42 protein-coding genes are annotated in these 46,308 nt (G+C 58.8%); 28 read left to right on the top strand and 14 right to left on the bottom strand.

The genetic code is table 11. The features are described 5' to 3' along the window. The 3 genes from KQ940_RS20305 to KQ940_RS20315 all read right to left on the bottom strand — a co-directional run. Nucleotides 1-444: aldehyde dehydrogenase family protein (locus tag KQ940_RS20305; RefSeq protein ID WP_217416259.1), on the bottom strand; the 444-nt coding region annotated here is incomplete at its 3' end. A gap of 539 nt (nt 445-983) precedes the next feature. Next, nucleotides 984-1,616, bottom strand: a complete 633-nt coding sequence (gene dctP / locus KQ940_RS20310) for a TRAP transporter substrate-binding protein DctP (protein WP_217416261.1) — start codon at nt 1,614-1,616, stop codon at nt 984-986. A gap of 25 nt (nt 1,617-1,641) precedes the next feature. Next, the gene (locus tag KQ940_RS20315) at nt 1,642-2,775 is read right to left on the bottom strand and encodes an aromatic ring-hydroxylating oxygenase subunit alpha (RefSeq protein ID WP_217416263.1); all 1,134 of its coding nucleotides are present in this window, start codon (nt 2,773-2,775) and stop codon (nt 1,642-1,644) included. Between the two features lie 184 nt (nt 2,776-2,959). On the opposite strand from KQ940_RS20315, the gene KQ940_RS20320 reads away from it, so the two are divergent. From KQ940_RS20320 to KQ940_RS20355, 8 genes are all read left to right on the top strand, one after another. Then, nucleotides 2,960-3,736 carry a helix-turn-helix transcriptional regulator gene (locus tag KQ940_RS20320; protein WP_217416265.1) on the top strand — a complete coding sequence of 259 codons (777 nt, stop codon included), beginning with the start codon at nt 2,960-2,962 and terminating at the stop codon, nt 3,734-3,736. 360 nt (nt 3,737-4,096) lie between these two features. Next, nucleotides 4,097-5,362, top strand: a complete 1,266-nt coding sequence (glyA, locus tag KQ940_RS20325) for a serine hydroxymethyltransferase (RefSeq protein ID WP_217416267.1) — start codon at nt 4,097-4,099, stop codon at nt 5,360-5,362. 54 nt (nt 5,363-5,416) lie between these two features. After that, on the top strand, nt 5,417-6,670 hold the full coding sequence (locus KQ940_RS20330) for a sarcosine oxidase subunit beta family protein (protein WP_217416274.1): 1,254 nt from the start codon (nt 5,417-5,419) through the stop codon (nt 6,668-6,670). 11 nt (nt 6,671-6,681) lie between these two features. Then, on the top strand, nt 6,682-6,969 hold the full coding sequence (locus tag KQ940_RS20335; protein ID WP_217416281.1) for a sarcosine oxidase subunit delta: 288 nt from the start codon (nt 6,682-6,684) through the stop codon (nt 6,967-6,969). 12 nt (nt 6,970-6,981) lie between these two features. Beyond that, nucleotides 6,982-10,002 carry a sarcosine oxidase subunit alpha gene (locus KQ940_RS20340; RefSeq protein WP_217416288.1) on the top strand — a complete coding sequence of 1,007 codons (3,021 nt, stop codon included), beginning with the start codon at nt 6,982-6,984 and terminating at the stop codon, nt 10,000-10,002. After that, the gene (locus KQ940_RS20345) at nt 9,995-10,660 is read left to right on the top strand and encodes a sarcosine oxidase subunit gamma (RefSeq protein WP_217416290.1); all 666 of its coding nucleotides are present in this window, start codon (nt 9,995-9,997) and stop codon (nt 10,658-10,660) included. The genes KQ940_RS20340 and KQ940_RS20345 overlap by 8 nt, the downstream gene beginning before the upstream one ends. A 74-nt stretch (nt 10,661-10,734) precedes the next feature. Further along, entirely contained in the window at nt 10,735-11,601 is an 867-nt protein-coding gene (gene purU, locus KQ940_RS20350; protein ID WP_217416292.1) for a formyltetrahydrofolate deformylase, read from the top strand. Between the two features lie 144 nt (nt 11,602-11,745). Next, on the top strand, nt 11,746-12,738 hold the full coding sequence (locus tag KQ940_RS20355) for an LLM class flavin-dependent oxidoreductase (protein WP_217416299.1): 993 nt from the start codon (nt 11,746-11,748) through the stop codon (nt 12,736-12,738). A 31-nt stretch (nt 12,739-12,769) separates the two neighbouring features. On the opposite strand, the gene cadR is transcribed toward KQ940_RS20355, so the two are convergent. Continuing rightward, complete coding sequence (gene cadR / locus KQ940_RS20360; RefSeq protein ID WP_217416302.1) at nt 12,770-13,195, bottom strand: Cd(II)/Pb(II)-responsive transcriptional regulator; 426 nt, start codon at nt 13,193-13,195, stop codon at nt 12,770-12,772. Between the two features lie 110 nt (nt 13,196-13,305). On the opposite strand from cadR, the gene KQ940_RS20365 reads away from it, so the two are divergent. Then, nucleotides 13,306-13,947 (top strand): cation efflux transmembrane domain-containing protein, encoded by a 642-nt coding sequence (locus tag KQ940_RS20365; RefSeq protein ID WP_217416308.1) that lies wholly within the window; start codon nt 13,306-13,308, stop codon nt 13,945-13,947. Here the strand turns inward: KQ940_RS20365 and KQ940_RS20370 are convergent. From KQ940_RS20370 to KQ940_RS20390, 5 genes are all read right to left on the bottom strand, one after another. Beyond that, nucleotides 13,944-14,213, bottom strand: a complete 270-nt coding sequence (locus KQ940_RS20370; RefSeq protein WP_217416310.1) for a hypothetical protein — start codon at nt 14,211-14,213, stop codon at nt 13,944-13,946. The two genes, KQ940_RS20365 and KQ940_RS20370, sit on opposite strands and share 4 nt — an antisense overlap. 110 nt (nt 14,214-14,323) lie before the next feature. After that, the gene (locus tag KQ940_RS20375) at nt 14,324-15,019 is read right to left on the bottom strand and encodes a dienelactone hydrolase family protein (RefSeq protein ID WP_217416312.1); all 696 of its coding nucleotides are present in this window, start codon (nt 15,017-15,019) and stop codon (nt 14,324-14,326) included. An 82-nt stretch (nt 15,020-15,101) separates the two neighbouring features. Beyond that, on the bottom strand, nt 15,102-15,521 hold the full coding sequence (locus KQ940_RS20380; RefSeq protein ID WP_217416319.1) for a hypothetical protein: 420 nt from the start codon (nt 15,519-15,521) through the stop codon (nt 15,102-15,104). Next, entirely contained in the window at nt 15,518-16,123 is a 606-nt protein-coding gene (locus tag KQ940_RS20385; protein WP_217416321.1) for a class I SAM-dependent methyltransferase, read from the bottom strand. Before KQ940_RS20385 ends, KQ940_RS20380 begins: the two co-directional genes overlap by 4 nt. Before the next feature lie 122 nt (nt 16,124-16,245). After that, a complete protein-coding gene (locus KQ940_RS20390) occupies nt 16,246-16,599 on the bottom strand; it encodes a RidA family protein (RefSeq protein WP_217416323.1) in 354 nt (117 codons plus the stop codon). A 284-nt stretch (nt 16,600-16,883) separates the two neighbouring features. Here KQ940_RS20390 and KQ940_RS20395 point away from each other — a divergent pair, with 284 nt between their 5' ends. Continuing rightward, nucleotides 16,884-18,140 (top strand): D-amino acid dehydrogenase, encoded by a 1,257-nt coding sequence (locus KQ940_RS20395; RefSeq protein WP_217416325.1) that lies wholly within the window; start codon nt 16,884-16,886, stop codon nt 18,138-18,140. Nucleotides 18,141-18,193: 53 nt separating this feature from the next. Here the strand turns inward: KQ940_RS20395 and KQ940_RS20400 are convergent, their stop codons facing one another. Together KQ940_RS20400 and fdhA are read right to left on the bottom strand one after the other, a co-directional pair. Further along, nucleotides 18,194-18,874: a MaoC family dehydratase gene (locus KQ940_RS20400; RefSeq protein ID WP_217416327.1), complete on the bottom strand. Its 681-nt coding sequence runs from the start codon at nt 18,872-18,874 to the stop codon at nt 18,194-18,196. 211 nt (nt 18,875-19,085) lie between these two features. Further along, complete coding sequence (fdhA, locus tag KQ940_RS20405) at nt 19,086-20,279, bottom strand: formaldehyde dehydrogenase, glutathione-independent (protein WP_217416329.1); 1,194 nt, start codon at nt 20,277-20,279, stop codon at nt 19,086-19,088. Nucleotides 20,280-20,667: 388 nt separating this feature from the next. Here fdhA and KQ940_RS20410 point away from each other — a divergent pair, with 388 nt between their 5' ends. The 12 genes from KQ940_RS20410 to KQ940_RS20465 all read left to right on the top strand — a co-directional run bounded on the left by KQ940_RS20410 (nt 20,668) and on the right by KQ940_RS20465 (nt 37,798). Continuing rightward, nucleotides 20,668-21,741 carry an HDOD domain-containing protein gene (locus KQ940_RS20410; RefSeq protein ID WP_217416331.1) on the top strand — a complete coding sequence of 358 codons (1,074 nt, stop codon included), beginning with the start codon at nt 20,668-20,670 and terminating at the stop codon, nt 21,739-21,741. A gap of 34 nt (nt 21,742-21,775) precedes the next feature. Next, nucleotides 21,776-24,109 (top strand): ATP-binding protein, encoded by a 2,334-nt coding sequence (locus KQ940_RS20415; protein WP_217416333.1) that lies wholly within the window; start codon nt 21,776-21,778, stop codon nt 24,107-24,109. Nucleotides 24,110-24,240: 131 nt separating this feature from the next. Beyond that, complete coding sequence (locus KQ940_RS20420; protein WP_217416341.1) at nt 24,241-25,653, top strand: L-serine ammonia-lyase; 1,413 nt, start codon at nt 24,241-24,243, stop codon at nt 25,651-25,653. A 295-nt stretch (nt 25,654-25,948) separates the two neighbouring features. Next, nucleotides 25,949-27,088: a choline metabolism transcriptional regulator GbdR gene (gene gbdR / locus KQ940_RS20425; protein ID WP_217416343.1), complete on the top strand. Its 1,140-nt coding sequence runs from the start codon at nt 25,949-25,951 to the stop codon at nt 27,086-27,088. A gap of 194 nt (nt 27,089-27,282) precedes the next feature. Next, a complete protein-coding gene (locus tag KQ940_RS20430; protein WP_217416345.1) occupies nt 27,283-28,260 on the top strand; it encodes a dipeptidase in 978 nt (325 codons plus the stop codon). Nucleotides 28,261-28,304: 44 nt separating this feature from the next. Further along, on the top strand, nt 28,305-28,844 hold the full coding sequence (locus tag KQ940_RS20435; RefSeq protein WP_217416353.1) for a 4-vinyl reductase: 540 nt from the start codon (nt 28,305-28,307) through the stop codon (nt 28,842-28,844). An 85-nt stretch (nt 28,845-28,929) separates the two neighbouring features. Beyond that, nucleotides 28,930-30,993, top strand: coding sequence for a dimethylglycine demethylation protein DgcA (dgcA, locus tag KQ940_RS20440; RefSeq protein ID WP_217416355.1), 2,064 nt, complete (start codon nt 28,930-28,932; stop codon nt 30,991-30,993). A 249-nt stretch (nt 30,994-31,242) separates the two neighbouring features. Next, a complete protein-coding gene (locus KQ940_RS20445) occupies nt 31,243-33,219 on the top strand; it encodes a (Fe-S)-binding protein (RefSeq protein WP_217416388.1) in 1,977 nt (658 codons plus the stop codon). Beyond that, nucleotides 33,219-34,460, top strand: a complete 1,242-nt coding sequence (gene etfA, locus KQ940_RS20450) for an electron transfer flavoprotein subunit alpha (protein ID WP_217416357.1) — start codon at nt 33,219-33,221, stop codon at nt 34,458-34,460. The genes KQ940_RS20445 and etfA overlap by 1 nt, the downstream gene beginning before the upstream one ends. Beyond that, nucleotides 34,450-35,244 carry an electron transfer flavoprotein subunit beta gene (gene etfB, locus KQ940_RS20455; RefSeq protein WP_217416359.1) on the top strand — a complete coding sequence of 265 codons (795 nt, stop codon included), beginning with the start codon at nt 34,450-34,452 and terminating at the stop codon, nt 35,242-35,244. The genes etfA and etfB overlap by 11 nt, the downstream gene beginning before the upstream one ends. Before the next feature lie 664 nt (nt 35,245-35,908). Next, nucleotides 35,909-37,513: a BCCT family transporter gene (locus KQ940_RS20460; RefSeq protein WP_217416360.1), complete on the top strand. Its 1,605-nt coding sequence runs from the start codon at nt 35,909-35,911 to the stop codon at nt 37,511-37,513. Between the two features lie 27 nt (nt 37,514-37,540). After that, entirely contained in the window at nt 37,541-37,798 is a 258-nt protein-coding gene (locus KQ940_RS20465) for a hypothetical protein (RefSeq protein WP_217416362.1), read from the top strand. Between the two features lie 67 nt (nt 37,799-37,865). On the opposite strand, the gene KQ940_RS20470 is transcribed toward KQ940_RS20465, so the two are convergent. Beyond that, complete coding sequence (locus KQ940_RS20470) at nt 37,866-38,849, bottom strand: substrate-binding domain-containing protein (protein ID WP_343222701.1); 984 nt, start codon at nt 38,847-38,849, stop codon at nt 37,866-37,868. A 208-nt stretch (nt 38,850-39,057) separates the two neighbouring features. Here KQ940_RS20470 and KQ940_RS20475 point away from each other — a divergent pair, with 208 nt between their 5' ends. Genes KQ940_RS20475 through KQ940_RS20495 form a run of 5 tightly spaced genes read left to right on the top strand, consistent with a single transcriptional unit; the run spans nt 39,058 to nt 45,073 of the window. Then, nucleotides 39,058-39,549 carry a formate dehydrogenase subunit gamma gene (locus tag KQ940_RS20475; RefSeq protein WP_217416390.1) on the top strand — a complete coding sequence of 164 codons (492 nt, stop codon included), beginning with the start codon at nt 39,058-39,060 and terminating at the stop codon, nt 39,547-39,549. After that, nucleotides 39,549-41,120, top strand: a complete 1,572-nt coding sequence (locus KQ940_RS20480; RefSeq protein WP_217416371.1) for a formate dehydrogenase beta subunit — start codon at nt 39,549-39,551, stop codon at nt 41,118-41,120. Before KQ940_RS20475 ends, KQ940_RS20480 begins: the two co-directional genes overlap by 1 nt. A 2-nt stretch (nt 41,121-41,122) precedes the next feature. Further along, nucleotides 41,123-43,996, top strand: a complete 2,874-nt coding sequence (gene fdhF, locus KQ940_RS20485; RefSeq protein ID WP_217416373.1) for a formate dehydrogenase subunit alpha — start codon at nt 41,123-41,125, stop codon at nt 43,994-43,996. Next, complete coding sequence (fdhD, locus tag KQ940_RS20490; RefSeq protein ID WP_217416381.1) at nt 43,996-44,844, top strand: formate dehydrogenase accessory sulfurtransferase FdhD; 849 nt, start codon at nt 43,996-43,998, stop codon at nt 44,842-44,844. Before fdhF ends, fdhD begins: the two co-directional genes overlap by 1 nt. Next, nucleotides 44,831-45,073 (top strand): formate dehydrogenase subunit delta, encoded by a 243-nt coding sequence (locus KQ940_RS20495; protein ID WP_217416384.1) that lies wholly within the window; start codon nt 44,831-44,833, stop codon nt 45,071-45,073. The genes fdhD and KQ940_RS20495 overlap by 14 nt, the downstream gene beginning before the upstream one ends. 52 nt (nt 45,074-45,125) lie before the next feature. Here KQ940_RS20495 and KQ940_RS20500 read toward each other — a convergent pair whose 3' ends face one another. Further along, a complete protein-coding gene (locus KQ940_RS20500) occupies nt 45,126-45,431 on the bottom strand; it encodes a helix-turn-helix domain-containing transcriptional regulator (protein ID WP_217416385.1) in 306 nt (101 codons plus the stop codon). A gap of 179 nt (nt 45,432-45,610) precedes the next feature. Beyond that, the gene (locus KQ940_RS20505) at nt 45,611-46,135 is read right to left on the bottom strand and encodes a carbon-nitrogen hydrolase family protein (protein ID WP_217416387.1); all 525 of its coding nucleotides are present in this window, start codon (nt 46,133-46,135) and stop codon (nt 45,611-45,613) included. Between the two features lie 21 nt (nt 46,136-46,156). Between KQ940_RS20505 and KQ940_RS20510 the strand changes: the two genes are divergently transcribed. After that, nucleotides 46,157-46,308: helix-turn-helix domain-containing protein (locus tag KQ940_RS20510; protein WP_217416392.1), on the top strand; the 152-nt coding region annotated here is incomplete at its 3' end.

The following is a 46,308-nucleotide window of genomic DNA, read 5'->3' on the forward strand; positions in this document are numbered from 1 at the left end:
GGCGCCGATGCCGGCACAGACGCCGAGCGGTTCGCGCCGGGTGTAAAAGAAGTTGCTGTTGCCCAGCTGCTGGTGTTTGCCGCCGAGCGAGGCAGCCAGCCCGGCGTAGTACTCGATCACATCGGCGCCGGTAACAATGTCCACGCAGATCGCCTCCTGCAGCGGCTTGCCGGTGTCGAGCACCTCGATTTTGGCCAGCTCGTCGTTGCGCTCACGCAGCAGCTGCACCGCGCGCAGCAGGATACGGCCACGTTCGGCCCCGCTCATGGCGCCCCAGATCGCCTGGCCCTCGGCGCAGGAGGCGACGGCGGCATCCACATCGGCTTGGCTGGCCTGGTGCACCTCGGCCAGCACCTCACCGGTGGCCGGGTTGCGGGTGAGGAAGGTCTCGCCCGATGTGGCGTTGCGGTACTGACCGTGAATGTAGAGCGCGTGCTGCTGCATCGAAGTTATTCCTCAGTCTCTTGCCGGTATCTTATCCAGCCCGATCAGGCTGGAATATTTTTATTGATTGATCGTTTAATTAAAAATAAAGCTTCTTTGATAAAAGTCAAAAAATCGCAATATTTTTAAGTTGTTGAAAAATAAGGTCTTATAAATTCCGTGTCGTAAAATGGACAGTTTGTGGCGTATTCAGGCTTATGGATTGGCGCATGGAAAAGGCGTTTTACTTCTCTGGTAAACGCCCTGTCGCGCCGTTAATGAACAGAGATTTTCGACTCCGCGCCAAAGCTGGGCATCGGTAATCCGTTGAATTACGGGGTGTCGGGGCGAGTCCGGAGCAGATCCAGAGCGGACAGGCTGTATTTCGGTGCGCGGCGGTTTTTGCGTGATGGCGTGGCGATAGGGGCGACGAACGGATGCTAGATTTCCGCTTGAAAAATATTCAGCACAACTTAACAGGCTGCAAAATCGTCTCATGCAGGCGGGAAGTGGGGCCGCAGGAGGGGGAGGGCCTGCCCAAATAGAGCAGGCCCGAGGCGTTAGCGTGCGGCGGTGTTGTTCTGTTTCGACTGATAGGCTTGTGCTTTTTCCCGGAAGGTTTTCAGCGCTTCCGCCGCGTTCACATTCAGATCGCTGACGCTGTCGATCCACTTTTTGTCCATGCCGGCAGTAAGTTTCCAATACTCCTTGGCTATGGGGGAGTCGTCACCGACCTGTTTGATCGCCACATGGTTTTGCTGGGCTGCGATGATGCCGTTATTGTCTGACTGATCCCAGGCCTTGCCGGCCAGCGCCGAGAGTCGGGCGCCGGATACGTCCATGATCGCCTGCCGATCCTTCGGGCTCAGCTTATCGAGGAACTCTTCATTGGCGATGATGGAAAAGCTGCCAAGATAGAGTCCGCCCGGCAACAATGTCAGGTTGGGAGCGACCTCTGCCAGACGAAAGTCCTTCTCACTGGCTGCAGGCATGAATACGCCATCGACGATACCCTGCTGCATCAGTTCGTAGACCTTGGGCCCCGGTGCGGCCACGGGTGTCACGCCGAGACGTTCGCCAACCTCCTGCTGGATGCCGCCACCGAGGCGGATCTTCTTGCCCCGCAGGTCGGCGAGAGTGTTGATCTCCTGCTTGCTGAAGATCTGCCCCGGACCGTGGGTGAACAGTCCCATCAACGCGACACCGTCACCCGCAGGCTTATACCGGGGTCAACTGGGTTGGTGTGTTCTTCATCCCTGCAGTGGCTTCGCGTTCGGCAAGTTCCGCCTCTGCTCGGCGCTTCAGGTAGCGGCGCATGGCAACGCTGGCGGCATCGGCCTTGACCGAAATCTCGTAGTAGTCATCGCTGTCGCCATACTCCTCGATCATCTCCGAAACAGCCTGGAGCCCGACCACATCCTCCTGGAATGCGGCCATTAATTGCTGATGCATGAAATCGGTGACCTCATCCTCCTCGAGGGCGAAGTTGCGGCCGTGTACGACAAAGTAGTGGGTCCTGTCGGCGGTGGCCGGTGTCGGAATGTGTGCAGTCTTGATCCGCTGGTCCGGCCGCTCGGATTCGTCCAGCGAGATGTCGTAGAACTCGGCGTGCACGATATGCAGGGCAGGCGATACGAAGTCGGAGGTGGTGATCCGCGCAGCATCCTTGTCCTCCAGTCCGGTGGGCTTGGCCCAGACCGGTGGCAGGCGTGTGGGTACTACATAGCGCTTGAGCAGAAAACGGTCCTCGCTGATATCGGTATCAAAATTGGCGCGGGCATAATCCGGCGTACCGAAGGTGTTGGCGTGGAGGAAGCTCAGATGGGTCAGGTCGAGCAGATTTTCGTGCAGATAGACGTAGCTACACTTAAGATCCATATAGTCCTCGGAGGTGACCCAACCCTCCTCCAGCATCGGCATGGCGGGGATCTTCTCGAGATCCGCCTGCTCCGCTTCGCCCATCCAGATCCAGATCACCGGGCCCTGCTGATGTACGGGGTAACTGCGGATCGAGATACCGGAGCAGTTGCACTGGGAGGGCACTTCGACACACTCACCTTTTTCGTTATAGCGCAGGCCATGGTAGCCGCAGACCACGGTGTCGCCGTCCAAGGTGCTGCGTGACAGAGGAAAAGAGCGGTGGCCGCAACGGTTGTTCAACGCGACAGGCGTACCATCCTCTTTGCGGAACAACAGTACTTGCTGGTCTAGGATGGTGCGGGACATAAGCTCCCGACTTACCTCGCGAGTCAAGGCGGCGACGTACCATTCGTTGTAGATAAAAGGGGTCTTGCGATCAGCCATCCGGCGGCATGCGACCTGTGCGGCGCGCTGTACTCGTGTCAGTGACATGGGGCTCTCCGGTTTGTAGTTGTATTCAAGCCTGTGTCTACGGTAAACCAGCGCTGAATGGCCGGAACTCACAATATCTTGTGAGGCTCGATATCGACGCCATAGGCGTGTAATACTGTCAGGACGAATGAACGCCCGAGCGCCACGGGTGGATAACAATAAAAAGCGCCGATGAGGCCTGAAGATGAACCCAACGCTTGAACAGTGGCCGCTGGCGACGCTGATATCCAGTGTCGGACAGCGCCGGTTTGACCGGGTACTGGCCGACACCATGCACAGGCTGACAGGTGCCGATCACTGCGTACTGGTGTCCTATCCTGCTTATTTGAAACACCCCTTTACGCTGTTTTCTGCCGGGTCCATACGCGAGCCATTGGCCCAGGAGTGTCGTCGCCTGTATGACGAGGTGTTCTACGTACGTGACCCTAACCTGGCGTTGATGACCGCAGGCGATAGAAAAGGCGAACCCAGGATCAGGCAGGTGCAGGTCGATGAACTCGACGATCAGGAGTATCGCCACCAGCTGATGGAGCGCTGTGACATTCGTGAAAAGATCGCCTTTATCGGGCAGAGCAACGGCCAGCCCTTCTGCCTGAACCTGTATCGAGTGAATAAAGCAACACGTCGCAATCTGGACAGTGCTCCCCTGGTGGAGGGCGGTGCGGTGCTGGCGTCGATACTGGAGCGACATATCGCATTTGCCGGCCAGCAGCAGATTCGCTTCGATCTGCCCTGGGTGATGTCGCGTTTGCAGGGGGCCTGTGGCGATCTGTTGACCGCGCGCGAGATCGATGTCGGTGCGAGGATCGTGCTTGGGTACAACTCCGAGGCGATTGCGCTTGACCTGGATATCAGCGTCAACACCGTATTGACGCACCGGCGTCATCTGTACGAAAAGGTCGGCATCGGTACCCAGAACCAGCTGTTTGCACTGGTGGTGGAGGGGCGGTTGCCCTTCTGAGCCTGCACTGCCCAACTCTCCAGGTTAACCCTGTTTCGGATCCGGGAGCGCCGCGCCAAGGGCGTCGCGATCCGATAACGTCTGCACCTTCTCTCTGGATAGCCTCCCGTCGGTAAACGCGAACCAAGCTCGCGTCAGCGCTGGCGAATCGGTAAATGACAGAGTTTTTTCACTGTGTCGCAAATCGACATTGCCGAGGCGTTACGGAACATCATGTTCCCCAACGCTCTGGATACCATCCTCTCAAAGCCAGCCAGTCTGGTCTTAAGCTATTTGGTCAAACCGGTGTACCCAACACGTTCTTGCTTCACCTGGTACTAGCAAACGGCGTAATCAGGTTAAGCATTGGAGGAGAAAAAGATGTTTGCAAAGAGTGATGATATTCAGGGCTTCGATAACGAACTCTGGGACGCGATCCAGCACGAAGCGGTGCGTCAGGAGGAGCATATCGAGCTTATCGCCTCCGAGAACTACACCAGCCCGCGCGTGATGCAGGCGCAGGGTACCGTGCTGACCAACAAATACGCCGAAGGCTACCCGGCCAAGCGCTACTATGGCGGTTGTGAGTATGTCGACGTGGTAGAAGCGCTGGCGATCGAGCGCGCCTGCAAGCTGTTCGGTGCCGATTACGCCAACGTACAGCCGCACTCCGGCTCCCAGGCTAACGCCGCTGTTTACATGGCACTGTGCCAGCCGGGCGATACCGTACTGGGCATGAGCCTGGCGCACGGTGGTCACTTGACCCACGGTGCGCACGTTAACTTCTCCGGCAAGATCTACAACGCGGTTCAGTACGGTCTGAACGAAGCGACCGGCGAGATCGATTACGACCAGGTCGAGGCGCTGGCACTGGAGCACAAGCCGAAGATGATCGTGGCGGGCTTCTCTGCCTACTCCCGTATCGTCGACTGGGCTCGCTTCCGCGAGATCGCGGACAAGGTCGGTGCCTACCTGTTTGTCGACATGGCGCACGTTGCCGGTCTGGTTGCCGCTGGTCTGTACCCGAACCCGCTGCCCTTCGCCGATGTCGTTACCACCACGACTCACAAGACTCTGCGCGGTCCGCGTGGCGGCCTGATCCTGGCAAAGTCAAATCCGGAGCTGGAGAAGAAGCTGAACGCCGCGGTATTCCCGGGCGGTCAGGGTGGCCCGCTGATGCACGTTATTGCAGCCAAGGCTGTCGCATTCAAGGAAGCACTGGACCCCGCCTTCACTGAGTACCAGACTCAGGTAGTGAAAAACGCCAAGGCGATGGCTGAAGTGTTCATCGAGCGCGGCTTTGATGTTGTGTCCGGCGGCACCGATAACCACCTGTTCCTGCTCAGCCTGATCAAGCAGGGGTTGACCGGCAAGGCGGCTGATGCAGCGCTGGGTCGTGCCAATATCACCGTGAACAAGAACGCCGTGCCGAACGACCCGCAGTCTCCGTTCGTGACCTCTGGTCTGCGTATCGGTTCTCCGGTTGTGACCACCCGCGGCTTCAAGGAAGAGCAGTGCCGTACACTGGCTGGCTGGATCGCCGACCTCCTCGACGTACTGAACGACGAAGAGAAGCTGGAAGCGAAGATCATCGAAGTGAAAGAGCAGGTTAAGGCGCTGTGCGCTGATTTCCCGGTCTACCGTTGATCTGATTGGTTATTTCGAAAACCCGCGTAAGCGGCTATCAGTGGAGCTGACGTTATGCAGCGTTATTCCGGATTTGGACTGTTCAAGCACAGTCTGAGCTATCACGAAAACTGGCAGCGGGCGTGGCGCAACCCGACGCCGAAGAAAAAGTATGACGTCATCATCGTTGGTGGTGGTGGGCACGGTCTGGCGACCGCCTACTACCTGGCCAAAGAGCACGGCATCACCAACGTGGCAGTGATCGAAAAGGGTTACCTGGGCGGCGGTAATACCGCCCGTAACACCACGATCGTGCGCTCCAACTACCTTTGGGACGAAGCGGCTCACCTGTACGAACACGCGATGAAGCTGTGGGAAGGTCTCTCACAGGACCTGAACTACAACGTCATGTTCTCTCAGCGCGGCGTACTCAACCTGGGTCACACGCTGCAGGATATGCGCGACATCCAGCGCCGTGTTAACGCCAACCGCCTGAACGGTATCGACGGTGAAGTTCTGGACACCAAGGGTGTTCAGGAGATCGTGCCGCACATGGATTGCTCCGCCAACCGTCGCTACCCGGTACTGGGTGCGTCCTGGCAGCCGCGTGCGGGTGTCGCCCGTCACGATGCGGTGGCCTGGGGCTTCGCCCGTGGCGCCGACAGCTACGGCGTCGATCTGATCCAGCAGTGTGAAGTCACCGGTATGGTGATCGAAGATGGTGCCATCGTCGGGGTCGAGACCAACCGTCACGGCAAGATCATGGCCGATCGCGTGGGCTGCGTTACCGCCGGTAACTCCGGTGTGATGGCGAAGATGGCCGGTTTCGAACTGCCGCTGGAATCTCACCCGCTGCAGGCGCTGGTCTCCGAGCCGATCAAGCCGATCCTGGATACCGTGGTGATGTCCAACCACGTACACGGCTACGTCAGCCAGTCCGACAAGGGCGACCTGGTGATCGGTGCCGGTATCGATGGCTACACCGGTTACGGTCAGCGCGGTTCCTACCCGACTATTGAGCACACCCTGCAGGCGATCGTCGAGCTGTTCCCGATCTTCAGTCGCGTACGCATGAACCGTCAGTGGGGCGGTATCGTCGATACCTGTCCGGATGCCTGTCCGATCATCTCCGACACCCCGGTTGAGAACCTGTTCTTCAACTGCGGTTGGGGTACCGGCGGCTTCAAGGCCACCCCGGGATCCGGCAACGTCTTCGCCGCGACGCTGGCGAAGGGCGAAGCCCACCCGCTGGCCAAGCCGTTCTCCATGTTCCGTTTCCACAACGGCGCACTGATCGACGAACACGGCGCCGCTGGCGTTGCTCACTGAGGACTTACGAAATGCTGCATATCTACTGTCCGCACTGCCGCGAGCACCGCGAAGAGGAAGAGTTTCACGTCAAGGGCCAGGCGCATATCGCCCGTCCGCTTGATCCGGATAGCTGCACCGACAAGGAGTGGGGTGAATACCTCTTCTTCCGCAAGAACCCGCGCGGTCTGCATCACGAGATCTGGTACCACACCACCGGCTGTCGCAAGTTCTTCAACGTGACACGCGACACGGTCAGCTACGAGATCAAAGAGGTCTACAAGATCGGTGAACAACCTCAAGTGGTTGCCAAGGGTTAAGGAGCGGAACAAATGAGCCAGAAAAACCGCCTCCAGTCCGGAGGCCGCATCGACCGTTCCAAGGCGTTGTCCTTTAGTTACAACGGTCGCCAGTATCAGGGTTACCAGGGTGATACCGTCGCCTCTGCGCTGTTGGCCAACGGTGTCGACATCATTGGTCGTAGCTTCAAGTACAGCCGTCCGCGCGGTATCGTCACCGCCGGTGCCGATGAGCCGAACGCTATCCTGCAGATGGGCGCTACCGAAGCCACTCAGGTGCCGAACGTACGTGCCACCCAGCAGGAACTGTTCAACGGCTTGGTGTGCAGTGCCACCAACGGTTGGCCGAATGCCGATTCCGACATGATGTCGATCCTCGGCAAGGTCGGCGGCAAGATGATGCCTCCGGGCTTCTACTACAAGACCTTCATGTTCCCGCAGTCGATGTGGGAAACCTACGAGAAGGTTATCCGTAAGGCTGCCGGTTTCGGTCGTTCTCCGCTGGAGAACGATCCGGACGAATACGATCACGTTAACCAGCACTGCGATCTTATGGTCGTGGGCGCAGGTCCTGCCGGTCTGATGGCGGCGCTGACCGCTGCGCGCAGCGGTGCACGCGTGATCATCGCCGATGAGCAGAACGAGTTCGGCGGTCACCTGCTCTCCAGCCGTGAGCGCATCGGCGGCAAGTCGGCTGCCGACTGGGTCGCCGAGATCGTCGAGGAGTTGGCGAGCTTCCCGGATGTGATGATGCTGCCGCGCTCTACCGTGAACGGCTATCACGATCATAACTTCCTGACCATCCATGAGCGTCGTACCGACCACATCGCCGACAAGGCGCCGACCGGTCAGGTTCGTCAGCGAATGCACCGTGTCCGCGCCCATTGGGTGGTACTGGCCACCGGCGCCCAGGAGCGTCCGCTGGTATACGGCCACAATGACGTGCCGGGCTGCATGGTTGCATCCGCCGTGTCCACCTATATCAACCGCTATGGTGTGGTACCGGGCAAGCAGTTGGTACTGATGACGACCAACGACGGTGCTTACCAGACCGCTCTGGACTGGGCCGATGCCGGCCGTGAAGTGGTCGCCGTGGTCGATACCCGTGCTAATCCGCAGGGCGAACTGATCGAAGCGGTGCGCAAGCGCGGCATCAAGGTGATCACCGGTAGCGCCGTGATCGAGGTCAGCGGCAAGAAGCGTGTCAGCGGTGTGACCATTGCCAACATCGATGCCAAGGGCGAGAAGGTTACCGGAAAGGCTCACTCGCTGATGAGCTGCGATACCGTCGCCAGCTCCGGTGGCTGGAGCCCGGTTGTGCACCTGTCCTGCCACACCGGCAGCCGTCCGCAGTGGAACGACGAGATCATCGGCTTCGTGCCGGGCCCGACCGTGCAGAAACAGCTGATCGCCGGCGGCATCAACGGTACCTACGCGCTGGACAAGGTTCTGGCAGAGGGTGTCAAGGCGGGTCAGGAAGCGGCCACTCGTCTGGGGCTGACCGCGGCCGACACCCAACTGCCCAACGTGCGCAGTGTACGTGAAGGCAAGGCGATGGCACTGTTCCATGTACCGCACAGCAAGCCGACCTCGCGTGCGCCGAAGCAGTTCGTCGACTACCAGAACGACGTGACCGCCGCCGGTATCGAGCTGGCGACCCGCGAAGGCTTCGAGTCGATCGAGCACGTCAAGCGTTACACCGCCATGGGCTTCGGTACCGACCAGGGTAAACTGGGTAACATCAACGGTATGGCGATCACCGCCAAGATCCTGGGCAAGTCGATTCCGGAAACCGGTACCACCGTGTTCCGTCCGAACTACACCCCGATCACCTTCGGTGCCATTGCCGGCCGCAACTGCGACGAGCTGTTCGATCCCAAGCGCTTCTCCGCCATGCACAAGTGGCATGTCGAGAACGGCGCCAAGTTCGAGGACGTGGGCCAGTGGAAGCGTCCCTGGTACTTCCCGAAAGCGGGCGAGACCATGCAGCAGGCACTGGATCGCGAGTGCAAGGCGACCCGTGAAAGCGTCGGTATCCTCGATGCCTCCACGCTGGGTAAGATCGACATTCAGGGTAAGGATGCTCGCGAGTTCCTGTCCCGTGTCTACACTAACGCTTGGGCCAAGCTCGGCGTTGGCAAGTGCCGCTACGGCCTGATGTGTAAAGAAGACGGTATGGTGTTCGACGACGGTGTGACCTCATGCCTGGGCGAAAACCACTTCCTGATGACCACGACCACCGGTGGTGCTGCGGGCGTACTGGAATGGCTGGAGCTCTACCACCAGACCGAGTGGCCGGAGCTGGAAGTGTTCTTTACCAGCGTTACCGATCACTGGGCGACGATGACCATCTCCGGCCCCAACAGCCGCAAGCTGCTGGCCGAGCTGACCGATATCGACCTGGACAAGGATGGGTTCAAGTTCATGGACTGGCGTGCAGGCACAGTGGCGGGCGTACCGGCGCGTGTGTTCCGTATCTCCTTCACCGGTGAGCTGTCGTTCGAGATCAACGTTCAGGCCAACTACGGCCTCTACGTCTGGGAGAAGCTGTTCGAGCATGGCGCCAAGTACAACCTGACACCGTACGGTACCGAGACCATGCACATCCTGCGTGCAGAGAAGGGTTTCATCATCGCCGGTCAGGACACCGACGGTTCCGTGCATCCGTTCGATCTCGGTATGGGCTGGTGTGTTGGCAACAACAAGCCGTTCAGCTACATCGGTAAGCGCGGTATGGCACGTGAAGATTGCGTACGTCCAAACCGCAAGCAGCTGGTAGGCCTGAAGACCAAGGATCCGAAGGTGGTTCTGCCGGAGGGCGCCCAGGCGGTGGCCAATCCGAAGCAGGCGATCCCGATGGATATGCTCGGTCACGTCACCTCCAGCTACTGGAGTGCCAACCTGGGTCGCAGCATCGCGATGGGCTTCGTCAAGGGCGGCCTGGAGCGTATGGGCGAGTCCGTATACTACCCGCTGGCCGATGGCCGCGTGATCGAAGCTGAAATCTGCAGCCCGATCTTCCTCGATCCGAAAGGGGAGCGTCAGAATGTCTGAGACACTTGCACCTGAAAAAGAAGGCACCGTCAACGTGGCGGTCATGAACCAAGTAGCGGGACGTGGTGTGCGCGCCGAGTCCCCGCTGCATCACGCCGAACTCGACAAGCTGGCTGCGCGTAACCCGCGCACCGGTGGGGTGATGTTGCGCGAGCTCAAGCTGCTCGGTCACCTGACCCTGCGCGGTTCGCAGCAGAACGAAAGCTTCATGAACGGCTGTGCCGAGGTGCTGGGCGTGGCGTTGCCGACCCAGCCGCTGACCTCGGTAGAGAAGGGCAGTGTATCGATCCGCTGGATCAGCCCGGATGAGTGGCTGGTGGTACTGCCGGGCGATCAGGCATACGAAGTGGAGCAGGGGCTGCGCGCCGTAATCGAAGGCCACTTCTCGGTGGTTAACGTCAGCGGCGGCCAGACACTCCTTGAGCTGTCCGGTCCGAACGCCCGTGAACTGCTGCAGAAGTGCATCCCGCTGGACGTGCACCCGAGCCAGTTCCCGGTCGGCAAGGTCGCCGGTACCGTGTTTGCCAAGAGCACGGCTGTGGTACGCCGCAGTGGCGAAGATAGCTGGGAGCTCGTGGTACGCCGCAGCTTTGCGGACTACATCTGGCTCTGGTTGCAGGATGCCAGCCGTGAATACGGTCTGGTGATCAAGAGCTAAACCGTTTTGGCACACCGGGGTGTTTCCGCCAGACGCCCCCGGTGTGCCGTCTTAAGTTGCTGGAGGAGATTGTCATGAGCTCTCTGCCCGATTCCTGGATCTTCACCGCCCAATGCCCCAGTCAGCTGGGTACCGTCGATGTGGTGACCCGCTTCATGGCGGAATCGAAAAACTACATCAATGAGATCCATTCGTTCGACGATCGCGTCAGCGAGCGTTTCTTCATCCGCATCGAATTCCAGCCTCAGGGAGAAGTATTCACTCCCGAGGGTTTCAACGAACAGTTCGCACCGCGCGCGGCTCAGTTTGACATGGAGTGGGACTTGACCCCGCCGGGCCAGCGTCCGCGCGTGGCGATTCTGGTGTCCAAGTTCGACCACTGTCTGAACGACCTGCTGTTCCGTCACCGTACCGGACAGCTCAACATCGATGTGCCGGTGATTATCTCCAATCATCCGGACCTGCGACCGCTGGCCGAATGGCACGGTATACCCTACTACCATCTGCCGATCACCGCGGACACCAAGCCCAAGCAGGAGGCGCAGATCCTCGATCTGCTGGAGCAGTACGATATCGACCTGGTAGTGCTTGCCCGCTATATGCAGGTGCTGTCACCGCAGATGTGTGAAAAGCTGGATGGCTGGGCAATCAATATCCATCACTCCCTGCTGCCGGGCTTCAAGGGCGCACGTCCCTACCACCAGGCCTGGGAGAAGGGCGTCAAGATGGTCGGTGCCACCGCCCACTACGTCAACAACGATCTGGATGAAGGCCCGATTATTACCCAAGGTATCCAGAGCGTTGACCACGCCCACTACCCGGAAGACCTGGTCTCCAAGGGGCAGGATGTGGAGCGGATCACCCTGTTCAACGCGGTCAAGTACCACGTCGAGAAGAGGGTGTTTCTCAGTGGCAAGCGTACCGTGGTATTTAGCAACTGAGGTTGCTGCTGATTTTCCGTTGTTGTTTTTGCCGGGCCCAGTGCCCGGTTTTTTATTGGTAAATGTGGCGGATTTTTTCGGTGTCATGGGGTATATCGTTAAAAGACGATATGACATCATGGGCGGATACAACAGGAGCCCAAGATGAAATCACTGTCCACTATCCCTTTTTCTGTGCTGGAGCTGGCGCCGATACGACTGAACGAGGCCGTTGGCGATACCCTGGCCCGTACCATCGAGTATGCCCGCCATGCGGAAGGTTGTGGCATCAAGCGGTTCTGGCTGGCCGAACACCATAACATGCAGGGGATCGCAAGCTCAGCGACCTCGGTACTGATCGGTGCGGTGGCGGTCAATACAGACAAGATGCGGGTCGGCTCGGGCGGTATCATGCTGCCCAACCACCCGCCCCTGGTGATTGCCGAACAGTTCGGCACGCTGGACGCGCTCTATCCTGGTCGCATCGACCTGGGGCTCGGCCGTGCGCCCGGTACCGATCCGCTGACCAGCCGGGCGCTGCGCCGTGACGACATGCGTGCTGAGCATTTTCCCGAGGAGGTGGCGCAGCTGCAGAAACTGCTCGGGCCGGCCGATCCTGACGCCCGTGTGAGAGCGATACCCGGTGAGGGCAGTCAAGTGAAGATTTGGTTGTTGGGATCAAGCCTGTTCAGCGCCCAGCTCGCAGCAGAGCGGGGCTTGCCCTACGCCTTTGCCGGACACTTCGCACCGCGCCACGCTTACGAGGCGCTGACGCTCTATCGTCGACAGTTCCGACCCTCGGATGTTCTGGACTCACCCTATGCGATACTTGGCGTACCGTTGATCGCGGCACAGTCGGATGATGAAGCCCGCTATCTTGCCACCAGCTCGCAGCAACGGGTGCTGTCGCTGATACGGGGTGAACCGCTTTGGCTGCGCCCGCCGGTAGAACGTATGGATGGGCTCTGGAGCCCACATGAAAAAGCGTCGGTGGAGGCGTTTCTCGGTCTGCAGATCGTGGGCGGTCCGGCAACACTCCGGTCGAAGCTGGAGCATCTGATCGAGGAATTTCCGGTGGATGAACTGATGTTCACCAACGATCTGTATGATCAGGTAAAGCGGTTGGAAGCGCTGTCGATCCTGACGTCACTGGCGTAGGCAGCGCAGTATCCGCCCCGGTTCTGCGCCTTTAGTCGCGATGACAGATGCAGGAATCACCGCTGGCAGCAGCTTTCAGCTCCTCGGCGATACCGCATTGCGCCACCGTTTGATGGTGAGCGCAACGCTGGCGCAGAACCATCAGTTGTGACTCCAGCTCGGCGAGTTCTGCACGACGCTGATGCACGGCAGCAAGGTGTTGATCGATTACAGAGTCGATCTCACCGCACTCGTTGGCGGGTGAGGCGAGCAGCGTCAGTAGCCGGCCGATCTCCGAGAGCGAAATCTCCAGTGCCCGGCAGTGACGGATAAAGCGCAGGCGCTCGATGTGAACGCTGGTGTAATGCCTGTAACCGTTGGCTTCGCGGGCGGGCGACGGCAACAGCCCTTCGCGTTCGTAATAGCGGATGGTGTCTGGATCAACTCCGGTCTGGCGGCTCAGTGTACCGATACGCATCAATTCCCCCCCTGTGACATGACGTGAATTAATAGCTTATCAATATTGACCCTGAAGTCGCTCCAAGGTTTTAAATGCTTCCTGAATTCAGGCCAATACGGGAGATTCAGATGTCAGGGCGTTGTTGTGGTACACCTTCGGTAGCACCTCGCGATACATGGGCCGGGCGGCGTTTCCGGCGGGCGCTTTGGATCGCGCTGGCGGTCAATGCAGCGATGTTTGGGGTGGAGCTGGGTGCGGGCCTGCAGTCTGGGTCGGTATCGCTTCTCGCCGATGCGATCGATTTTTTCGGTGACAGTGCCAACTACCTAATGTCGCTGGTGGTTATGTCGATGGGATTGATGTGGCGCGCGCGCGGTGCCTGGATCAAGGGGATGACGATGGTACTGTTCGGACTGCTGGTGTTGGCACGAGCCGCTTGGGGGGTGATGTTGCGTGAGCTTCCTGAACCGCTGGTGATGTCCGGCATCGGCGTGCTTGCATTCCTGGCGAACCTGGGCGTTGCCCTGATGCTGTATCGGTTTCGCGACGGCGATGCAGATATGCGTTCAGTCTGGCTGTGCAGCCGCAACGATGCCATTGGTAACCTGGCGGTGATCTCGGCCGCTGCCGGGGTGTTCGGAACCGGTGACGCCTGGCCGGATCTGGTGGTGGCGGTCATTATGGCGGGGCTGGCGCTGAGCAGCGGTATAGGTATTCTGACTCACGCGCGACGGGATATGCAGAGGGCCAAAGTGGAAGCAGGGATTTAACCGATCAGGCCATTGCGTTTGATTACGCGGTAGATCTTCTGGCTGGTGCGGCCCAGGGCGCTGAGCTCACCGAGCTTGGGTTCTTCTCCCTGCTCCAGGCGCGTCTGCCAGTCGAGCAACTCGCCGTCGAGATAATCGAGTAGCTTTTTCGAGCAGCCGTTGCAGATGCCGTCGCAAACCTGAGTCGCGGGCAGATCGAAGGGCAGAGTACTCCTTACGTCGTCGATCAGGTTCTGCATGGCGATGCGGGGACTGGGTTTGGGCATAGAGTTCACTCCTGGCTACCGGGGTGATGATAGCGCAGCGATCCCGGTGCCGGGTTGACCGATCTCAAGCCGAGACTTCTGGCCGTCGGCTTAAACAATCGAGCTCGGCGCTATAGATGCTCGGAGAGGAACGTCAGTGTCCGTCCGTGGGCCCGTGCCGCGGCTTTCTGGTTGTATGCGGGCCTGCCCCAGCAGTTGAAGCCGTGGTCGACCCCCAGATAGTCGAAGAAGGTGGCGTTATCGCGGCCGGCGAAGCTGATCTTGACCTTGCCGACGGCTTCGGCGGGGATCATCCTGTCCAGCTCGGCGTAGTGGAACAGAATCGGCTGGGTAATCTTTTCGGCCAGCTCAAGATTGTTCTGGATACCGCCACCATAGTAGGCAACGGCGGCATCGACACTGCCGGCGGCTGCCACGCGGTAGGCCAGTTGCCCGCCGAGGCAGTAACCGATAGCGGCCACGGCGCCTTCGACCTCCGGCAGGCTTTTCAGATACTCGGCGGCTGCGGCCATATCGGCACCGGCCTGAGCATCGTCGACCTGCTGACGCAGCGCCATCGCTTCTGCTCGGCCCGCGTCATCATAACCCAGATCGACACGGGGCTGCTGGCGCCAGAACAGGTCGGGGGCGAGTACGACATAGCCGTCCAGCGCGTATTGGTCGGCGACGGCGCGAATATGGCTGTTGACGCCCCAGATCTCCTGGATAAGGAGTATGCCGGGCCCCCTGCCGGTAGGCGGTAGCGACAGGTATCCGGAGAAGCCTTCTTTGCCAACGTTAGGGATATCGATCCATTTTGCATTCATGTTGTCTACCCGTTTCTGTATTGAACCTGTCGTATTGCGGCGCAAAGGCAGCTCATAAAGCATCTTTTCATAAGGCATCTTTTTATAAAGTACCTTTGAACCTGGCGACCAGGTAGGGGGCAAATAGCGTGGTAATCAGAACCAACAGTAGCAGATCGCCCGATGCGGGGTTAAACAACTGCAGGATCTCGCTCCAGCTCTTTCCGGCAAAGAAGTGACCAAAGAGGATATCGAACAGCAGCGTCATGCTGACCCACTGCAGTCCGATCAGCAGATAGATGCGGCGGCTGCGGCTGCCGATAAACGGAAATGCGCAGTAAGTGGCGATCAATATGAGCAACGACAGGCTCAGCCCGCTGACGACCAAAGCGGGATGCTGACCGATAAGCTCGACCAACACTCGGTCTCTGATCAGGCCATTGACGATCGCCAGTATCACCATGGCCAGCCAGATCGCCGAGGCGGTAAAAAACAACCTGAAGTAACTCGGTGCCTGAGTCATAGGTTTGGCTTTTGAACGATGAAGTAGAGGTGTAGTTCCGGATACTGATCAAACTCCAGATGCTTGCAGATACAACCCGCTTCGCCGATGACTCTCAGGAAGCCGGGAATGCCCGGTGTCGAGTAATAGACCTCAGGCCCCATGCTGGCGTCGAGGTGCTGATCGGCGTGATCAAGGCCGCCAGCGGAGAAGATGCAGATTCCCCCGGGGTTGAGGTGAGTGAACAGCTTGCGCAGTACCGGCTCATGTTGGTCGAGCGGCAGGTGCCAGAGGCTGTCCCAGGCGGTTATGAAGTCGTATTGTCGGGGCGGGCGCCAGTTGCAGATATCGGCCTGGTGAAAGGCCAGGCTTGGGTAGCGCTCTCTCGCCAGCTCGATCATGCGTGCCGAGATATCGACCCCTTCCGGCGTGAACCCTTTTTCCAGCAGCAGCTCCTCTATCCGACCGTTGCAGCCGCAACCCACATCCAATGCGGCACCGCGCTTGTCGGTAAACGCGATGGCGCGTTCATGCTGAGCAATTCCATTGGTATGGTTGAACTCCGGCCGGGTCCAGAGCTGGGTGATCTGATCATAGGCCAGGCCGATCTGCTTGGGCTGCATAGGGTATTGGCGTTGTCGAATTGGGTTACCGCCATGGTGCAGCATACTGGCTGTTCTTGCCAGCCACTTGATCTATACAGCCGGGCGCAGTCGTTTCAATGTGAGGGCGATATGGTTGAGCCTCAGCTCGCCGTGGCGGCGACCACCGACATCTCTACCAGAATCTCCGGGCGTGCCATGCGCGCTTCGACACAGGCGCGTGCCGGCTTGGGCAGGTCGGCAACCCAGGCGTCCCAGACTGCATTCATGGCGGCGAAATCTTTCATGTCGCGAATATAGATGGTGACCGACAGCATCGATGCCTTGTCGCTCCCTGCTTCGTTCAACAATGCTTCGATCTTGGCCAGGCATTGCCGGGTTTGCTCGGCGATATCCCATTCCGCCTGACCGGCGGTCTGGCCGCACAGGTATACGGTGCCGTTATGTTTGACGATGCGGCTCATACGCTCGGTTGAGTGGATGCGTTCGATGGACATGACTCTCTCCCATTGATGTTGATTCGAAACGTTTAGACCGGCAGCGCTGGAATAGGCCGCTTACAGCCAGTGACTTTCACTGTGCCTGAAGTGGCCTGCGACAAGGTTTCCGGTTCGGGAGGGTATAGTAAGGCATATTTTAAAGTCTTAATAACTATATAAATAAATAAAAACATTAAAAATAACTACAAAAATGAATATATATAGTTAAATAATGCTGTATAAAATTGATAAGGCAGTGGATCATGCATAAATAAAATCCATAAGCTTTATCGAGGTGCATCATGACAGTTCTGGTAATGGGGGCAGGTGTTGTTGGCGTAACGAGTGCCTGGTATCTGGCGAAGGCGGGTCACGACGTGACAGTGATCGACCGCCAGGTGGATGTTGCGCTGGAGACCAGTTATGCCAATGCCGGACAGATCTCGCCGGGATACTCTACCCCCTGGGCGGCGCCGGGTGTGCCGCTGAAGGCGATCAAGTGGATGATGCAGGATCTCGCGCCGCTGATGATCAGTGGCAAAGAGCTGGATATGCAGACGCTCGGCTGGATGGGCAAGATGCTGGCGAACTGCAACGAAAAGGCCTATCACCGCAATAAAGAGCGGATGCTGCGGGTGTCCGAATACAGCCGCGACTGTTTGAAGGCGCTGCGCGCCGAGATCGGCATCGAGTACGATAACCGCGCCCTGGGGCTGACCCAGTTGTTCCGCAGCGAGAAACAGGTCGAGGCCTCCAGGCAGGATATGGCGATTCTCGATGAGTGTGGTGTGCCCTACCAGGCTCTGAATGTCGATCAGTGCATCACCTATGAGCCGGCGCTGGCTCAGGTGAAAGAGAAGATTGTGGGTGGTCTGCGCCTGCCGGGTGATGAAACCGGCGACTGCTTCCAGTTCACCAACAAGCTGGCGGCCGAGTGCAAGAAGCTGGGCGTCAAGTTCATCATGAAAACCGAGATCCTGGGTGTGAACACCGAAGCCGGCAAGGTGGTCAGTGTGTCCACCTCAAGGGGCAAGATGAAGGCGGACCACTACCTGGTCGCCCTGGGCAGCTATTCGACGCCGCTGCTGGCCAGCATCGGTATTCAGGCGCCGGTCTACCCGATCAAGGGCTACTCGCTGACCGTGCCGATTATCGACGCCGACAAGGCACCGACCTCAACCGTGATGGATGAGACCTACAAGGTCGCCGTGACACGCCTGGGGGATCGTATCCGTGTCGGCGGTACCGCCGAGATCGCCTCCTACAACAAGGAGTTGGCCGAGAAGCGCCGTCGCAACGTGGAGTTCGTGGTCAGTGACCTGTTCCCGGGCGGTGGCGACCTGGAGCAGGCCGAGTTCTGGACCGGCTTGCGGCCGATGACCCCGGACGGTACGCCAATTCTGGGTGAAACCTCCATGCCCAACCTGTTCCTGAATACCGGTCACGGCACTCTGGGCTGGACCATGTCACTGGGTTCGGCGAAGTATGTCGCCGATGTGATCAGCCAGCGTAAAACCGATATCAGCCCGGAGGGGCTGTCGATCGCGCGCTATGCCTGATCGCTACGCCTGATCGGGGGAAGCCTGCACGGCTGCGTGCAGGCTTCGTTGTGTCAGAAGTACAGCCGCAACAGGCTGTCGGCCACGCAGACGAAACGGCTTGAGCCCTCTGCCTCGACTTCAATCCTGTTGACCATCTCCACGCTGCGTTTGGCGGGGGTTAGTGATTTCAATGTGGTGCGTGCGCGTATACGGCTACCGCTCTTGACCGGGTGCGGAAACCGGACTTGGTCCAAGCCACAATTCACCACCATGCGGGCCTCGGGATAGGGCGGTTTTTCCGGGTTCACCGTATCGGTCAGATGTGGCAGCAGCGACAGTACCAGGAAGCCGTGGGCAATGGTATCGCCAAAGGGGGACTCGTTTTTGGCACGCTCCGGATCGGTATGGATCCACTGCTGATCGCCGGTGACCTCCGCGAAATGGTCGATACGGGTCTGATCGACCATCATCCAGTCACCCACGAATACCTCTTTGCCGATTCGACCATGCCAGTCACGGTAGAAGGCGATCACCTTCGGATTTTTTACACCCTGCAGATCCTGCTCTTCCTCTGCCTCGGAAAACAGCTTGATGCGAGACACCCAGGAGTTGTTCAGGGTGTTGTTGAGCGAGTGGCTGATGAAATAGGTCAGCTGACGAAGATGGCCATCCGGATTGCCTTTGAGGTCCAAGCCGTTAATCCGGCTTCTGAGCGAGCGCTCTTTCTCTTTTATATATTCAATTACATCCATCGTCAGATCCTGCTCGGGTGTTCGTGCGGCAGTCGAAGCTTGTGAGTATAGCTTCTGGGGTGTTAAGGAACAGGCGTTCGATCCCGATTCGCGCTAAAAATTCCGCGGATTATCGACGATTGAGCAGAATAGCGGCTTGGCTTGATGTCAGGCCGTAGAGAAAAGGGGAGGGAGGAGTGCCACCGAACGGTGGCACCGTGTGGCGCTAGGATCAGGCAGCCGATCCGTGTGGATCGATAACGAACTTCATCGCGGCGCCACCGTCGAACTCGGCGTAACCCTGAGGAGCTTCGTCCAGAGAGATCATCTTCACGTTGACGGCGTCGGCGATCTTGATCTTGTCGAACAGGATAGCCTGCATCAGCGGACGATGGTACTTCATGACCGGGCACTGACCGGTATGGAAAGAGTGGGACTTGGCCCAGCCCAGGCCGAAGCGCATGCTCAGCGCACCCTGCTTGGCCGCATCGTCGACGGCACCCGGATCTTCGGTCACGTACAGGCCCGGGATACCGATCTGGCCGCCGGCGCGGGTCATCTGCATGGCAGAGTTGAGTACGGTAGCCGGTGCTTCCTTGCCGTGGTTGCAACCACAGGCGTGAGCTTCGAAACCGACGCAGTCGACGAAAGCGTCCACTTCACGCTCGCCCAGGATCGCTTCCAGCTTATCGGCCATATCACCTTCCTGAGTCAGGTCGATGGTCTCGCAACCGAAGCTGCGGGCCTGCTTCAGGCGCTCTTCATTCATGTCACCGACGATGACACAGGCAGCGCCGAGCAGATGGGCTGATGCAGCAGCGGCGAGACCGACAGGGCCGGCACCGGCGATGTAGACGGTGGAGCCTGGGCCTACGCCCGCAGTGACGCAGCCGTGGAAGCCGGTGGGGAAGATGTCGGAGAGCAGGGTCAGGTCCTTGATCTTTTCCATCGCCTGGTCGGAGTCCGGGAACTTCAGCAGGTTGAAGTCAGCGTAGGGGACCATGACATACTCAGTCTGGCCGCCGACCCAGCCGCCCATGTCGACGTAACCGTAAGCCGCACCGGGGCGCGCCGGGTTAACGTTCAGGCAGATACCGGTCTTACCCTCTTTACAGTTACGGCAGCGACCGCAGGCGATGTTGAACGGTACGGAGACCAGATCGCCCACCTTGATGAACTCCACGTCACGGCCGGCTTCGATGACCAGGCCGGTGATCTCGTGACCCAGAACGAGGCCAGAAGGAGCTGTTGTACGTCCGCGCACCATGTGCTGGTCGGAACCGCAGATGTTGGTAGTTACAACTTTGAGGATGACGCCGTGATCGCACTTGCGATTGCCGATCGCCAGTTCCGGATAGGGGATCGACTCGACCGCGACTTTGCCCGGTTCCTTGTAGACGACACCGCGGTTGCTTGAGTTACTCATGGGGTGCTCTCCATCTTTTTTTGTTATATATGTCAACAGATGTGTTGTGCACTATAACAGTTTTGTTGTGCATAACAATGGATCGCTCCTACATCGCAAGGAGCGTCACGACACCCTACGCTTCGAGCAGGCGCGAAACTTATCTGACCGAGACACTGAAATGCCGGATTGAGACGCGGCGATAGACAGTGGGCCTATCCACCTGTGCGTAAAGCCTGGGGCTGCCGGTTGCAGCGTGCAATCTTACGGACTGTCGATTAATGTGGATCGATCCACAAGATATTGCCGCTGGATCTTTTGAATGAGGCTTTATCCGTAGCGCTATCACCCGCTCTGGGTATGGTTTAAGGTCAGACGAAAATTAACTATTTCATGGAGCATTTTGCGGATGGAATCACCGGTCATCGTATTTATCGATGATGAGTCTGCCGTTCTTAACGCGGTGAAGCGGCTGCTCAGGCTCAGTCATCGAGACTGGGACGTTTACCTCTTTACCTCGGCGGAAGAGGCGTTGAAGCGAATCCCATCGTTGCAGCCCTGGGTTGTCGTCAGTGAGCGAGAGCTGCCTGATATGTCGGGCGATGCACTGCGAGAGGCTATAGTGGAGTGTGCGCCGTTAGCGATCCGTGTGATTCTCACCGGTGACACGCGGCGTGAAACTATCCTTGCCAGCCCGTTTCAGGCCCATTTCATGATCCGCAAGCCGTTTGATCGCGAAGTGCTGGATAACCTGCTGACACGTGCTCGCATACTGCACCAATTGCCACTTCAATATGAAACGCGGGTTCAACTTGGCCGTCTGCAGGGCTTGCCGGTCCTGCCCGACATCTACCATGAGCTCAGTGTCGAACTGGAGAAAGAGGAGCCGGAAGTTAGCGTTGTGGCTTCGCTCATTCAGCACGACCAAATTCTCGTGAGCCGTGTACTGCAATTGGTCAACTCTCCTTTCTTCGGCTTCGGTTCGCGCACCAACGATATAGAAGTCGCGGTGATGCGACTTGGTTTGCAGACGATCCAGAGACTTGTCCTGGTGCTGGAGCTTTACCACGGAGACAAGCCCTCCGAGCAGAGAATCGCGGATGCACTGCTGCACGATGCCATGAGGTTGGCGTCCCAGGTTGGTGTGATATGCGACAGCCGAGGGATGAGCAAAGCGTTGCGAAATCAGTGCCTGGTCGCTGCCTTGCTGCACAACATCGGTCAGCTGGTGAGGTGGTTTCAGCTTAGCGCATCGGATGTCGATCCAAAGCGATGGAAAACTGAACTCCTTAGCGAGTATGAATTGGTAGGCGCCTATCTACTGGAGCTGTGGGGGTTCGAGCCGGAGGTGATCGATGCGGTCAGGTTGCAGCTCGAGGATCCGTTACCGGACGACTGCGATACCGTCACCGAAGTGTTGAATCTGGCGTTAAGGATGGTGCAGGGGCGTTACGAAGAGTCTGAGTCCGGGCAATCTGAGTAAGCCGGTCGATCAGTTAGAACAGGTAAAGAGAGTTATGTCCGTCAGATCGCCTTCGCGTCAAAGTGTTTTCAGTGTGCTTTGGGGCACCTATATCCGCAATGCTCTGATTCCGATCATCTTTATTGAGCTGGCACTGATAGGAGCCTATCTGGTGACCAACTATCTGGTGCGCGATGAAAATATCGCAACCATGCAGCTCAGTGCCCAGCAATCACTGCTGGAGACCGCCAGGCTCGAATCCGAGGTCATCGACACTCAGCTCAAGGGCGTCGCCGAGATGACCAATCTGTTCGCCGAGCTTACCAGTCGCGCCTATGACACACCTTACATAGCGTCAGAGGTCGAGAAGGGCCGTTACGCCTTTAGTGAGACGGGTGTCTGGCATACCCGACCAGAGACAGGTGAGGCGGCGATGTTTTATTCGTCGATAACCGATATCGGTGACCAGGAGCGAGAAAAAGCCTGGCAGATGGTACAGCTGGACCCCTTGATGGCCCAGCTCGTTAACAGTAGCTCGCTGGTGGCTCAAGCCTATTTGAACACCTGGGACTCGATGAATCGCATCTACCCCGCATTCGACGTGGTTGAGCAATATCCCTTTGATTTGGATGTCACCAAGTACAACTTCTACTACGAGGCGGATGCGAAACATAATCCCGATCGTGGCGTGGTGTGGACCGACGTATATATCGATCCGGCAGGGCAGGGGTGGATGGCATCGGCGATAGCGCCGGTTTATCGCCGTGGCAGCGATTTTATGGAGGGGGTGGTCGGTCTCGATATCCGGGTGTCCGAGATCGTTGATCACGTGTTGTCGCTATCGCTGCCCTGGGACGGCTACGCGTTATTGGTCGATGGTGCCGGTACCATACTGGCGATGCCGAACTCGGCGGAAGATGACTGGCAGCTGCATGAGTTGACCGATCATGAGTACTCCAAGGCGATCGAAGAGGATACCTTCAAGCCGGAGGAGTTCAATCTGTTCAAGCGCCCGGACAGTCTGCTCGTGGCGCAACGGCTGAAAGCCGATAAAACCGGGGTTGCGGAGCTGCAGCTCAATGGCCAACTCAAGCTGGCTGCCTGGGCGCAGATACCGGGAGCGGACTGGCACCTGCTGGTGGTCGTCGATCAGACCCGTATCTACGCGGATGCGAATGCACTGAAAGCCCGGGTGGATCAGGTCGCGATCGGCATGATTCTGGCGCTGCTGTTGTTTTATCTGCTCTTCCTGGCGTATCTCTATCGTAAATCCGTGCGTGTGGGGCGGCGTCTGTCGGAGCCGATGGTCGGGCTTACCCGTATGATCCAGAGCATCGGTGGTGGTGATTATCGCCCTCCCTCTCTGGCCACCGATATCACTGAGCTGCATACGCTGGCGACCGGGCTTAGCGACATGGGAAGCACGCTTGGCCGCAGTCGGGAGATGCTGGATGACGCCAACAGAAACCTGGAAAAGCTGAACCGGCAGCTGGAGCAGCGGGTGGAGGCGCGTACGCGCGAGTTGCAACTGGCGAATACGAGTCTCAAGCAGGAGAGGCAGGAGCAGGAACGTTTGATCGCCGAGCTTAAGTCGACCCAGGCGCAACTGGTTCAGTCGGAAAAGATGGCTTCGGTCGGTGTTCTTGCCGCCGGGGTAGCGCATGAGATCAACAATCCACTTACCTTTGTCGGTACCAATATCTCGATCCTGAACGACTATGTGCCGGCACTGCTGCGCCTGCATGAGCAGACGGTGGATCTGGTGGCTGAGGAGAAGCGCGAGCAGCTGGCGGCGGCCGAGGATGAGCAGCGTTTCCCTGAGATCGTCGACGATATGCCCGACCTGCTGGAAGATTGCTCCGAGGGCGTACGGCGCATTCGTCATATAACCGAGAGTCTGCTGGAGTTTTCCCATGTCGGTAATACCTCCTGGCAGACCTGTGATATCAACCACTGTATTGAGACGACACTGGTCATCTGCTACCACGAGTACAAATACAAGGCCGAGATAAAGACAGATCTCGAGCCCAATATTCCTCAGATAGAAGCGGTTCCGGCTCAGCTCAATCAGGTGATCATGGCGCTGGTGGTCAATGCGGCTCAGGCCATCGAGCGGATGGGCGAGATCACTATTACCTCGGGATCTACCGGCGATAAGATCTTTTTCACCGTTTCGGATACGGGGTGCGGGATCAAGCCGGAGGTGCTTGATCATATCTTTGAGCCATTCTTCACCACGAAAGATGTGGGGCAGGGAACCGGTTTGGGTCTGGCGGTCGTGTATGGGATCGTCAAGTCCCACAACGGTCAGATATTGGTCGAGAGCACACCGGGTAAGGGAAGCCGGTTCAAAGTGTTGTTACCGATTGTACAGAGGAAAGGTAACTAGCTCTCGTAACCGGTTTGCAGTCGATCCTGTGTCCGCCAACGTCGCTGTGTGACATGTGATGCCGAAGTTCCCCTCCGATAATGGGCGCTTGCTAATTCCCCAGTAGAAGGCAGTGCGCCTCGGAGAGAGTCATGAGTATCAGTGTTTTTGATCTGTTCAAGATCGGGGTTGGCCCCTCCAGTTCTCACACCGTCGGACCTATGCGTGCGGCGCTAGCCTTCGTGCAGCAGCTTCAGGAGCGGGGAATACGCCCGGCGGTAAAACGCGTGCAGGTCGAGCTGTTCGGCTCCCTGAGTGCGACCGGCGTCGGCCATGGTACGGATAAGGCAACGGTAATGGGTTTAATGGGTGAGGCGCCGGACAGCATCGATCCGCGCCGCATCGAGCCCGCCGTGAAGGCGGTATGGGAAACCGAATACCTGTCGCTGGCCGGCGGCGAAGGGATCGAGTTCGATTGGAACCGCGACATGCTGTTCGTTGATGAAGTGCTGCCCTATCACCCCAACGCCATGCGCTTGACCGCGTTCAGCGATCTGGGCGAGTTGTATCAGAACACCTTTTACTCGATCGGCGGCGGCTTTGTGCTTGATGAGAGCGAAGCGACCGCGAACGCGCACCTGGTGCCCCAGGTGGAGCTGCCTTACGACTTCAATACGGCGGTGGAGTTGCTCGACCTCTGCAAGGCGAACGGTTTGCGGATCAGCGAACTGATGCTGGAGAACGAGAAGGTGTGGCGCAGTGAGAGCGAGATCCGCGCCGGCGCCGACAGTATCTGGAAGGTGATGCAGGAGTGTGTCGCCAATGGCCTGGAGAACGAGGGGATCCTGCCGGGCGGCTTGAAAGTACGCCGTCGCGCACCCTCGCTCTACCGTTCGTTGCAGCAAGCCTCCGCCGGTAACGTGATCAGCACCACGCTGCGGGCGATGGACTGGGTCAACCTTTACGCGCTGGCGGTCAATGAAGAGAACGCTGCCGGCGGTCGTATGGTGACGGCGCCCACTAATGGTGCGGCCGGCATCGTGCCCGCGGTACTGATGTACTACATGCGTTTCAATGAGCAGGCGACCGACGAGGATGTGGTCAACTTCCTGCTGGCGGCGGCGGCCATCGGTGCGCTGTGCAAGAAGAATGCTTCGATCTCCGGGGCCGAAGTCGGTTGTCAGGGGGAGGTGGGTTCGGCGTGCGCCATGGCGGCGGCCGGGTTGACCGAGGTGCTCGGCGGTACACCGGCGCAGGTGGAAAACGCGGCGGAGATCGCCCTGGAACACAACCTGGGGCTGACCTGTGATCCGGTGGCGGGACTGGTGCAGGTGCCCTGTATCGAGCGAAACGCGATTGCGGCGATGAAGGCGATCAACGCGACGCAGATGGCGCTGCGCGGTGACGGTGAACATTTTGTCTCCCTGGATAAGGTTATCCGTACCATGCGCGATACCGGTCGCGATATGCAGGATAAATACAAGGAAACCTCGCGCGGAGGTTTGGCGGTCAACGCGATCGATGTCACCAGCATTGCGGTCGGTGTGAACGCTGTTGAGTGCTGATTGTTAAGTCAAATCTCCCGATTGTTGATCGGCGCACCCTGTTTGGATGTCCAAATATGGTGCGCAGGGCGTAAAAAAAGATGCAAAAAACGACATGGAGGGGTCGCTTTTTACTGCGTTTCAACTATAGTTCGTGAGTCTATAAGCCACGAATGACGTGGGCTTGAGTGTATACGGATCGGTTCCGGCACTCACATGCCTATATGCGACATCAGGGCTCAGGCAGGTCCAAATATAAATATAAAAGGCACAGCTGTTGCTAGTGCCCCACATAGCTTAAATGGGGTTCGTGCAAATGTCTGAGAACAACACTTCCGTTCAGGGTGCGGCTATCAAAACCAAAACCCGCAATATCGGTTTTTTGTTGCTGAACAACTTCACCATGATTGCGTTGGCATCGGCAGTCGAGCCGCTGCGTATGGCCAATCAGCTCAGTGGGCGTGAGCTGTATAACTGGCATACCATCAGCGAAGATGGTGAGCAGGTCATGGCCAGTGACGGAATTCGTATCACACCGGACAGTTCGATGGCCGATGCGCCGGCTCTGGATACGATTATCGTGGTGGGCGGTGTCAATATCACACGTAACTACAGCCGTCGCCAGGTATCATGGTTGCAGTCCTTGGCACGCAAGCACATTCTGATCGGCGGCGTATGTACCGGTCCTTATCTGCTGGCGGAAGCGGGTCTGCTGGATGGTTATGACTGCAGTGCGCACTGGGAATGTATAGCCTCCTTGCAGGAAGCTTACCCCAAGGTGCGTTGCACCAATCATCTGTTTGTTATCGATCGCGATCGCATGACCAGTAGTGGCGGTACCGTACCGCTGGATATGATGCTGAACATGATCAAGCGTGACTTCGGTTACCAGTTGACGGCCGGTATTTCGGAGATGTTCATCTGCGACCGAGTACGTAACGAATCCGATTATCAACGTATTCCTCTGCGACATGTGTTGGGTACCACGCAGCCCAAATTGGTCGAGGCGGTGGCGCTGATGGAAGCCAATATCGAAGAGGCGATCGAGCTGGATGAGCTGGCGTCCTACGTTGGTCTGTCCCGTCGCCAGTTGGAGCGCCTGTTCCAGAAATATCTGCAGTGCTCACCGTCGAAGTATTACCTGAAGCTGCGCCTGTTCCGGGCTCGCCAGTTGCTGAAGCAGACCTCCATGTCGATCATCGAGATCGCGGCGGCCTGTGGTTTCGTGTCCACTCCGCACTTCAGCAAGTGTTACCGCGAACATATCGGTATCCCGCCGCGTGAGGAGCGTAGCGGTATGCGCAGCCAGGACCGTTCTCAGACCGTGACACCGTTGGTAACGACGGCTTTGCCGGGGCTCAATCAAAAGGCGGGAACCGCCGCAAATGCGCTTGCCATGCATGCGTTGAGCGAAGCTCAGTTCGAGCCGACCTACGGTTCGGTTACCCTGCAGTAAGCGCTTCGACAGTGCTTCAAAAACGCCGCCACGCCTTCGGGAGTGGCGGCGTTTTTGTTAGCCAGGAAAAAAATGGTTGCAGGTCGCGAATCACTACGCTTTACGTCAGCCCGGTGACGCTTTTAGAACAATTCTGCTCGATCTTTCCCCCTATTCTGACCGCTGAATAGAACGCCCTTTAGATAGGTGAAGAGATGAACGCAGCCGAGTTGCACAAAGACTCCATCATCATCGATGGTCTAGTTTGCGGGAAAATGAACCTTGAGTTGTTCCAGGATATGCAGAAGGGCGGTGTGACTACCGCAAGCTGCACTATGGCGTTTTGGGAAAACTTTCAGGGCACGGTGAATAATATCGCCGCCGTAAACAAAATTATCGATGAAAACCCCGAGATGCTGCTCAAGGTGCGCACGACTGCAGATATTCGTCGTGCGAAAGCCGAGGGTAAAACCGGCGTTCTGATGAGTTTTCAGAACACCTATGCTTACGAAGATCAGATCAGCTACGTGAAGATCTTTAAAGACCTGGGCGTGGGTATCGTGCAGATGTGCTACAACACCCAGAACCTGGTGGGTACCGGCTGCTACGAGCGCGATGGCGGTTTGTCTGATTTCGGTCGTGAAATCATGTGGGAGATGAACCGCGTTGGCGTTATGTGCGACCTGTCGCACGTCGGTTCCAAAACCTCCGAAGAGGTGATTCTCGAGTCCAGGAAGCCGGTGTGCTACTCCCACTGCCTGCCGTCCGGTCTGAAAGAGCATCCGCGCAACAAATCCGATGAAGAACTCAAGTTTATCGCCGATCACGGCGGCTTCGTTGGTGTAACCATGTTCGCGCCCTTCCTGAAAAACGGCATCGATTCCACCATCGAAGATTACGTTGAAGCGATCCGCTATGTATTCAACCTGGTGGGTGAAGATCAGATCGGCATCGGTACCGACTTTACCCAGGGTCAGGATCAGCAGTTCTTCGAGTGGCTGACCCATGACAAGGGCTATGCACGTCGCCTGACCAACTTCGGCAAGATTATCAACCCGAAAGGTATCCGTACCCTGGGCGAGTTCCCGAACCTGACCGAAGCGCTCCTGAAAGACGGATTTACCGAAACTCAGGTGCGCAAGATCATGGGTGAGAACTGGGTTCGCATTTTGGGCGAAGTCTGGGGCGAGTAACCCCTTTTATTTTAAGAACAGAATTCGATTTGGAGTTTGGAACAATGGGTACTCATGCACCTGAAATGCCGATCCTCGTAGATGACGAAACCGGCGTATGGACCACCGACGCACTGCCGATGCTGTATGTGCCGCGTCACTTCTTCGTCAACAACCATATGGGTATCGAGGAAGAGATCGGTGCGGAGCGTTATGCCGAGATCCTGTACAAGGCCGGCTACAAGTCCGCCTACTACTGGTGTGAAAAGGAAGCTGAAGCGCACGGTATCTCCGGCGCCGATGTGTGGCACCACTACATGAAGCGTCTGTCTCAGCGCGGTTGGGGCTTCTTCATCACCGAAGCGCTGGATCTGGAAAAGGGTACCGCCCGCGTGCGTCTGGAGAACTCCGCGTTCGTTTACCAGTACGGCAAGGTGAATCGCAAGGTCGACTACATGTTCACCGGCTGGTTTGCGGGCGCCATGGATCAGATCGCTGAGAGTCTGGGCTATCCGGTACGTACCGTTGCCGAGCAGACCCAGAGCGCCGCTGAAGAAGGCTGTGACTACGGCATCTTCGAAGTGACGCCCGTAGCGGAACAATAGTGCTGAGCTGATCAGCGCAAAACAAGAGCAAAATACCTGCGTTGCCCAGAGGCGGCGCAGGCCCTTAGAAAAGTTGGGGTGAACCATGTCGCAGTTCGATGTCCTGTTTCAGCCGTTGAACATCAACAAGCTGACCATTCGTAACCGTATCGTCAGTACCGCTCATGCCGAGGTGTATGCCACCGACGGCGGTATGACCACCGATCGTTACGTCAAGTATTACGAAGAGAAAGCCAAGGGCGGCTGCGGCCTTTGTATCTGCGGCGGTTCCAGCGTGGTCTCCATCGACAGCCCGCAGAGCTGGTGGAGCTCGGTGAACCTGTCCACCGACCGCATCATCCCCCACTTCCAGAATCTGGCCGATGCCGTGCACAAGCATGGCGGCAAGATCATGATCCAGATTACCCATATGGGCCGTCGCTCCCGCTGGGATGGCGAGAACTGGCCGAACCTGATGTCGCCGTCAGGCATTCGTGAGCCGGTACATCGCGCGACCTGCAAGACCATCGAAGAGGAGGAGATCTGGCGCGTCATCGGCGATTTCGCGAAAGCGGCCGTACGTGCGAAAGAGGGTGGCCTGGACGGCGTCGAGCTGTCAGCTGTGCATCAGCACATGATCGACCAGTTCTGGTCTCCTCGTGTAAACAAGCGTACCGACCAGTGGGGCGGCACCTTCGAAAACCGCATGCGTTTCGGCCTGGAAGTGGCCAAGGCGGTGCGTGCAGCGGTGGGTCCTGACTTCGTCGTCGGTATGCGTATCACGGGCGACGAGTTCCATCCGGACGGTCTGAACCATGACGACATGAAGCAGATCGCGGCGTACTACGACGCCACCGGTCTGATCGACTACTTCGGTGTTGTTGGCTCTGGCTGCGATACTCACAACACCCTGGCGAACGTTATCCCGAACATGAGCTACCCGCCGGAGCCGTTCCTGCACCTGGCGGCAGGCATCAAAGAGGTGGTATCCGTACCGGTTATCCACGCGCAGAACATCAAGGACCCGAACCAGGCCAAGCGTATCCTGGAAGCCGGTTACGTCGACTTCGTCGGTATGACCCGTGCGCACATTGCTGACCCGCACTTCATCGCCAAGATCAAGATGAACCAGGTCGACCAGATCCGTCAGTGCGTCGGTGCCAACTACTGTATCGACCGTCAGTACATGGGTCTGGACGTACTCTGCATCCAGAATGCGGCCACCTCCCGTGAGTACATGGGTCTGCCGCACATCATCGAAAAAACCACAGGCCCGATCCGCAAGGTTGTCGTTGTCGGCGGTGGCCCCGGCGGTATGGAAGCGGCCCGTGTGGCAGCCGAGCGCGGTCACAACGTGACCCTGATCGAGAAAGCCGAGGAGTTGGGCGGTCAGATCACCATCGCGGCGAAAGCGCCTCAGCGTGACCAGATGGCCGGTATCACCCGCTGGATGGCCATGGAGCTTGAGCGTCTGGGCGTGGATATCCGTCTGGGCACTGCGGCCAATGCCGACATGATTCGCGACCTGAAGCCTGATGTCTGCGTTCTGGCCACCGGCGGTACGCCGTTCCTGGAGCAGAACCCGCACTGGGGCGCTGCCGAAGGTCTGGTTGTGTCCAGCTGGGATGTGATCAATGGCGTTGTCGAGCCGGGCAAAAACGTGCTGATCTACGACACCATCTGTGAGTTCTCCGGTATGTCCGCGGCCGACTACCTCTCCTCCAAGGGCTCCATGGTTGAGCTGGTTACCGACGATATCAAGCCGGGTGTCGGCATCGGCGGTACTACCTTCCCGACCTACTACCGCAGCCTGTACGAGAAGGAGGTGATCATGACCTCTGACCTCATGCTGGAGAAGGTCTATCGTGAAGGTGACAAGCTGGTAGCAGTACTGGAGAACGAGTACACCGGTCAGAGGGAAGAGCGCGTTGTCGACCAGATCGTGGTCGAAAACGGCATCCGTCCGAACGAAGCGCTGTACTACGAGCTGAAGGCCGAGTCACGCAACAAGGGTCAGATCGACAACGAAGCGCTGTTCGATATCAAGCCGCAGCCGATCCTTAGCGAGCGGGGCGATGGCATGATCCTGTGGCGTCTGGGTGACTGCGTGTCACAGCGCAACACCCACGCCGCGATCTATGACGCACTGCGTCTGTGTAAGGATCTGTAATCGTCGGGCAGCAGCTTCGGCGGTTAGGTGACAAGCAGGTGGTCACGGGCCGCACGGTGGGGTACCGACTGGGTGACCTGTTCCGGCACGCCGTGAACACATCCATGTGGGCTTCACGCCGGCATCCCTGCCGGCGAGAGCCGGCCCAGATCACCCAGTCGGCACCCCTGATAGTCCGGCGGTTCGATATTACGCCGTGTTATTCCGGGTTGTGCCGGATTTATTGAGATTCAGTGAGGGCTCATCATGATCCTCGATTGGTTACTCCCCATTCTGATCTCCGCAGCGCTGCTGTTGGCCGTGGCCGGCATGCTCAAGCGGATCAGCCTGTGGCGCGCCGGTCAGCCGGAGAAGGTCAACTTCTTCTCGGGCTTGATGGCGATGCCGCGCCGTTACCTGGTGGATCTGCACCATGTAGTGGAACGTGACAAGTACATGTCCAAGACCCACGTGGCGACCGCAGGCGGCTTCGTGCTGTCGATGGTGCTGATCCTGGCCGTGCACCTGTTCGGTATTGAAAACCGTTGGCTCAGCTACGCGCTTTTGGGCGCGCTGGTGCTGATGTTCGTCGGCAGCTTCTTCGTCTGGAAGCGTCGCCGCAATCCGCCTTCACGCCTGTCGAAAGGGCCGTGGATGCGCCTGCCCAAGAGCCTGCTGATGTTCGCCGTCAGCTTCTTTATCGCCACACTGCCTGCCGCCGGCATTCTGCCTGAGGCGTTCGGTGGCTGGGTGCTGGCAGTGCTGCTGGCGGCCGGTATCGTCTGGGGTCTGGGTGAGCTGGTGTTCGGCATGGCCTGGGGCGGGCCGATGAAGCACGCCTTTGCCGGCGCGCTGCACCTGGCGTTTCACCGTCGTCCGGAGCGCTTTGGTGGCGGTCGTTCAACCGGCCTCAAGCCGGTTGACCTGAACGCTGCAAAGCTGGGTGTTGAGAAGCCTACCGATTTCAAATGGAATCAGCTGCTTGGGTTCGATGCCTGCGTACAGTGCGGCAAGTGTGAGGCGATGTGCCCGGCATTTGCGGCCGGTCAGCCGCTGAACCCGAAGAAACTGATCCAGGATATGGTTGTGGGTCTGGCCGGCGGTTCTGACGCCAAGTTTGCCGGTAGCCCTTATCCGGGCAGAGATGTGGGCTTTGCCGTCGGTGGCCCGAACAAGTCGATCACCGAAGGTCTGGTCAGCCCCGATACGCTCTGGTCCTGCACCACCTGCCGCGCCTGTGTCGAGGAGTGCCCGATGATGATCGAGCACGTGGACGCGATTGTCGATATGCGTCGGTTCCTGACCCTGGAGAAGGGCAACACGCCGAACAAGGGTGCTGAAGTCCTGGAAAACCTGATCGCCACCGACAACCCCAGTGGTTTCAATCCGGGTAGCCGGATGAACTGGGCGGCGGACCAGAACCTGCGCGTCATGAAGGATGTGAAAGAGGTCGATGTGCTGTTCTGGGTTTCCGACGGTGCTTTCGATATGCGTAGTCAGCGTATCCTGCGCGCATTCGTGAAAGTGCTGAAGGCTGCCAAGGTGGACTTTGCCGTACTCGGTGATGAGGAGCGCGATTCCGGCGACGTGGCCCGTCGTCTGGGCGACGATGCGACCTTCCAGAGCCTGGCCAAGCGTAATATCGCCGCACTGAGCCAGTACAAGTTCAACCGCATCGTGACCACCGATCCGCACGCCTTCCACTGCTTGAAGAACGAATACCCGGATCTCTATCCGGCCGGCCAGAAACCCGCTTACGAGGTGCTGCATCACACCACCTTCATCAATGAGCTGGTCAAGGCGGAACTGCTCAACCTGAGCGAGTTCAAGGGCGGCACCGTGACCTATCACGACCCCTGCTACCTGGGTCGCTACAACGGCGAGTACGACTCACCGCGCGAGCTGCTCAAAGAGCTGGGTATCGAGCTGGCCGAAATGGAGCGCTCCGGTTTCCGTTCCCGTTGCTGTGGCGGCGGCGGTGGTGCACCGATCACCGATATTCCGGGTGAGCGTCGTATTGCCGATATGCGTATGGAAGAGGTTCGTGCAGTTGGCGCCGAGCTGGTTGCCGTGGGCTGTCAGCAGTGTACTGCGATGCTGGAAGGTGTCGTAGAGCCGCGAGCCGAGGTCAAGGATATTGCCGAGCTGGTCGCCGAGGCATTGGTGGAGGAGGTTTCACCTGCGCCTGCCAAGTCGCGTGAGCAGAGTAAAGTGGCAAAAAAGCCGCTGGCTGAGGAGGTCTCCTGATGAGTGAGGATATTATCCGTCGCGATCCGAGGGCTGAGTGGATCGCGCGCAACCGGCTGCACCCTCTGCACCAGACGATGCAGGCGAGCCCGGCCGAAACACGTGGACCCTCCGGCCTGATTCGGCGTAACCCCCATGCGGTAGGCTTTATTGGCCCGAATGGCATCAAGCGTATCGATCGCATGAATGCCAGTGGTCCGGCTACGGTCGGCGGGCGTCGCGCCGCCGGCGCGGCGAAAGAGGTGGAGCTGCCGCTGCACCGCGTCGAGAACCCGGATTACTATATCGCCGTGGTGCCCGATATGGTCGGTGGCCGTCTCAACGGCCACGACAAGGATGTAATTGGCCAGGCGCACAAGCTGATCGGCGAGATCGGTGGTAACGGCGCCGTGCTGACCATCGTCTTCGGTGAGCACCGCGAAGAGGCGTTCGACAAGGCCGGCGTGGACCGCTTGCTGCATCTGCAGGGCGACGAGTACGAAGGTTATTCGCCGGAGTTGCGTGTTGCCGCTCTGGCCCAGGTTGAAAAAGAGTACGCACCGCGCTACTGGCTGCTGCCGGATAGCGTCGCGGCGGGCTTCGAGCTGGGATGCCGCTTGGCGGCCCGTATCGGCGAGCGCCCGGCGACTCAAGCCTGGCAGGTTGGTGCCGAACAGACTATCTGCCGCGGCGCCGGTGGTACCAGCGATATCACGCGCCAGACCCCGCGCTTGTTGCTGTTGGCCGAGGAGTGCGCCGACCAGATCGACGAGACACGTCACGAAGTACTGCCGGTGGAGCTGGTCGGTACTGTGGCGGGCCATGCGTCGATTCGCGACTGCGGCCAGGTGGCGGTGGATCCGAATGCGATCCCGCTGGCGGAAGCCGAATTCATCCTCTCTGCCGGTAACGGTGTGAGCGACTGGGCTCAGTTCCATCAGGCCGCCGAAGCGCTTGGTGCGACCGAGGGTGCCAGCCGTGTGGCGGTGGACGATGGCAACATGCCACGTTTCCGTCAGGTGGGTGCGACCGGTACTTGGGTCACGGCGCGGGTTTACGTCGCGGTCGGTATCTCCGGTGCGATCCAGCACATGCAGGGTATCGGGCAGTGTGACAAGGTGATCGCCATCAACACCGATGTCGGCTGTGACATGGTTAAGCGCGCCGCGCTGAGTGTGATTGGTGACAGTAGCGAAGTGCTGGCGGAGTTGATCCGTCTGGCCAAGGCACATCGTCAGGAGGTAGTCGAGAATGCAGCCTGATAAACAGAACGCAAGTCTGCGCATTACCGCGCTGGTATCCGTCGGTAAGCATCCAGGCTCCGGTCGCGCACGCCGCGCCGAACAGGATGCTCGTGCTGTCGAGATGGCCATGACCCTGGCGCCTGAGGGCTTGGAGGTGCTGCATGCCGGTGACCCGCAGGCCGATTCCCTGCGTGCCTATGCCGGTATGGGGTTGAAGAGGTTGCGTGTCCTGCAACAGGGGACGAATGCTGACGCGGTTCCCGCGTTGAGTCAGTACCTGAAACAACAGAAACCGGACATCATCCTGACCGGCGTTCGCGCCGAGAGCGGCGAGTCCTCCGGCATGACGCCCTACCTGCTCGGCGAGGCGCTGGGTCTGCCGGTGGTGACGCGCATCGCCGAGATCGTCAGCATCGATCATGGTGAAGCCAACCTGCTGCAGGCGCTGCCGCGCGGTCAGCGTCGTGCTCTACGCGTACCCTTGCCGTTTGTTGCTAGCGTCGATATGGCCGCAGCGGCGCCGCGTCAGAGCGCCTTTGGCCCCGCCAGCCGCGCCGATCTTGAAAGCCAGGATATCGGTATGGCGGTTATGGATGAGGTCAAGGCTGCCTGGAGCGAGGCGCCGGCGCGCAAGCGTCCGAAACGGCTCAAGGTGGTTAAGGCTAAAACCGCCGCCGATCGCTTCAAGGCGGCGACGGCAAAATCATCCGGTGATGGTGGCAAGGTGCTGCGTGACAAACCTGCAAGCGAGATGGCTCAGGCGGTGTTCGACCTGCTTCTGGAAGAGGGCGTTCTGCGTTAAAAAAGCCTTTTTACCCCGTGTCGTTCCTGGAACTGTGCGGGGCGATCATGAGCAGGTGACTGATGTTTGCTCAGTACACAATGGACACATATTCCAAACGAAGCCAGACAGCCTCACCTCTGTATGCTACCTGCGGAATATATCCCCTGTGTTAAGACCGGCGCCGGACCTCCTTCCGGCCCCGGTTGTTCTTCAAGTCTCCGGCGCACCCCGGAGCATTCACGGTTCTAATCCTTGAGCCCCCTTTATGGGGGCTTTTTTTTGCCCTGGACCCATGGCCTGAGTGCTGACCCGGTTTGTGTCGATCTCGTCGTCTTGATTGCCAGGAGTCGGGGCGATTGGCAAGCGGCGACGGATTGTTCGTATAGCCAGGAGCGCTATTTTGAGGTGTCGCGATTAGATAAGTCATTCCCGCCATGTCGCAATCCTGCCCCTTTTCCTGCCGGAGCTGTCGCAAGCAGGACAACAGAATATCCCCGCATTCGTAGTATGGACTGGCACGCTTGGCTGCGCTCGGAAAGCCTTTTAAAAGGCTGGGAGTTCCTCTCGCTTCCGCTATGGGCTGGTCCCCCAGCATCCGTTCACGCCAGGACACAATAACAAAACCAGATTCCTCATCAGAGGCCTGTGCTGTTAGAGCAGACAGTTCAAAGGAGAGCTTTATATGAAAGGTGTAAAATCCGATCCATCCGTGGCAGAGGCCGCGGTGATCACCGATGAGTATGATACCGACTACCAAGTCGGCCAGGATAACGTCAACATACTCGGCCTGGATGTGCATAACCCCGTGTTCGGCATCAGCGCCGGACTGATCCTTCTGTTTATCATAGCAACGCTGCTGTTTCCGGCTGGTGCCAAGGAAGCACTGACCGGAGCCCGCGGCTGGTCGATCGAGAACTTCGATTGGCTGTTCATGGTGGCCGGTAACATATTCGTTATCTTCTGCCTGGCACTGATCGTGTTGCCGGTCGGTCGTGTTCGTCTTGGTGGCGTTAATGCCAAGGCCGAGTTCTCCACCGTCTCCTGGTTCTCGATGCTGTTTGCTGCCGGCATGGGTATCGGTCTGATGTTCTGGAGTGTTGCCGAGCCTGTGGCGTACTACACCGACTGGTACGGTACACCGCTGAATGCGGCGGCACGTACACCGGAAGGTGCCGACATGGCCCTGGGCGCTACCATGTTCCACTGGGGTCTGCATCCCTGGGCGATCTACGGTGTTGTTGCCCTGGCACTGGCCTTCTTCTCCTACAACAAGGGACTGCCGCTGACCCTGCGCTCCGCCTTCTACCCGATTCTGGGTCGTCACACCTGGGGCGTGCTGGGCCATGTGGTCGACATCCTGGCGGTACTGGCGACTATCTTCGGTCTCGCTACCTCCCTTGGTCTGGGTGCACAGCAGGCAGCTGGCGGTCTTAACTACCTGTTCGGCATCGCCAACGATATCTCCACTCAGGTGGCAGTGATCGTCGTGGTTACCTGCATCGCGCTGTTCTCCGTGGCACGTGGTCTGGACGGTGGTGTAAAGCTGCTCTCCAATATCAACATGCTGATCGCAGCGGGTCTTATTGCGCTGATTATCGTGGTGGGTCCGACCCTGGCGATCTTCAAGACCGCAGGTACCATCCTCGGCTCCTACGCTGAAAACATCATCCCGCTGTCCAACTGGATCGGGCGTGAAGACGGCACCTGGTTCCACGGCTGGACCGTGTTCTACTGGGCATGGTGGATCTCCTGGTCACCGTTCGTGGGTATGTTCATCGCCCGTATCTCACGTGGTCGTACCGTGCGCGAGTTCATCACTGCTGTACTGCTGGTGCCGACACTGGTCACCGTGGTGTGGATGGCGGTAATGGGTGGTACTGCAATGGAACAGGCCACTAACGGCGTCGGCCAGCTGGCTAACGGTATCGGCGATGTGTCCCAGGCGATGTTCCAGATGTTTGAAAATCTGCCGGCAACCACTCTGCTCTCCGTAGTGGGTATCGTGCTGGTGCTGGTGTTCTTCATCACCTCTGCTGATTCCGGCTCTCTGGTCATCGATAGCATCACTGCTGGTGGCAAGACCGATGCGCCAATGCCGCAACGTATGTTCTGGGCTACTCTGGTGGGCATCATTGCCGGCACGCTGCTGGTTGGTGGTGGCTCCGAGGCGCTGACTGCGCTGCAAGCGGGTGCCATTACTACAGGTCTTCCGTTCACAGTTGTGCTGGTACTGATGTGCTTTAGTATCTATCTTGGTCTGAAGTCAGAAGTACACTTGCACCGCTGATTTAAGCCATAACTGGGGGATCGGACGATGATGATTGCTGAGCTATTTGATCTTGAAGATTTTGCGGGATATCTGCGTGAGCTGGGGCTGGCATTGCCGGTCGGGGCTGATGAGGCTCTCGTAAGAACTGAACTTGAAGAGTGGCTCAGCAACGCATCCGGTGAAGGGCTGGCCGCATTTGAGCGGCTGGCCACTGAACTGGAAGCGAAGTACGAGGGGGTGATGTTGCCTTGTGTCGTTGCGCTTATCGCCCATGGCCGCGACTGCATTGCTCATAAACGATAACAAGTGATAATCACTTGAAATGAGAGATAACTACTCAAGGTTGTCGGGATTCGTCTGACACCTTGCTTCATGAGTCGAGGAGTAGCTCATCCAGTGTGATCAGCTCACCGCAATGGGTGCTGTCATAACCGGGTAGAGCATCGACCGCTTGTCTGAATCTTTCTCCGCGAAACGTTTCCAGCAGTGTCTGCATTGCAGGCATCTCCAGCGCACGCTGGTGGCAGGCCAGCAGGTAACGCTCTTGAGCCAGGGGGATAAAGTCTAGTCCGAATTGACTAGCGGCGGCCTGTACGCCGAACCCTGTGTCGGCCATCCCCGCTGCAACATGGGCCGCGACTGCGGAGTGAGTGAACTCCGTTCCGGTGCTGTCGAGGCAACTGGCGCTGTCGAGTCCGCTACGGCGCATGAGCTCCTCCAATAGCGAGCGTGTACCGGAGCCGGTCTCTCGATTGATAAAGCGCACATCATCGCGGCACAGATCAGTTAGTCCCTGGATAGCCAGGGGGTTGCCCGGTTTTACCATCAGTCCCTGTTGGCGGGTGATAAAGCGGATAATGCGGTGCGCCCTGGGTTTCAGCAGTTTCTCGATCCACCCCAGCATTTCGGCGCTGATGGCGCTTACCGGTAGATGAAAGCCGGCGATATCGCATTGGTCGCGAGCCATGGCGGCCAACGCATCCTGTCCCTGTTTGTATTGCAGATCGAGATCGAACCCTTCGGTAAAGCGGGGCAGCAGCTCCACCGCATAGCCATGGCTGGCATGCAGGCGCAGGCTCGGACGACTACCCTCTAATAGTCGGGAAAGCTCGATATTCAGCTCAGAGGTGATGTTGTCGAGCTGGGGTTCGAGCCTGGCGATCACGCGCTTCTCGGCCCAGAGCAGCTTCTCGCCCAGTTGTGTGAGGCGGGCTCCACGCCCTTTTTCCAGCTCCGCCAGTGGCAGGCCGAAAAACTCCGCCCATTTGTTGAGCTGGTTCCAGGCGTGGCGGTAGGAGATCCCGGCTTTCGAGGCGGCGCTGGTGAGCTTGCCGTCACGCTCTATGTGTCGCAATAAGGTAAATAGTTGGGGATCCAGTGTGCGACCCTGTTCATCTCGGAAAGACCAGGTAGGCACAATTGTAATCTTATGAATAGGCATTTTGTTTCATATTTTGATTTGCGTGTCTGAATGGTAATTTAACCGCCACTATAAGAGCAATACTTCCGCTTAAATATGAAATTGGGTTCATATATTGGCGGTAGGAGGTATAACAATGACTATGCCGGGAAGCGCAGCCTGGGAGCCAACAGCCGCGCAAGCCATCATCGATCAGCTCAAGTCAAAGCCAGGTGCGCTACTGCCGATCCTGCACGCCATCCAAGACCGCTTTTCCTACATCCCCGAAGAGGCCGTTGCGTTGATCGCGTCCGCGCTGAAGTTGACGCGGGCAGAGGTCCACGGGGTGATCAGCTTTTACCACCACTTCCGCACCCATCAGCCGGGCCGTCACGTGGTGGAGATCTGCCGTGCCGAAGCCTGCCAGGCGCAGGGCGCACGGGCGCTTGAAGCACACGCCAAGGCGGCGCTGGGCGTTGACTACCACCAGACCACCGCTGATCGCACCGTAACGCTGGAGCCGGTCTACTGCCTGGGCAACTGCGCCTGCGGTCCGTCGGTTCGCGTCGGTGACGATATCCACGCCCGTGTTGACGCCCAGGCGTTTGACGAGCTGGTCGAAAGTCTGAAAACCGAACGAGTGGAGGTGCGGTGATGACCTATCGTATTCATGTACCGTCCGACACCACGGCCAAGTCGCTGGGCGCCGACCGTATTGCCCGCACCGTTGAACAGCTGGCGAAAGAGCAGGGCGTTGATCTGGAGATCCGCCGCAACGGTACCCGTGCCCTTTACTGGCTGGAGCCGCTGATCGAGGTGGATACAGCGGAAGGGCGTTATGGTTTCGGTCCGGTGAAGGAGTCCGACCTGGACTCGCTGTTCGCCGCCGAGTTTTGGAAGGGCGCCGTCGAGCATCCGCTGGCGTTGGGCCTGGTCGAAGAGATCCCCTACCTGAAGCGTCAGGAGCGTCTGACCTTTGCTCGCGCCGGTGTGACCGATCCGCTGTCGCTGGAGGATTACAAGGCGCATGACGGGTACAAGGGGTTGGAAAACGCCCTGGCGCTGAGCCCGCAGGTGATCGTCGATATGGTGAAGGAGTCCGGCCTGCGTGGTCGTGGCGGCGCAGCGTTCCCCACCGGCATCAAGTGGCAGACCGTGCTCAATGCACCTGCCGATCAGAAGTACATCGTCTGCAATGCCGACGAGGGCGACTCCGGCACCTTCGCCGACCGTCTGGTCATGGAGTGTGACCCGTTCATGCTGATCGAGGGGATGACCATTGCCGGTCTTGCCGTCGGCGCGACCCAAGGTTACATCTACCTGCGCTCCGAATACCCGCTCGCGCAGAAGAACCTGAACGCCGCGATCGAGACCGCCTACGCCAACAACCTGCTCGGCGAAAATATCCAGGGCAGCGGCCGGCACTTCGATCTGGAAGTACGCCTCGGTGCCGGTGCCTATATCTGCGGCGAGGAGACCTCGCTGCTGGAGAGTCTTGAGGGCAAGCGCGGTCTGGTGCGCGCCAAACCGCCGCTGCCGGCCATCGTCGGTCTGTTCGGCAAGCCCACCGTGGTCAACAACGTGCTGTCGCTGGCGGCGGTGCCGTTTATCCTTGATCAGGGCGCCAAGGCCTACGCCGATTGCGGTATGGGTCGTTCACGCGGCACGCTGCCGTTCCAGCTGGCCGGTAACGTCAAACAGGGCGGTCTGGTCGAGCTGGCGTTCGGTCCCAGTCTGCGTGAGCTGATGTTCGAGTTCGGCGGCGGTACCCGTAACGGCCGTGCGTTGCGTGCGGTGCAGGTTGGTGGCCCACTCGGTGCCTATCTGCCGGAGAGCCAGTGGGATACCCCACTGGACTATGAAGAGTTCGCCAAGGTCGGCGCCGTGCTGGGTCATGGTGGCGTGGTGATGTTCGACGATACCGTCGATATGGGCGAGCAGGCGCGCTTCTCGATGGAGTTCTGCGTCGCCGAGTCCTGCGGCAAGTGTACGCCCTGCCGTATCGGTTCCACCCGCGGTGTCGAGGTGATCGACCGTATTCGCGCCGGTGAAAACGTGGAAGCCAACCTGGAGCTGCTCTCCGACCTGTGCGAAACGATGGTCGATGGCTCTCTGTGCGCCATGGGCGGCATGACGCCGTTCCCGGTGCAGAGTGCGATGAAGCATTTCGGCGAAGACTTTGTGAAAAACGCGTCCAACGCTCCGGCGCTGGCGGAGGAGGTCTGATCATGTTGCAGCATTTCGATCCGCGTATTGATCACAATCGGGACTACGGCACTCCCGCGTCCCTGAGCGAAAACCTGGTCACGCTGGAGATCGACGGCGTCGAGATCTGCGTGCCCGAGGGCACCTCGGTGATGCGTGCCGCCGCGCTGGCCGATATCAACATCCCCAAGCTCTGCGCCACCGATAACCTGGAGGCGTTCGGTTCCTGCCGTCTCTGCGCGGTGCAGATCGACGGGCGTCGCGGTCTGCCTGCCTCCTGCACCACTCCGGCGGAGCAGGGGATGAAGGTGTGGACCCAGAACGACAAGCTGGCCAAGCTGCGTCGCAACATCATGGAGCTGTATATCTCCGACCACCCGCTGGACTGTCTGACCTGTCCGGCCAACGGTGATTGCGAGCTGCAGGATATGGCAGGCGCCGTCGGTCTGCGCGAGGTGCGCTACGGCTTCGATGGCGAGAACCATCTGGATGCGCCCAAGGATACCTCCAACCCCTATTTCACCTTCGACGCCAGCAAGTGCATCGTCTGCTCCCGCTGCGTGCGTGCCTGTTCCGAAGTGCAGGGCACCTTCGCGCTGACCATCGACGGTCGCGGCTTCGACTCCAAGGTGGCCGCCGGTCAGGACGAAGATTTCCTCGACTCCGAGTGCGTCTCCTGCGGCGCCTGCGTCCAGGCCTGCCCGACCGCGACGCTGATGGAAAACTCCGTCATCGAGATGGGACAGCCGGAGCATAGCGTGGTCACCACCTGTGCCTACTGCGGTGTCGGCTGCTCGTTCAAGGCGGAGATGAAGGGCGACAAGCTGGTGCGCATGGTGCCCTACAAGGGCGGCGAGGCGAACCACGGTCACTCCTGCGTCAAGGGGCGTTTCGCCTTCGGCTACGCCACCCACAAGGACCGTATCCGCACACCGATGATCCGCGATTCCATCGACCAGCCGTGGAAAGAGGTGAGCTGGGAGGAGGCGATCGGCTTCGCCGCCAGGCGCCTGAAGGAGATCCAGAGCGAGTACGGCCGGGAGAGCATCGGCGGTATCACCTCGTCACGCTGCACCAATGAAGAGACCTACCTGGTACAGAAGCTGATCCGCGCCGCATTCGGCAACAACAACACCGACACCTGCGCCCGCGTCTGCCACAGCCCCACCGGCTACGGCCTGAAAACCACGCTGGGCGAGTCCGCCGGTACCCAGACCTTCGACTCGGTGATGAAGGCCGACTGCGTGCTGGTGATCGGCGCCAACCCGACCGACGCCCACCCGGTATTCGGTTCGCTGCTGCGCCGCCGTCTGCGTGAGGGTGCAAGCCTGATCGTGGCCGACCCGCGCCATATCGACCTGCTCGATACGCCGCACCTGGGCGATGCGATGCACCTGCCGCTGCGGCCGGGCACCAACGTCGCCATGGTCAACGCGCTGGCCCATGTCATCGTCAGCGAAGGTCTGGAAGACACCGACTTCATCGCCCAGCGCTGCGAGTCCGACGCCTACGCCAAGTGGCGCGCATTCATCGCCGACGAGCGTCACGCGCCGGAAGCGGTGGAAGCGATCACCGGCGTTGCCGCCGAACAGGTTCGCGCTGCCGCCCGCGCCTACGCCAAGGCACCGAACGCGGCGATCTACTACGGCCTGGGCGTCACCGAGCACAGCCAGGGCTCCACCATGGTGATGGGTATCGCCAACCTGGCGCTGGCCACCGGCAACATCGGCCGCGACGGTGTCGGCGTCAACCCGCTGCGCGGTCAGAACAACGTGCAGGGCTCCTGCGATATGGGCTCCTTCCCGCACGAACTACCGGGCTACCAGCACGTCTCCGATGCCGTCGCCCGTGGTCGCTTCGAAGCCGCCTGGGGCGTGCAGATCGACGACGAACCGGGGCTGCGTATCCCCAACATGTTCGACGCCGCCATTGCCGGTCACTTCCGCGCCATGTACGTGCAGGGCGAGGATATCGCCCAGTCCGACCCCAATACCCAGCATGTCGAGGAGGCGCTGCGCTCGCTGGACTGCCTGATCGTGCAGGATATCTTCCTCAACGAGACGGCCAAGTTCGCCCACGTGCTGCTGCCGGGCTCCACCTTCCTGGAGAAGAACGGCACCTTCACCAACGCCGAGCGTCGCATCAACCGCGTGCGCAAGGTGATGCCGCCGATCGCTGGCAAGGAGGACTGGGAAGTCACCGTCGAGCTGTCCAATGCGCTGGGCTACCCGATGAACTACAGCCATCCGTCCGAGATCATGGACGAGATCGCCATGCTGACCCCGAGCTTCGCCGGTGTCAGCTACGACAAGCTGGATCAATACGGCAGCCTGCAGTGGCCGTGCAACGCAGAGAACCCGGTCGGTATGCCGATCATGCACGTGGAGAGCTTCCCGATCGGCAAGGCGCACTTCGCCGTTACCGAGTTCGTGCCGACCACCGAGCGCGCCAACCGTCGCTTCCCGCTGCTGCTGACCACCGGCCGTATCCTCAGCCAGTACAACGTCGGCGCCCAGACGCGTCGTACCGAGAACCAGGTCTGGCATAACGAAGACATACTGGAGCTCCACCCGCACGACGCCGAGGAGCGTGGCATCAACGACGGCGACTGGCTCGGCATCACCAGCCGTGCCGGCCAGACCGTACTGCGTGCCCGCATCAGCGAGCGGATGCAGCCGGGCGTGGTCTACACCACCTTCCACCATCCGGGTAGTGGTGCCAACGTGATCACCACTGACAACTCCGACTGGGCCACCAACTGCCCCGAGTACAAGGTGACCGCGGTACAGGTGGAGAAGGTGAGCCAGCCCTCCGAGTGGCAGAAGAGCTTCGAGGACAACAATCAGCGTCAACAGAAGTTCCTGCGTGAAGCCGCACCCGCGGGTGAAGGTCGGTAATGAGCGGGCATGAGGGCCGGAAGGTCTTTAATGTGCAGCGCCGCCAGGGTTCTGCGTCACAAGTAGCGCAGGACCAACTGGCGGAAGAGGTTGCGGTAGCACTGGTCTACAACGGCCTCTCCCACGTGGTGATGATGGCCAGCCCCACGGCACTGGAAGATTTCGCGCTGGGCTTCAGCCTCAGCGAGGGGATCATCCAGCGTCCGGAGCAGCTCTATGGCATCGACATCGAGCAGCGCCCACTGGGCATCGAACTGCTGATCGAAATTGCCACCGAGTGCTTCGCCAAGCTCAAGGAGCATCGCCGCAACCTGACCGGACGCACCGGCTGCGGCCTCTGCGGCGCAGAATCCCTGCAGCAGGCGGTCGGTACGCCCAAACCGGTGCGGGTTGTGGCGCTGCCCGACAGCCAGGCGGTCGAAAACGCGCTTGGGCAGCTGAAGGCCAATCAGCCGCTGCAATCGGTGACCGGCGCCGTGCATGGCGCCGCCCTGTGCGATCTTGATGGCCATATCCTGCTGCTGCGAGAGGATGTCGGCCGCCATAACGCGTTGGATAAACTGATAGGCGCTCGTGCGGCATGCAGGGAAAAGTATCCGGCAAACCACGAAAGCTTCGTGCTGATCTCCAGCCGCGCCAGTTACGAGATGGTCAACAAATGCAACGCCGCGGGTATCTCAACCCTGGTCGCCGTATCCGCACCGACAGCCTTGGCGGTGGAACACGCGACCGCAGCAGGCATGAACCTGATCGGCTTCGCCCGCCCGGGACGGCATGTGATCTATGCCGGCGGCCAAAGCGCACAACAAGAATCCAGATTAGTGAGAACAGAGCATGTTTCAGACTGAACAGGAACATCTGATCCAGATGATCAACCAGATCGCCCTCAACAACATCAGCGCCGGCGATGAAAACGACGTCGCGGATATGGTCGCGAGCCACGTGAAGAAGTTCTGGTCACGTCGGATGAAGAGTCAGCTGTTTGAGTGTGTCGAGCAGGGTGGGGAGGAGCTGCATCCGGCGGCTAGGTTGGCGGGGGAGAGGTTGCAGTCGGAAACCAAGCCACTGCCACAGTGAACGCAAAGAGCCTCGACTCATCGGGGCTCACTCCCAAAGAGTTGAAAAGGTCTCAGGCAGCCTGACTCATCCCTTCGCGAGCGCGACAGAACTTAATGATCTCGAACAGATTCTCCGCTCGTGGGTTACCTTTTGAACCGACCATGCGACGCAGGCTCTTGACGTCCTTATGGACGGATTCGGCAAGCTCGGGAAAGCTCTCTGTCGCATTAAGGTAATCGCGAAGTAGGTGCTTCCCGGTCTCAAAGTCGCCTTCGAGAAAGTTCTCGACCGCTTCGTCGATCAGGGCACGACGATACTCCGGGTCTGCCTTCGCCATCTCCATGACGGTTTCACGAAATTCTCGAGTCAGTGCCATCACCAAACTCCTTTTACCTAACCTCGTTAAAAATTACCGCAGAGCTTCCTTGCGGCGCTGGTAATCAGACCAATACTGCTTTGCGGCCTCGACGTCACGGCTTTGTCTTTTCTTGGAGTCGCCGAGCAGCTGCAATATCATTGTTCATACGTAGTAAATCCATCTGCCGGGTCAGTCTGCTATCTAGGTGGTAGTTTCTTTCTGTCACCTTGTAATCTGAAACCTTCAGGGATTGGCTTGAATTTGTCGTCATCCTCAGGCCAACGCTTTGCTCGACTTTGGAACGCTCTGAGTGCGTCAATATCCAATGTGGCTGCAACAACAAAATCGTTGTCACCTCCACGCAAACGAGCGATATCGCGCATGAACGATTCCTTAGCTGGGGAGCGTACGCGACTATCTCCGTACTTTCGATTATTGACTAGAATAGTATAGGCGTGAACATCCAGTGCGGCTGATTCGATTAGCGAAGCAAATGTGTCCAAGTCTCTATTCCAGCTCAATACCATCAACGCATCCACGGCACCCTGAAAACGTATTCTCGCTTTGCTGTTTTGCAGTTCAGAGCAAACCATAACGCCAAAATTAACGCCGTTGTGAATGTATATTGGTTTGGTAAACTTTCGTGATCTAGCATCTTTCTCTGATATGGCCCAAATTTTCCCATATTTAGCTGTTACTAACTTTTCGGAAAGTAAAGTCATAAAATGTGATACAATCGGCGCATGAAATGTAAACGTAGCTCAGATGGCCGCGCCATCGATCATCACTCCCTTCAGGTCATGCGCCAGCAGGCCGTAAAAGCGGTTGGCGAAGGCCAATCTCCCGAGTCCGTTGCCAAAGCGTATGGAGTCAGTGTGCGCACCGTCTTCCGCTG

It is taken from the genome of Marinobacterium ramblicola (assembly GCF_019084545.1).
In the GTDB taxonomy this organism is placed as follows: Bacteria; Pseudomonadota; Gammaproteobacteria; order Pseudomonadales; family Balneatricaceae; genus Marinobacterium_D; species Marinobacterium_D ramblicola.

What these genes read in the sequence shown, in the direction of transcription:
- KQ940_RS20495 (WP_217416384.1), top strand. Translation starts at nt 44,831, where the DNA reads ATGTTTCAGACTGAACAGGAACATCTGATCCAGATGATCAACCAGATC.
- KQ940_RS20415 (WP_217416333.1), top strand. Translation starts at nt 21,776, where the DNA reads ATGTCCGTCAGATCGCCTTCGCGTCAAAGTGTTTTCAGTGTGCTTTGG.
- KQ940_RS20435 (WP_217416353.1), top strand. Translation starts at nt 28,305, where the DNA reads ATGGGTACTCATGCACCTGAAATGCCGATCCTCGTAGATGACGAAACC.
- KQ940_RS20370 (WP_217416310.1), bottom strand. Translation starts at nt 14,213, where the DNA reads ATGCCCAAACCCAGTCCCCGCATCGCCATGCAGAACCTGATCGACGAC.
- KQ940_RS20400 (WP_217416327.1), bottom strand. Translation starts at nt 18,874, where the DNA reads ATGGATGTAATTGAATATATAAAAGAGAAAGAGCGCTCGCTCAGAAGC.
- KQ940_RS20480 (WP_217416371.1), top strand. Translation starts at nt 39,549, where the DNA reads ATGACCTATCGTATTCATGTACCGTCCGACACCACGGCCAAGTCGCTG.
- KQ940_RS20420 (WP_217416341.1), top strand. Translation starts at nt 24,241, where the DNA reads ATGAGTATCAGTGTTTTTGATCTGTTCAAGATCGGGGTTGGCCCCTCC.
- KQ940_RS20460 (WP_217416360.1), top strand. Translation starts at nt 35,909, where the DNA reads ATGAAAGGTGTAAAATCCGATCCATCCGTGGCAGAGGCCGCGGTGATC.
- etfA (WP_217416357.1), top strand. Translation starts at nt 33,219, where the DNA reads ATGAGTGAGGATATTATCCGTCGCGATCCGAGGGCTGAGTGGATCGCG.
- glyA (WP_217416267.1), top strand. Translation starts at nt 4,097, where the DNA reads ATGTTTGCAAAGAGTGATGATATTCAGGGCTTCGATAACGAACTCTGG.
- KQ940_RS20475 (WP_217416390.1), top strand. Translation starts at nt 39,058, where the DNA reads ATGCCGGGAAGCGCAGCCTGGGAGCCAACAGCCGCGCAAGCCATCATC.
- KQ940_RS20365 (WP_217416308.1), top strand. Translation starts at nt 13,306, where the DNA reads ATGTCAGGGCGTTGTTGTGGTACACCTTCGGTAGCACCTCGCGATACA.
- dgcA (WP_217416355.1), top strand. Translation starts at nt 28,930, where the DNA reads ATGTCGCAGTTCGATGTCCTGTTTCAGCCGTTGAACATCAACAAGCTG.
- KQ940_RS20385 (WP_217416321.1), bottom strand. Translation starts at nt 16,123, where the DNA reads ATGCAGCCCAAGCAGATCGGCCTGGCCTATGATCAGATCACCCAGCTC.
- KQ940_RS20315 (WP_217416263.1), bottom strand. Translation starts at nt 2,775, where the DNA reads ATGTCACTGACACGAGTACAGCGCGCCGCACAGGTCGCATGCCGCCGG.
- fdhA (WP_217416329.1), bottom strand. Translation starts at nt 20,279, where the DNA reads ATGAGTAACTCAAGCAACCGCGGTGTCGTCTACAAGGAACCGGGCAAA.
- KQ940_RS20410 (WP_217416331.1), top strand. Translation starts at nt 20,668, where the DNA reads ATGGAATCACCGGTCATCGTATTTATCGATGATGAGTCTGCCGTTCTT.
- KQ940_RS20340 (WP_217416288.1), top strand. Translation starts at nt 6,982, where the DNA reads ATGAGCCAGAAAAACCGCCTCCAGTCCGGAGGCCGCATCGACCGTTCC.
- KQ940_RS20500 (WP_217416385.1), bottom strand. Translation starts at nt 45,431, where the DNA reads ATGGCACTGACTCGAGAATTTCGTGAAACCGTCATGGAGATGGCGAAG.
- fdhF (WP_217416373.1), top strand. Translation starts at nt 41,123, where the DNA reads ATGTTGCAGCATTTCGATCCGCGTATTGATCACAATCGGGACTACGGC.
- KQ940_RS20355 (WP_217416299.1), top strand. Translation starts at nt 11,746, where the DNA reads ATGAAATCACTGTCCACTATCCCTTTTTCTGTGCTGGAGCTGGCGCCG.
- KQ940_RS20395 (WP_217416325.1), top strand. Translation starts at nt 16,884, where the DNA reads ATGACAGTTCTGGTAATGGGGGCAGGTGTTGTTGGCGTAACGAGTGCC.
- KQ940_RS20345 (WP_217416290.1), top strand. Translation starts at nt 9,995, where the DNA reads ATGTCTGAGACACTTGCACCTGAAAAAGAAGGCACCGTCAACGTGGCG.
- cadR (WP_217416302.1), bottom strand. Translation starts at nt 13,195, where the DNA reads ATGCGTATCGGTACACTGAGCCGCCAGACCGGAGTTGATCCAGACACC.
- KQ940_RS20335 (WP_217416281.1), top strand. Translation starts at nt 6,682, where the DNA reads ATGCTGCATATCTACTGTCCGCACTGCCGCGAGCACCGCGAAGAGGAA.
- purU (WP_217416292.1), top strand. Translation starts at nt 10,735, where the DNA reads ATGAGCTCTCTGCCCGATTCCTGGATCTTCACCGCCCAATGCCCCAGT.
- gbdR (WP_217416343.1), top strand. Translation starts at nt 25,949, where the DNA reads ATGTCTGAGAACAACACTTCCGTTCAGGGTGCGGCTATCAAAACCAAA.
- dctP (WP_217416261.1), bottom strand. Translation starts at nt 1,616, where the DNA reads ATGGGACTGTTCACCCACGGTCCGGGGCAGATCTTCAGCAAGCAGGAG.
- KQ940_RS20465 (WP_217416362.1), top strand. Translation starts at nt 37,541, where the DNA reads ATGATGATTGCTGAGCTATTTGATCTTGAAGATTTTGCGGGATATCTG.
- KQ940_RS20430 (WP_217416345.1), top strand. Translation starts at nt 27,283, where the DNA reads ATGAACGCAGCCGAGTTGCACAAAGACTCCATCATCATCGATGGTCTA.
- KQ940_RS20375 (WP_217416312.1), bottom strand. Translation starts at nt 15,019, where the DNA reads ATGAATGCAAAATGGATCGATATCCCTAACGTTGGCAAAGAAGGCTTC.
- KQ940_RS20330 (WP_217416274.1), top strand. Translation starts at nt 5,417, where the DNA reads ATGCAGCGTTATTCCGGATTTGGACTGTTCAAGCACAGTCTGAGCTAT.
- KQ940_RS20505 (WP_217416387.1), bottom strand. Translation starts at nt 46,135, where the DNA reads ATGACTTTACTTTCCGAAAAGTTAGTAACAGCTAAATATGGGAAAATT.
- etfB (WP_217416359.1), top strand. Translation starts at nt 34,450, where the DNA reads ATGCAGCCTGATAAACAGAACGCAAGTCTGCGCATTACCGCGCTGGTA.
- KQ940_RS20380 (WP_217416319.1), bottom strand. Translation starts at nt 15,521, where the DNA reads ATGACTCAGGCACCGAGTTACTTCAGGTTGTTTTTTACCGCCTCGGCG.
- KQ940_RS20320 (WP_217416265.1), top strand. Translation starts at nt 2,960, where the DNA reads ATGAACCCAACGCTTGAACAGTGGCCGCTGGCGACGCTGATATCCAGT.
- fdhD (WP_217416381.1), top strand. Translation starts at nt 43,996, where the DNA reads ATGAGCGGGCATGAGGGCCGGAAGGTCTTTAATGTGCAGCGCCGCCAG.
- KQ940_RS20390 (WP_217416323.1), bottom strand. Translation starts at nt 16,599, where the DNA reads ATGTCCATCGAACGCATCCACTCAACCGAGCGTATGAGCCGCATCGTC.